The organism is Allobosea sp. OAE752 (assembly GCF_050433265.1).
GTDB classification, from domain to species: Bacteria; Pseudomonadota; Alphaproteobacteria; order Rhizobiales; family Beijerinckiaceae; genus Allobosea; species Allobosea spartocytisi.
The window spans coordinates 55,392-96,715 of record NZ_JBNPXO010000014.1; the positions used below are offsets into that span (position 1 = coordinate 55,392).

A 41,324-nucleotide genomic window follows, 5' to 3' on the forward strand; every position below is an offset into this window, starting at 1 on the left:
CCAGGCAGGCGATGAAGACGCCGAAGCCGCGCAGGCCGGCGCGCAGATCGCGCAGGGCCAGGCGCAGCGACAGGCCGAAGCCGAGGGAGGAGCGGGCGGGCGGGCCGCCGAGCGGCTTGACGGGCGCGTGCATCGTCAGATGTCCGCCATCGCGTCTTCTTGCTCGATCACGCCGGAGCGCAGGCGGACGGTGTGGTCGCAAAGCGCCGCGAGCGAGAGGTCATGGGTGACGAGCACGAGGGTGGCGCCGCGCTCGCGCTTCAAGGCGAAGATCAGGTCGACGATGGAGCGGCCGGTCGCCTCGTCCAGATTGCCGGTCGGTTCGTCGGCGACGAGGATTGCCGGATCGGGCGCGACGGCCCGCGCGATGGCGACGCGCTGCTGCTCGCCACCGGAAAGCTGCGCCGGATAATGGTCCATGCGGTGGCCGAGGCCGACATTGCGGAGTTCGGCCTCGGCGCGGGCGAAGGCGTCGGGGGTGCCGGCAAGCTCGAGCGGCAGCGCCACGTTCTCACGCGCCGTCATGGTCGGCACGAGATGGAAGGACTGGAAGACGATGCCGATACGCCGGCCGCGGAAGACCGCGAGCCCGTCCTCGTCGAGCTGGCCGAGATCCTGCCCGGCGACCTTGACGATGCCGGAATCGGGGCGCTCCAGCCCGGCCATGGTCATCAGCAGGGTCGACTTGCCGGAGCCGGAAGGGCCGACGAGGCCGGACGCCTCGCCATCGGGCAGCGACACCGAGACGCCTTTCAGGATATGGACGCGAGCGGCTCCACGCCCCAAACTTAAATGCACATCCTGCAACTCGATCGCCGGGGCGGCCTTTTCGCTCATCACGCCATGATCCTGACTTACGCTTCCATCGCCGTCCCGGCCGGGACCTCGTCGCGGCCCCTGCGGAGCCGTGAGGCGCCGAGGCGGGGCTTGCGCCGATATGGGCGCGGTTTCCTAGTTGTCCAATCGTTTGCGGCGATTTTCACGCTGATCGCCCTCACCTTGATGGTGGCTGCTCCGATGGCCTTCGCCCAGACCGCGACCCCGGTTCCTCCGGCCGGAAAGACGCTCAAGCTCGTTGCGTTCGGCGATTCGCTCTCGGCCGGCTACAACCTGCCGGGCAGCGCCGCCTTCCCTGCCGTTCTGGAGCAAGCGCTGCGCCAGAAGAGCATCGCTGTCGAAATCGTGAATGCCGGCGTTTCCGGCGACACGACGCAGGGCGGGTTGGAGCGGCTCGACTGGTCGGTGCCCGATGGGACCGATGGCGTCATCCTCGAACTTGGCGCCAACGATGCCCTGCGCGGTGTCGATCCGGCCCAGACGCGGCAAGCGCTGGAGGCGATGATCGCGCGTTTGAAAGAGCGTGGCATCCCCGTGATGCTCGCCGGCATGTATGCGCCGCGCAATCTCGGCACGGATTATGCCAAGCGCTTCGATGCGATCTATCCGGAGCTTGCGGAAAAGCACGCTCTGGTGCTTTACCCCTTCTTCCTGGAGGGCATCGCGGGCGACCGCGCGCTGAACCAGGCGGACGGGCTCCATCCCACGGTCGAGGGCGTCAAGGTCATCGTCCGCAACATCCTGCCGACGGTCGAGCGCTTCATCGCGACGCTGCCGGCCAGATCCTGATCCGTTCCCGGTTCCAGCGGGACGAATCCCCAAGCCTTTTCCACGCCGCCCGCCGGCACCGTTTCCGGAGTTGCTTTGCCATGGACTACCGCCGCCTCGGACGCACCGATCTCAAGGTCTCGGTGATCTGCCTGGGAACCATGACCTGGGGGGAGCAGAATACGGAGGCCGAAGGCCACGCCCAGATGGACTACGCTGTCGAGCAGGGCGTCAATTTCTTCGATACCGCCGAGCTCTATTCGATCCCGCCGAAACCGGAAACGCAGGGCTCGACCGAGCGGATCATCGGCAGCTGGTTCAAGGCGCGCGGGAACCGCGACAAGATCATCCTGGCCTCGAAGATCTGCGGGCGCGGCGGCAATAGCTGGTTCCGCGACGACCAGAGCCCGACACGCGTCACCCGCAAGCAGATCATGGAGGCGGTCGACAAGAGCCTCGCGCGGCTGCAGACCGATTATATCGACCTCTACCAGATCCATTTTCCCGAGCGGCCGATGCCCTGGGGCTCGAACCCGACGCGCTTCTCGCATGCGGCCTATGAGAAGCCGGCCGACGAGACCTCGATTCCCGAGCAGCTCGACGCCTTCGCCGAGGTGGTGAAGGCTGGGAAGATCCGCCATCTCGGCCTCTCCAACGAGAGCGCCTGGGGCACCATGCGCTTCGTCGCCGATTCGGAGGTTCGCGGCACGCCGCGCGTCCAGTCGATCCAGAACGCCTACAGCCTCCTGAACCGCACCTTCGAGACGGCGCTGGCCGAGGTCGCGATCCGCGAGGATGTCGGGCTGCTCGCCTATTCGCCGCTGGCGCAGGGCTACCTCACCGGCAAATATCTCGATGGCGCCCGCCCGGCCGGGGCGCGCACGACGCTGTTCAACCGCGGCCAGCGCTATGAGGGCGCGGGCGCCGAGGATGCGATCAAGCGCTACATCGCGCTGGCGCGCGAGGCCGGGCTCGACCCGGCGCAGATGGCGCTCGCCTTCGTCAATTCGCGCGATTTCGTGACGGCAAACATCATCGGCGCGACCTCGATGGAGCAGCTCAGGACCGACATCGCCTCGATCGACGTCAAGCTGACGCCCGAGATCGAAGAGAAGATCGACGCGATCCACCAGCTCGTCGGCAATCCCTGCCCCTGATTTTCAAAATATCGCGTCATTCCGGGCGAAGCGAAGCCTAGACCCGGAATCCATCGTAGGGCGTGACACCCTCCGATGGATTCCGGATCGGCGCCGCTGACGCGGCTTGTCCCGAATGACGGTGCGCGGGAACGGCTTGCGCGATGCAGGTGAAAACCGGTTCCCTTGAGCCGGCTTCCCGCCTACCGTCTCGCCAGAGTCACAATCGCTTGGCAGGAATCGACTCATGCCGAGGCTGTTCATCGCTCTGGAAATCCCCGCCGATGTCGCATCCGAGCTGACGCTGCATCGCGGCGGCCTGTCGGGCGCGCGCTGGATCGAGCCGCCCGACTACCATGTCACGCTGCGTTTCCTCGGCGATGTCGACCGGCGCATGGCGAATGATGTCGACCATATGCTGCCCGATCTCGGCGCCTATCCCTTCGAGGTGACGCTCGATGCGCTCGGCTCTTTCGGCGGCGACAAGCCGCGGGCGGTCTTCGCCCGGGTGGTGCCGACCAAGGCGTTGACCGAGCTCCAGGGCGATGTCGAGCGGCAGATGCGCCGGCTCGGCATGCCGGCCGAAGGGCGCAAATTCGTGCCGCATGTCACGCTGGCCCGGCTGCGCGATACCTCGCCGGTCGAGCTCGCGCATTATCTCAGCCTGCATCCGATCATCAGGCCGATCAACTTCACTGCGCGCCGCGTGGCGCTGATGTCGTCGCGCGATTCGACCGGTGGCGGGCCCTATGTGCTGGAGGCCGCCTATCCGCTCGGCCCGTCCTATCCCAATCGCCTGCCGAGGGAGGTCCAGCGGCGATGACGAGACCGAAACGACTGAGTCCCGAGGCTCAGGCGGAGGCGCTGGCGACCCTGACCGGCTGGAAGCTGGCGCAGGGACGCGAGGCGATCAGCAAGCGCTTCGTCTTTCGCGATTTCAGCGAGGCCTTCGGCTGGATGACGCGGGTGGCGCTGCTGGCCGAGGCGGCGAATCACCATCCCGAATGGTCGAATGTCTACCGGACGGTGGATGTGACGCTCGCGACCCATGATGCCGGCGGTCTGACCGAGCTCGACGTCAAGCTGGCGCGGGCCATCGACGCCCTGGGGAATTGAGCGGGCTCAGCCACTCCAACCGCAAGCCTTCAGCGCCGCCAGCATATGCGGCGGTGGCGGCGCCTCGACATGGATGGGCTCGCGCTTGCGGTAGAGCGGCACGGTGATCGCGCGGGCGTGGAGCTGAAGGCCGGGTCCGCCCTCGCGCGGCGCGCTGCCGTAGATTTCATCGCCGAGCATCGGCCAGCCGGAAGCCTGGCAGTGGACGCGCAACTGATGGGTGCGTCCGGTCAGCGGCTCCATGGCGAGCCAGGCCAGCGGACCGCCTTCGCCTTGCCCACGCCCGAGCACGCGATAGCGCGTCTGCGAGGGCAGGCCGGCGGGATCGACCTTCATCCACCAGCCGCGTTCAGGCGAGCGACGGGCGAGCGGCAGATCGATCAAGCCCTCGTCCTGCGCGGGCTCGCCCTGCACGATCGCCCAATAGGTCTTGTCGATCCGGCCGTCGCGAAACATCTGGTTGAGCTCGGCCATGGCGCGGGGATGGCGGCCGAGGACGAGGCAGCCGGAGGTGTCCTTGTCGAGCCGGTGCGCCGCTTCCGGTTTGCGCGGCAGGCCGAAGCGGAGCTGGTCGAGATAATCGGTCAGCACGGGTATGATGCGGCGCTTCGCTTGCGGGCCGCGATGCGAAGGCAGCCCGGCAGGCTTGTCGATGACGAGCATCATGGCGTCGCGATAGAGCAGCGGCACGGGTAGCTCGGCGTCGACCTGGCCCGAGGCTTGCGAATTTTCTGGTTGAAGCGGCTGCGCCATGGCATTGCGCTAGCTAAGCCGGCCCGGCGGCGCAACTGAAGATGCCCGCCGAACCGTAGACAGGATGGCGATGAGCGAGACTGAGCCCAAGAAACGCGGCTTCTTTTCGAGGCTGTTCGGACGCGAGGAAGAGCAGGCCGCGCCGGTGCCGGCCCCCGAGCCGGTGATCGAGCGGGTTGTTGAGCCGGTCGAGGAATCGAAGCCGGACGTCGAAGAGGCTGCTCCCACGACGGCTGTCGAGGCGGAAGCGCTTGTCGCCGATGCGCTGGCCCCCGCACCACCTGTTCCGGTTGAGGAGGTTACGCCTGTCGAGCCGGAGCCGGAACCCGTCGCTATCGCTGTTCCGCCGTCCGAGTCCGTTGCCGCTCCCGAACCTGCTCCCATCCCGGTGCCGCCACCAAAGCGGAGCTGGTGGCGGCGGCTGACGGAGGGGCTGTCGCGCACCTCCTCGGCGTTGACGACGGGGATCACCGACCTCTTCACCAAGCGCAAGCTCGATGCCGGCACGTTGGAGGATCTCGAGGACATCCTGATCCAGGCCGATCTCGGCCTCGCCACCTCGGGGCGGATCGCGAAGGCCGTCGGCGAAGGCCGTTACGACAAGCAGATCGATCCGGCTGAGGTGAAGGCGATCCTGGCGCGCGAGGTCGAGGCGATCCTGATGCCGGTCGCTCATCCGCTGGCGGTCGACGCCACGAAAAAGCCGTTCGTGATCTTGATGGTCGGCGTGAATGGCTCGGGCAAGACCACCACGATCGGCAAGCTCGCGGCGAAATTCCGCACTGAAGGCAAATCCGTGATGCTGGCGGCCGGCGATACCTTCCGCGCGGCGGCGATCGAGCAATTGCGCGTCTGGGGTGAACGCACCGGGGCCGAGGTCGTGTTCGGCCAGCAGGGGGCGGATGCGTCGGGCCTCGCCTTCGAGGCGCTGCAGAAGGCGAAAGCCAACGGCACCGATGTGCTCCTCGTCGACACCGCCGGGCGATTGCAGAACAAGCAGGGGCTGATGGACGAGCTCGCCAAGGTCGTGCGCGTCATCCGCAAGCAGGATGCGAACGCGCCGCATGCGGCACTGCTCGTGCTCGACGCCACGGTCGGCCAGAACGCGATTTCGCAGGTGGAAGCTTTCCGCGAGACGGCCGGCGTGACCGGCCTCGTCATGACCAAGCTCGACGGTACGGCGCGCGGCGGCATCCTGGTGGCGTTGGCGGCGCAGTTCGGCCTGCCGGTGCATTTCATCGGCGTCGGCGAAGGCGTCGAGGATCTGGAGCCGTTTTCGGCGCGCGATTTCGCCCGCGCCGTGGCGGGATTGGGAGAAGCGGCGTGAGCGATGGCGCAAGCGAAACCACCCGGCCGATTCCGGTGGAGGCCAAGGGCAGGCCGGTCAGCCCGCTTCTGAAGCTCGCGCTGGAGTTCGGGCCGCTCGCGATCTTCTTCTTCGCGAATTCCTATGGCGACCGGCTGTTCCATGTCGCCGAGGACCGGCGCATCTTCGTTGCGACCGGCATCTTCATCGTCGCGTCGCTGGTGGCGCTGGTGCTGTCGCGGGTGCTGATGGGCTATCTGCCGCGCATGGCGATCGTGAACGCGATCGTCGTCACCGTCTTCGGCGGGCTGACGCTGGCGCTGGACGACGCCTTCTTCATCAAGGTCAAGCCGACCATCGTGAACGCGCTGTTCGGCTGCGTGCTGCTCGGCGGCCTCTTTTTCGGCAAGTCGCTCCTGTCGCTGGTGCTGGAGACGGTGTTGCAGCTCGACGCGGAGGGCTGGCGCAAGCTGACCTTCCGCTGGGGCCTGTTCTTCTTCGTGCTGGCCGCGCTGAACGAGGCGGTCTGGCGCACGCAGACCCAGGATTTCTGGGTCGCCTTCAAGGTCTGGGGCGTGATGCCGCTGACCATGATCTTCGCGCTGGCGCAGACGCCCTTGATCCTGAAGCACGAGATCAAGCCGGCGAAGACCGAGGAATAGGCCGGATTTCGCTTGCTCTCACGCGAGTCATCCCGGGCGGAGCGAAGCGCAGACCCGGGATCGATTCCGGAACGGTTCAGGCATGGATCCCAGATCGGCGCCGCTTCGCGGCTTGTCCGGGATGACGGCGGCGTTTTTGAGAGGTACTTGCCATTTGGCAAAATTCTCTCCATTTTATGCCAAATGGAGAGAGATGCCATGAGCGCCCTGCTGCGCATCGAGACCGCCCAGCGCGATTTCGTTCCTGACCCGATCAGCGATGACGAGGCGGGCGCGATGTTCCGCGCCGCCGTCAACCTGTTCCGGCTCTGGCGGATCACCGACGACGAGGCGGCCGTTCTGATCGACCTGCCGGTGCGGACCTATGCCCGCTGGAAAGCCGGCGGCGTGGGCCGCATCTCGCGTGATGGCAAGGCGCGGCTCTCGAACCTGATGGGCATCCACAAGGCGCTCCGGCTGATCTTCGCCGAGCCGCAGCGCGGCTATGACTGGATCAAGCGCCCCAACCGCGATTTCGGCGGAAAATCGGCGCTCGACATCATGCTGGGCGGAGAACTGACCGACCTGATGCGGGTGCGCCGCCTGCTCGATGCCGAGCGGGGCGGCTGGTGATCGATCCGGCTGATCTGCCGGTCGCGCAGGTTGAATGGCGCGGTGCGGTCCGGATCATCCGCAGCATCTTCCCGCCGATCGACCTGTTCGAGGATATCGCCGATCCCGCCGACTGGCCGCTGCTGATCGCGGCCGAGCAGAAGACCAATCCGCGCCTGATGGAGACGATCGGCAATCTCGATCTCGTGCCGCCCGAACGGCGCATCTCCGGGCCGGGGGCGAGCTGGCTGATGGCGCCCTTCACCCATGTCAGCCCGGACCGGCCGAGCCGCTTCAGCGCTGGCGGCTTCGGCGTGCTCTATGCCGGCGACCGCTTCGAGGTCGCTTTGCTGGAAACGGTGCATCATCACGCCCGCTTCATGCTGGCGACAGCGCAGCCGCCGGGCTGGACCTCGCAGTTCCGCGAGATCGTGCTCGATATCGATGCCGGATTGCATGATCTGCGCGGGCTGGGCGAGGCGGCGGCGGCGCTGCTCGATCCGGCCGATTATGCGCAGAGCCAGTTGCTCGGCGAGCGCCTGAGGGATGCCGGCTCGGAAGGGGTGGTCTATTCGAGCGTGCGCTGTCCGGGCGGCGAATGCGCCGGTCTGTTCTATCCCGATGGCGCGAGCCATCCGGTGCAGGGCCGGCATCTCGACTATCACTGGAACGGCGAGCGGGTGGACCTCTACCGGGACCGCAGCGCCGGCGAGGTCTACCGCATCGTTTGAGGCCTATTTCGGCGCGAGCCGGATCGCGCCGTCGAGGCGGATCGCGGTGCCGTTCAGCATGTCGTTCTCGACGATGCTGCGGGCGAGCGCGGCGTATTCCTCCGGCTTGCCGAGGCGCGAGGGATGCGGCACCGAAACGGCGAGCGAGGCCTTGGCCTCCTCGGGGAGCCCCGCGAACATCGGCGTCTCGAACAGGCCGGGCATGATGGTGACGATGCGGATGCCGACCGAGGCGAGATCGCGCGCGATCGGCAGCGTCATGCCTGCGACGCCGGCCTTCGAGGCGGCGTAGGCGGCCTGGCCGATCTGGCCATCCTCCGCCGCGACGGAGGCCGTGCAGATGATGACGCCGCGTCCGCCATCGGCCGTGATCGGCTCGAGCGCGGCCAGCGCCGCGGCGGATTTGGCGATGACCCGGAAGGTGCCGACGAGGTTGATCGCGACCGCCTTCTCGAAGGTCGCGGTGTCGTGGGCGACGAGCTCGCCGGTGTCGCGCTTCTTCGAGACGACGCGGCGGCCGGGCGCGATGCCGGCGCAGTTGACGATGATGCGGGCGACGCCATGGGCGGCGCGGGCCTTGGCCAGCGCCTCGTCGACCGAAGCCTCGCTGGTGACGTCGCAGGGGCAGAAGACCCCGCCGATCTCCTTAGCGACCGCCTCGCCGCGCTCGGCGTTGAGGTCGAGCAGCGCGACCTTGACGCCCTGGCCCGCCAGCATGCGCGCGGTCGCCTCGCCGAGGCCGGAGGCGCCGCCGGTGACGATGGCGGCGAGGGAGGAATCGAGTTTCATGGCGCGTTTCCCGTCAATCCTGGTTCTGGAGCCGGTTTAGAGGGCGTTTCCTCCTGTTCCAAGCGGGTTTTCCGGCAGGCCTCTTGTGCAGGATTGCGACGGGGCCATCTTTCGACATGGCGCGCCGGTTGGGAGCGCGCGATCATCGGCGTCATCCGACGCCAAGGAGAAAGACAGGGATGAGCGAGGGGTTCAGCGCAAGCTTCAGCCGCGAGGAGATGGAGGCGATCCGCAAGAGCCTGCGTGACGAAGCGAGGTTCGGCGCCGATTTCATGGCCCGCCTCAAGCGCGTCGCGAAGCGTATTCCGTTCACCGAGGATCTGCTGGCGGCGTGGTTCTGCACGCGCGATCCGCAGACGCCGCGGCGCGTCAAGCTGACGCTGCTCGCAGCGCTCGGCTATTTCGTGCTGCCGCTGGATGCGATTCCCGACTTCATGCCGCTGATCGGCTTCACCGACGATGCGGCGGTGATCGCGGCGGCCATCGCGGCCGTGGCGGGCTCGATCAAGCCCGAGCATCGCGAGAGGGCGAAAACGGCGATGGCTGATCTCTGAGCGCTTCAGAACGTTAGCACGACCTTGCCCTTGGCCTGGCGGTTGCCGATCAGCGCATAGGCTTCCGTCCAGCGCTCGACGGGAATCGCGGCATGGACATGGGCGCGGATATGGCCGCCTGCCGCCCAGTCCAGCAGGCGCTCCATGTTGCGGCGATGCGCGGCCGGTTCGCGGGTGACGAATTCGCCCCAGAAGACGCCGCGCAGGTCGCAGCCCTTCAGCAGCAGCAGGTTGAGCGGGATCTTGGGAATCGTGCCGCCGGCGAAGCCGACGACGAGATAGCGACCCTCCCAGGCCATTGACCGCAACGCCGGCTCGGCCAGATCGCCGCCGACCGTGTCGTAGAGCACGTCGACGCCGCGTCCCGCCGTCACCCGTTTCAGGGCGGCGCGGATGTCGTTCGTGCCGTAGTCGATCTCTTCCTGCGCGCCGTGTTCGCGGGCGAGCGCGAGCTTGTCGGCCGATGAGGCGCAGGCGATGACATGGGCGCCGAGCAGCGCCCCGATCTCGACGGCGGCGAGGCCGGCGCCGCCGGAGGCGCCGAGGATCGCCAGTGTCTCGCCTGCCTTCAGCCCGGCGCGCTGGATCAGCCCGTGCATCGCCGTGCCATAGGTGACGAAGAGGCCGGCGGCCTGTGCGTCGGAGAGCTTCTCCGGTACGCGAATCAGCGCTTCGGCCGACACCGCGACCTTCTCACGTGCCGCGCCATGGCCCAGCCAGGCCGCGACGCGCTCGCCGATCTGCCAGCCGGTGACGCCCTCGCCGATGGCGGCGATGGTGCCGGCGCATTCCGCCGAGGGGGAGAAGGGCAGGGCCGGCTTGGTCTGGTAGCGGTTCTGGATGATCAGCGTGTCGAAGAAGTTCAGCGCCGCCGCCGTGACGGCGACGACGACCTCTCCGGGAGCGGGTATCGGCTCCGGCAGGTCGCGGATCGCCAGTTCCTCGGCCGGGCCGTGATGTTCGCAGAGCAGGGCTTTCATCGTCTGTCCGTCGCCGTCCTTCGGGAGGCGCGATGGTGCCATGGCGTGCTGCCCGGCGGAACAGATCGGCGCCTCCGGTCCATTCGCATTTTCGCCAGGATCGTGACACTCTATGCCGCCAGCGACCGCGAGGCCGCCTGATCAACAGGTGGTAAACGCGGTATTAAGAATTTTAGTGACTGATGGCGGTCCATGATCAGCTTGCTCCCTTCCTCCGGCGCTCGTGGCCGTCTTCGTCTCGCAATCATGCTTCCGCTCGTCGGAAGCATGACGCTGATGGCCGGGTCAGTGCTGGCCCAGCCGGCCAAGCCGAAGCCGGCCACTCCGAAGCCTGCCGCGGCGGCGGCCGCGGCCGCTCCGGCCAGTGCCGGCCAGGGCCAGGCCATGCTGCTCGAAACCGCCGGAAAATGGCAGGCCTTCTCCTCGCAGCAGGGCCGCACCAAGGTCTGCTACGCCCTCTCCAAGGCCGAGAGCCGCATGCCGGCCAATCTCAAGGATGTCGAGGGGCTCCTCTTCGTCTCCAGCCGCCCGGCCGAGGGCGTGCGCAACGAGATCAGCTTCGTCATGAATTTCGACGTCAAGGAAGGCGTCGAGCATCAGGCGATCATCGGCAATGAGCGTTTCGCCCTGGTGGCCAAGGGCAAGAACATGTGGCTGAAAAATCCGGCGGAGGAGCCGCGGATGCTCGATGCGCTGCGCCGTGGCGCGGGCCTCGAGATCAAGGCTACGTCCAAGCGTGGCAATCCCACCGCCGACAAGTACTCGCTCTCGGGCATGTCCCAGGCGGTGAAGCGGGCCGAGGACGCCTGCAAGTAAGGCGCGCGGCGGGAGATTTCCGCTTTTCGCGCATCTGTGCTAGGGAGCGGCGAAATTCCGCGCCTTCACTCATGGGCGACGACAGAGCTCCGATGACCGTGTCCGTTCTTGAAACTGCCGCCCCGGCGGCCGAACCTGTTTTGCGGCGCCCCTCGCTGGTGGGGCGCACACGCGCCGGCCTGGCCGAGGCGCTGTCCGAGATCGGCGTTCCCGAGAAGGAGCGGCGCATGCGCGTCGGCCAGCTCTGGAACTGGATCTACCATTACGGCGTGCGCGATTTCGACGCGATGACGACGATCGGCAAGGGGCTGCGGGCCGAACTCGCCCAGCACTTCTCGCTCGATCTGCCGGAGGTCACCGCCGAGCAGGTCTCGACCGACGGCACCCGCAAATGGCTGCTGCGCATGCCCTCCACCGGCCCGCGCGACCGCGGCGCCGAGATCGAATGCGTCTACATTCCCGAGGTCGACCGCGGCACGCTCTGCGTCTCCAGCCAGGTCGGCTGCACGCTGACCTGCACCTTCTGCCATACCGGCACGCAGCGCCTGGTGCGCAATCTGACGACCGAGGAGATCGTGGCGCAGCTCATGGTGGCGCGCGACCGGCTCGGCGATTTCCCGAATCGCAAGCCGCCGGAGGGCGCCTTCGTGCCGAACGATGGCGGGCGCTTCATCTCCAACATCGTCTTCATGGGCATGGGCGAGCCGCTCTATAATTTCGACGGGGTGCGCGACGCCATCGACGTGATCTCGGACGATCAGGGGCTTTCGCTCGGGCGCCGGCGCATCACCGTCTCGACCTCGGGCGTGGTGCCGCAGATCGGGCCGCTCGGCGACGAGATGGGCACGATGCTGGCGATCTCGCTGCATGCGGTGCGCGACGAATTGCGCAACGAGCTGGTGCCGCTCAACAAGAAATACCCGATCAAGGATCTGCTCGAGGCCTGCCGGAACTATCCCGGCCTGTCGAACGCGAAGCGGATCACCTTCGAATACGTCATGCTCAAGGGCGTGAACGATTCCGATGCCGAGGCGCGCGAACTGGTGCGGCTGCTCAAGGGCATCCCGGCCAAGATCAACCTGATCCCGTTCAATCCCTGGCCCGGCACCAAATACGAATGCTCGGACTGGGACCGGATCGAGCGCTTTTCGGAGATCGTCTTCCGCGCCGGCTACGCCTCGCCGGTGCGCACGCCGCGCGGGCGCGACATCCTCGCCGCCTGCGGCCAGCTCAAGAGCGAGACCGAGAAGCTCTCCGCGCGCGCCCGGCTGATGCTGGAGCAGGACGAGGCCAACGCCGCCGCGCCGGCCGTGGCTGCGGAATAGGCCGGCTTGATGCTGCGCTGGCTGCTGCTGATCCCCTTCGCCTGCCTCGTCGCCATGGGGGCGGGGCTGTTCTTCCTGACGGCGGCCAGCGTCGCATCGCCGGCCGTGGCGCTGCTGATCGGCGGCGGCATCGAACGCCTGCTCGACATCCTGTTCGGCCTGGCGGAAAGCGGCGTCGATCCGACGCCGGCGGCGCAGGCGGCGTTTGCCCTGATCGCGCGGCTGGGCCTTGCGATCATCGTCGCGCCGGTCGTGCTGGTGGCGGTCGGTTCGGAGCTGTTCGGATTGCGCAGCCTGCTGGTTCAGAGCGGGCTCACCGGCCTGCTCGCGGCGCTCTTGCCGTTGGCCATGCTGAGGCTTTCGCGCACGCCGAGCCCGGCCGAGCTGCAGATCATCTCCGGGCTCTTCCTGGTCGGTGCAGCGACGGGCTTCATCTACTGGCTGATCGCCGGGCGCGAGGCCGGCGGCGACAGGCGCCCCGCCGACCCCATATCTCGGTAATCGTCAGAGGCCGAGGGCCTTGCGCAGCTCGGCCTTGGCGGCGGCGAATTCGGTCTGGAAGTCCTGCTGTTCCATGATCCGCGCCGCGATGACCGAACCGGCGATGCGACCGGCCTCGATGTCCGAGCGGTAGTGGATGCCGCCGATGATGCGGTTCTCGCCATAGAACCAGGCGCGGTTCATGATCTCCACGCGCTTCTCCGGCACCATGTTCGACAGGACGATGCCCATCAGCGTGCCGACCGTGGTGTGACCGGACGGATAGGCGCCGGAGTTCGAGATCTTCACCACCGGCTTGACCAGCGGGCTGAGTTGATGCGGGCGCGGGCGCTTCCATGAGTCCTTGGCCGGATCGACGACGGCGCCTTCGGTCGCGACGACGCGATCGAAGAAGGCCGAGAAGACCGGCAGCGCTTCCGGCTTGAAGGCGGGGCCCATCACATCGGCGAAGCGCCAGACATTCTCCTCGGCGTCGGCCTTGGCCTTGGCCTCCATCTCCGGCGTGCGGGTGACCTGCAGCGTCAGCACCTCGCCGAGCTCGGCCTTGGTCTGCACGGAATCATCGGCCGGCGGCGGCTTGAGGAACAGCTGGAGATCGACGGATTTGGCGGATGTGAACGGCGCGGCGTCCTCGGCCTGGGCCGGCGAGAAGGCGAGCGTGGCGGCAGTCAGAAGGGCGAGTGCGAAATGGCGCATGGTGGCGGTCCCTGGTTGGCTGGGGAGGGACGCGCCGAGAATATGACAGCGTGATGAACCCGCTCAGTCTCCGATCGCCACGCCCTCGCGCCGGCCGTCGGCACCGCCGACGAACCCTTCCGGCGTCTTGACGATCACCTGCGTGCCGGAGGTCATCTCCATGAGCTGGACCTTGTGGCCTTTCGCTTCCAGAGCCGCCTTCCAGGCTTCCGCCTCGGTGCCCGCCTCCAGCTCGGTCGGGCCGTTGCGGCTGCCGAAATTGCCGAAATCGGCGGCAGCTTGAGGGTCCATGCGCCAGTCGAGCAAGGCGACCAACGTCTTGGCGACGAATTCGATGATCTGGCTGCCGCCGGGAGAACCCGCGACCGCGTAAAGCCGGCCGAAGGCGTCGAAGACCAGGGTGGGCGCCATGGAGGAGCGTGGGCGCTTGCCGGGCTCGACCCGGTTGGCGACCGGCTTGCCGTCCTCTTCCGGCGCGAAGTTGAAATCGGTCAGTTCGTTGTTGAGCAGGAAGCCGGCCTTCGTCATCAGATGCGAGCCGAAGCCGCCCTCGATGGTCGTCGTCATCGCGACGGCGTTGCCGTCCGCATCCACCACCGAGATATGGCTGGTGCCATGCTCGATGCCCTCGGAGGGGGCGAGCAAGCCGGCGCGCCGATGCGGCGGATCGCCAGCCTGCGCCCGGCCCATGGAACGCTCCGGGCTGATCAGGGCAGCGCGCGAGCGGATATAGTCGCGGTCGATCAGGCCGCGCACCGGCACGGCGAGAAAAGCGGGGTCGGCGAGATAGAGGTTGCGATCGGCGAAGGCGAGCCGGCCGGCCTCGCTCAGCCAATGGGCGGCCTCGGGGCCCGGCCCCATCCGCCTGAGATCGACGCGCTCGAGCATGCCGAGGATCTGCTGGACGGCGACGGCGCCCGAGCTCGGCGGCCCCATGCCGCAGAGCCGCCAGACGCGGTAGGCACCGCAGACCGGCTCGCGCTCCTCGACCTTGTAGGCCGTGAGATCCGCAAGCGTCATGTCGCCGGGATTGCCCGGATGCTCCGCTATGGTGGCGACGATGTCCTCGGCGATCGGGCCCTTGTAGAGCGCATCCGCGCCTTGTGCCGCGATAGCGCGCAATGTTTCGGCGAAGGCCGGGTTCTTCAGGATCGTGCCGACGGCTTTGGGCTGTCCGTCCGTCTCGTAGAAATACGCGGCGGCGCGCGGATTTTTGGGGAGATCCTTGTCGCCGGCGAGGAGGCCGTTGAGGCGCGGCGATATCGCAAAGCCCTCCTCCGCGAGCTTGAGTGCGGGAGCGACCAGATCGGCCCAGGGCAATTTGCCCCAGCGCCGATGCGCCTCCTCCAGCAGCCTGAGCGTGCCGGGCACGCCGACCGAGCGGCCGCCGATCACGGCCTCCCGAAACGGCATCGGCTTGCCGTCCTTCATGAAGCGGTCGGGCTTTGCGGCGGCGGGCGCCGTCTCGCGGCCGTCGAGCGTCGTCACCTTGCGGTCGAACTCGCCCCAATGAACGAAGAACGCGCCGCCGCCGATGCCTGAGCTCTGCGGCTCGACCAGATTGAGCACGAGCTGGATGGCGATGGCGGCGTCGGTGGCGCTGCCGCCGGCGCGCAGGATGTCGCGCCCGGCCGAAGCCGCGAGCGGATTGGCCGCGGCCGCCATGAACTGCCGCGCGGTCGTCTCGACCCTGGCGATCCGGCCGGTTCCCGCCTCCGGCGCGGGGGCGAGAGGCTGCGCGATCGCGATCTGCGCGGCGAAAAGCGCGGCTGGCAAGACGGTCAGTCGGGCGAAGCGCATGCAAGCCTCCGGCGGGGTTCGGCCCACCATAGGCCATTCGCCGCGCCCTGGCAGCTTTGACCGGAGCGGCGCGACAGGTAAGGTCCGAATCGACACCATTGCAACGCTGCCAAAAGGGGTTTTCGGCATGACGTTCTCCGCCCAGCTTCGCCGTCCGCTGGCCTGGTTCGCGCTCGGCCTTCTCGGCATCGCGCTCGCCGGCTGCGGCTACAACAACGTGCCGACGCTGGAAGAGAAGGCGAAGGCCGCCTGGTCGGAGGTGCAGAACCAGTATCAGCGCCGCGCCGACCTGATTCCCAATCTCGTCGAGACGGTGAAGGGTTACGCCGCGCAGGAGCGCGAGGTGCTGACGGCCGTGATCGAGGCCCGCGCCAAGGCGACGCAGGTCAAGGTCGATGCCTCGACCATCAGCGACCCGGCCAAGTTCAAGGAATACCAGGACGCGCAGAACCAGCTCACCGGCGCGCTGGGGCGGCTGCTCGTCACGGTGGAGCGCTACCCGGACCTGAAGTCGAACCAGAACTTCCTGGCGCTGCAGTCGCAGCTCGAGGGGACGGAGAATCGTGTCGCCGTGGCGCGGCGCGACTACATCCAGGCCGTGCAGGACTTCAACACCGAGATCCGCACCTTCCCGGGCGTGATCTGGGCCAAGGTGTTCTGGGGCGCCAAGCCGATGGAAACCTTCACCGCCACGGCCGGTGCCGAGCGGCCGCCGGCGGTGAAGTTCTGAGGTCAACGGTCCCGTGCGGCAGAGCGTGGCGTCATGCTCGGGCTCGACCCGAGCATCTCCCAAACGAGATTCTTGGATCTACGCTTCGCTTCGTCCGAGGATGACGGGGTTTCGCGCTGCCGTCGCGCTGATCCTTTGCCTCTGCGCTCTGCCGTCATTCGCCGCCGATCCGACCTATCCGGCACTCACGGGCCGCGTCGTCGATGGCGCCAACATCATCGCCCCGGAGGCGCGCCAGCGCATCGAGGACAAGCTCAAGGCGCATGAGGACAAGACGTCGGACCAGGTCGTGGTCGCGACCGTGCCTTCGCTGCAGGGGCTGGAGATCGAGGATTTCGCCAACGGGCTCTACCGGCACTGGCAGCTCGGCCAGAAGGCGAAGAACAACGGCGTGCTGCTGATCGTGGCGCCGAACGAGCGCAAGGTCCGCATCGAGGTCGGCTATGGGCTCGAAGGCGCGCTGACCGACGCGCTCTCCAAGGTGATCATCACCACGGCGATCGCGCCTAAATTCAAGACGGGCGATTTCGCCGGGGGCATCGAGGCCGGGACCGACGCCATCCTGACCATCCTGGCGGGCGACGCCGAGGAATGGCAGCGCCGCGCCGAGGTTCGCTCTGACGAGAGCACGATTCAGGAGGACATCGCCGTCGTCGTCGCGATGGTCCTGATCTTCCTGTTCATCGTCGCCTTCCTGCGGGGCCTGAGCCAGCAGAGTGGCGGCGCGCGCCGATACCGGACACGCGACGGCCGCTGGATCGTGCTGCCGCCGGGCAATTCGGGCTGGGGATCCGGCTCGGGCTGGAGCGGCGGCGGGGGCTGGAGTTCGGGCGGTGGCTTTTCCGGCGGAGGCGGCTTCTCGGGCGGCGGGGGCTCGTCAGGTGGCGGCGGCGCTTCGGGGAGCTGGTGATGGATACCTCCGACAGGGATGCGATCGCCGAGGCGGTGCGCCGCGCCGAGCTGAACACGGCCGGCGAGATCGTCGTCGTCATCGACCGGGCCGCGTCGAGCTATCGCAACGTTCCGGTGGTGATGGCGCTGGCGCTCGCGCTGCTGGTGCCCTGGCCGCTGATCTCGCTGACGGCGATGAGCGCGCAGCGCATCTTCATGATCCAGCTCTTCTGTGCCCTCACCCTGCTCGGCGCGCTGCTCTGGTACGGTCGCGGCGGGCGCTTCGTGCCGGGCTTCATCAAGCGGCGCCGGGCCCATGACGCGGCGCTGCGCGAGTTCACGGCGCGGGGGCTGACGCGGACGAAGGGGCGCACCGGCGTGCTGCTCTATGTGGCGCTGCAGGAGCGCTACGCCGAAATTCTGGTCGATACCGGCATCGACGGGCGGGTCGATGAAAAGACCTGGGACGGCATCATCGAGCCCCTGCTCGCAGCGGCGCGCGATGACCGGCTGACAGAAGGCCTCATCGCGGCAGTGGATGCGGTCGGCGCGGTGCTGGCGCAGCACGTCCCACCGGTTCCCGGCGACGTCGACGAATTGCCGAACAAGGTGATCCTGCTCTGAGGCTGCGCTCCTGCCGAGCCGGGATGCTGGCTCAGGGCGCCGTCTTGCCGCGCGCGGCGCCGAGGATCGGCCCCGGCATCATGCCGTATTTTCCCGGCTGGTCGGTCTGGACGATGACGACGTAGCCGTCCGCCTCCGGCGCCTGGGTGGCGCTCAGCGGGGCCGTGATGGTGGTTTCCTTGCCGTCCCAGTCGCCGACGCGGACCATGCCGCGTACCACATTCGCATAGGACAGGGTCTTGCCCTGGTTCTCGCCGCGCGTCACCGGCACCGAGGCCAGGCGCGTCGTCGGCAGGACCCAGACGCCGGCTGCTCGCTCGCTCGCCAGGCCCGAGGGCGTGAGCTTGATCTCGAGATTGCCGCTCTTCTCCTCGAGCCCGATCCGGACCGGGAAGCCGGAGGGGGCGAGCTGGCGGATCGTCTTCTGGATCTCGTCCTTGTCGGAGCCGACCAGATGGCCGGAGCCGTTGACGACGACCTGCGGAGTATAGACCTGCCCGTCGCCACGGGCCTTGGCATAGAATTTCTGGCGCTTGGCGAAGGAGTCCTTCCCCAGCGTGTCCTTCCAGCCGAGATAATCCCAATAGGTCACCGGCAGCGTCAGGGCGATGAGGTCGGGGTCCTTCGCGAGCTCGATCACCAGCGCATCGGCCGGCGGGCAGGAGGAGCAGCCCTGGCTGGTGAACAGCTCAAGCAGCGCCTTCGGCTGCTTGCCGGGCGCCTGCGCGTCAACGGTCGCGATGCCCATGGCGAGGGCCGCAATCGTCACAGCAATGAGGCGCTTGCCGGGGGACATCATCGAACTCTGCGGACAACTTCTTTTGACGAGGTTACCAAAGCCCTCATTCGCCTTCATTTGGAAATCACGTTGCCTTGAAAACAGGCGTCGTCGCGCGGGTGTGATCGAATTCCGCCAGCGCCGCGGCCGAAATCATGTTGGGCCGCCAGCGGCGGTGCATCCAGAGCCACTGCTCGGGATTTTCGCGCACCCAGCCTTCGACCACCGCCGTCATCATCGCCATGGCGCCCTGGACGTCGATCTCGCCCTGCGCATCGCGCGGCAGGTCGAGAGGCGGCGTCAGCTCCAGGCGGAAGCGCTGCTTCGGCAGGCGGATGACGCGCACGCCATGCACCGGACATTCGAAGCGCTTGGCGAATTTGCCCATGATCGGGTTGGTCAGGGCCGGGCGGCCGAAGAACGGCACCACGACGCCGCGGGTGAAATGCTGGTCGATCAGCATGCCCAGATGGCCGCCCTTCTCCAGCACGCCCTGCATGGCGAAGGCCGCGCCCTGCTTCGCCGCCGCGAGCCCACCCATGGCGCCGGAACGGATCTCGTGGACCACGGCTGCGATCGCGGGATCGTTGGGCGCGCGGAAGACGGCGGTGGTTTCGAGATCATAGGCCGCCGCGCAGATCGCCGGCAGTTCCCAGTTGGCGAGATGGGCCGAGAAGATCAGGCCTGGCTTCTCGTCGTCCTTGAGCGCGATGAAATGTTCGATGCCGACGACCTCGACGCGCGAGTTGGGGTCGGGGTTATGGTAGTCGTAATCGAACAGCGTCTTGAGATGCGCGTATTCGGCGGCGGTGCGGCCGAGATTCTCCCAGGCGGCGCGGGCGATGCGCCTGATTTCGGCCTCGTCCTTTTCCGGGAAGGCGGCGCGGATATTGGCGAGCGCGACCCGGTTGACCGGGATGAGCGGGCTCGCGGTCCTGAGCAGCCAGCCGCCGAGGTCGCTGGAGCGCTCCGGCCCCAGCAGGCGCAAGCCCGCAAACAGCGTGCGGATCACGCCGATCATCACCGCCGCGCCGATTCGCGCGGCGAAAGCCTTGATCCGTCTCAATGTCCTGCCAGCCCTATCCCGCCCGTGCCGAGAGCAAGACCGGGCCTTGAAGGCGCGATCTGGGGCAGGAATGCGCCGGCGTCAAGTCTCCGGCGGGGCCGGGAGCCCTGCTCAGAAGGCGATGACGACCTTGCCGAAGACCTTGCGCCCTTCGATCCGGTCGAGGCCTTTCTCGAATTCGGCGAGCGGGAAGACCGAGTCGATCACCGGTTTCATGCCGCCCGCCATCTTCTCCAGCGATTGCGCGATGTTCTCGATGCGGCAGCCGAAGGAGCCGGTGATGCGGTATTGCTGCTGGAAGAGCTGCATCAGGTTGATCGTCGCCGAGGGGCCGGAGGTCGCGCCGCAGGTGACGAGCCGGCCGCCGCGCTTCAGGCAGAGCAGCGAGCCGTTCCAGGTGTCGGCTCCAACGTGCTCGAAGACGACATCGACGCCCTTGCGGCCGGTGAGCTTGCGGACGACGCCCTCGAAGCGATCCTCGCGGTAGTTGATGACGTGATCGGCACCGAGCGCCTTGGCCTTGGCGCCCTTCTCGTCGTCGCCGACCGTGGTGTAGACCGTGCAGCCGATCGCCTTCGCCATCAGGATCGCGGCGGTGCCGATGCCGGAGCCGCCGGCATGGACGAGGACCGACTCGCCGGGCTCGAGCTTCGCATTGTCGAACAGCATATGCTGGACCGTGCCGAAGCCGATCGGCGCGCAGGCGGCGTCCTCGAAGGAGACGCCCTTCGGCGCCTTGATGGTGAGGCGGGCCGGGCGGTTCAGCACTTCGCGGGCGAAGCCGTCGATATGGAAGCCCATGATGCCGGCGACGTTCTCGCAGAGATTGTCGCGGCCCTCGCGGCAGGCCTTGCACTGGCCGCAGGTGTCGGCGCCATAGGCGGTGACGACATCGCCGGGCGCGAAGCCGGTCACGCCCTCGCCGACGCAGACGATCTCACCGGCGGCCTCGACGCCCGCCGCCTGCGGCATCTTGCGCTTGGCGAAGGCCATGCCGCGGAAGCCCCAGAGGTCGAGATAGTTCAAGCCCACCGCCTTGATGCGGATCTGCACCTCGCCGGGAGCGGGCGGCGGCGGCGGCTCGATCTCCTCGAGACGGAGATCGCGGTCGCCATGGAGCTGGAGGGAGCGCATGAGGATTCGACGTCTTTCAGATCTGGTCCGGCCATTGCCGGGAGGTGTGGAGGACCGCGAGGATTTCGACGCGGCCGTCGCTGACGCGGTAGGGGAGGATATAGGGCGTGCCAGTCACGATGAGTTCGCGGGTTCCATCGCTCCGTCCCGGCCGCCCGATCTCTGGATGGCTGGTCAGCATTGCGGAGCGCTGCTCAACGAGATCAACCAGTGCTGCAGCGGCGGAGCGGCTGTCCTTCGCGATGAAGGCAAAGATCTGGTCGAGCTCGCGCAGTGAGCGTTTCGTCCAGACGAGCCTCACTCCGCCACGGCCTTGTACTTGCGGAACACGGCCTCGACCTCTTCGTCCGTCGCGAACTCGCCGCGATCGGCTTCGGCGATCCCCTCCTTGATCCTCGCGATCTGCCAGGCGTTCAGCGCGACATAGTCCTCGATCGCCTTCGCCGCGATCCAGTTGCGTGAGCGGTCGGTGTCGGCGGCCAGCGCGTCGAGCTTGGCCAGCATCTCGTCGTCGAGGCGGATGGTGAAGGCTGCCGTCATGTCGGTTCACTCCGGTTCAGGATGAACCTTAACATGAACAGCCCTGTCGGTCGATATCAGCGGTGAACGCCGAGCTGGGCGGTCAACCCGCCGTCGATCGGCAGCACGGTGCCGCTGATATAGGCGGCGGGCTCGCTCATCAGGAAGGCGGCGAGGCCGGCGACCTCCTCGGGCTTGGCGAAGCGTCCGGCCGGGATCTGCCCCTGCATCTTTTCGCGATAGGCGGCGTAGGGCGCCATCATGTCGGTGTCGACGAAGCCCGGCGCGATCACGTTGACCGTGACGCCGCGCTTGCCGGTCTCGACGGCGAGCGTCTTGGCATAGGAGATCAAGGCGCCCTTGGAGGCGGCATAGGCGGCGTTCCCGGGATTACCGCGCAGCGCCGCGACCGAGCCGATGGCGACGATGCGGCCGGCCTTGGCGCGGATCATGTTGCGCATCAGGCTCTTGGCGAGGCGGGTGAAGGCCCAGAAATTGACCTGCATCGCGGCTTCCGCCTTGTCCTGCACGATCATCGCGGCCAGCGAATCATAGGGCTGGCCGGCATTGTGGACGAGGCCGAAATAGCTCTCGCCCTCGCGCTCCTCGCAGAAGGCGTCGAGCTCGGCCTTGTCGGAGAGGTCGAGCGACAGGGCGCTGACCGCCCGGCCGGGATGGGCGGTGGCGATCTCCCCGGCCAACGCCTTCGCCTGATCGGCGGAGGAGCGGAAGGTGAAATCGACATCGTGACCGGCCGCGACGAGGGCGCGCACGATCGCGGCGCCGACACCCTTGGCGCCGCCCGTTACCAGAATCTTGGTCATGCGGCCTCCGGAGGCGCCGTCAGCACGAGGCAGGTGTTCTGGCCGCCGAAGCCGAAGGAATTGGAGATGATGGTGCGCACCTTCGCGTCGCGAGCGGTGTTCGGCACGACATCGAGCGTGATCGCCGGGTCCGGATTGGCATAGTTGATCGTCGGCGGAATCTTGCCGTTGGCGATGGTCAGGAACGAGATCACCGCCTCGACGGCGCCGGCCGCCGTCAGCGTATGGCCGATCATCGACTTGTTCGAGGAGATCGGCAGGCTCGCCATGCGCTCGCCGAAGACGGCGGCGCAGCTCATCGCCTCCATCTTGTCGTTCTCCGGCGTCGAGGTGCCGTGGGCGTTGATGTAGTCGACGTCGTCGGGCGTCAGCCCGGCATCGGCCAGCGCGTCCTGCATGGCGAGGATCGCCGGCTTGCCGTCCGGGCTCGAGCGGGTGCGGTGGAAGCCGTCGCCGCGCTCGCCGCAGCCGGCGACGATGCCGAGGATGGTCGCGCCGCGCGCCAGCGCGTGGTCGTAATCCTCCAGCACCAGCGCACCGGCGCCCTCGCCCATGACGAAGCCGTCCCGGTTCTTCGAGAAGGGCTTGGCCGCGCCTTCCGGCGGATCGTTCTGGGTCGAGAGGGCGGAGAGCAGCGAGAAGCGGATCAGCGCCTCGGCATGGATCGAGCCGTCGGTGCCGATGCAGAGCGCGGCCTCAGTGTCGCCGCGGCGGATCGCCTCGACGCCCATCTGGATCGCGGTCGCGCCCGACGAGCAGGCGGTCGAGAGGGAGATCGGCGAGCCCTTGGTCCCGAAGCGGTCGGCAATATGATCGGCGACGCCGCCGAAGACGAAAAGCTCGTGCATCGCGCGGAACTTGCCGGTCTCGGCCGCGCGCAGCAGCCCGTCGTAATCGACGTCGCCTTCGATGGCCTGAGCCATCTCCTGCTTCTGCGGCCATTCCATCTCGACCGGCGGGACGGCCATGAAGAGCTCGCCCGGAAAATCGCCGGAGGTGCCGAGCCCGCTCTGGGTGACGGCTTCTTCCGCCGCCAGCGTCGCCAGCTTCTCGGAGAGCTGGGGGGCGGTGAAGGGCTCGTCGAACAGGAAATCGACGGTGCCACCGATCGTGGTGCGCAAGCCCTCGGTCGGGAAGCGCTCGATGCGGTGGATGCCGGATTGGCCGGCCGTCAGCGCCTTCCAGTTCGTTTCCTTGCCCTGGCCGAGCGAGGTGACGACGCCGAGCCCGGTGACGGCGACGATCGGGCGGCCCTTGGCATCACGATGCGTGGTCATGGCTTCAACCTCTCACGCTTGAACCAGATGCGCGGCGCCTTCGCCGCGCCAATGGCCGGCGCCGGTGACGACCGCCTCCTTCGCCTGCCCAGCCGACAAGGCGATGGCTGCGAGGGCGACGGAGACCGGAAACGCGGCCTCGACGCCATGGCCGACGAGATCGCCCGCCGCGATCCGCTTCGCCGATGGCGCGGCCTTCGCGAGCGCGTTGGCTTCTTCGGCCGTGATGCCGGCGCAGCCTGTCGCTGCCGAAATGGCGAGCGCATCGGCGCCGAGCGGGCCGAAGCCACCGACGAGTCCGGCCAGGGCCGATTCGACCGTGCCGGGCGCACGGCGGCTGCGCGTCGCGCCGGCATGGCTGAGCTTGGCGTAGACCCTGGCGCCGCGTGCGGCGGCCCGCTCGGCCGATTCGAGGACGAGGAAGGCGCCGGCGCTGCCGGTGATCAGGCCCGGAGCCTCCTCGCGCGCGAAGACGGGGGCGAAGCTGCCCTGGCGCAGATAGCCGCCGAGCTCGAAGAGCAGCAGCATGTCGCGGCGCTCGGCATTATAGGCGCCGCCGACCAGCATCAGGTCGGACTGGCCCGAGGCGATGCGGGCGTGGGCGGTGCGGATGGTGTCGACGCCGGCCTGCTCCTCGCCCATGAAGGTGCGCGAGGGACCGGTGACGCCATGGACGATGGCGATGTTGCCGGCGAGCAGGTTGGAGAGCTGGGCGAGGAAGAGCGTGGGGCGCAGATCACCCATCAGGTGCTCGTTGAGATAGGTGCCGGGCTCGTTGGCGCCGCGCAATCCCGTGAGGATGGCGGAATCCACCGCATGGTCGCGCTCGCCGCCGCCGGCGGCGACGATGACCTGCAGCGCGCTCTTGGCCTCGGCATCCTCCTTGATCCCGGCGGAATCGAGGGCGAGGCCGGCGGCGTACACGCCGAGGCGCTGCCAGGGCTCCATCTGGCGCTGGTCGGATTTCTTCGGGATCTGCCGGTCGAGCTCCAGCGCGAGGAGCGGATGGACCGGATAGGGCTTGAAGCTCTCGGTGTCGACGGTCGGCGGGCCGCCTGCGGCGAGTGCCGCGGCATGGACCTCGACGCCTTCGCCGAGGCTGGAGGCGATGCCGATGCCGGTGATGACCACGTCCCGGCGGTTCATCGTCATATCGCTCATGGAGCAGGCTCCGGCTTCAGGCCGATGGCTTCGATGCGGCTCTGCATGAGGGCGCGCATATCGGCGGGGAAGGGCATCAGGCGGAAGCGCAGCTCCGCATCGCAGATCGGCTTGCCGTTGCTCGTCAGCTTCGCCTTCGTCGCGGCATAGCCGGAACCCTCGATCACGAGCTCGGCGCTGGCTTCCAGCTCGGCGTTGGGCTCGACGAAGCTGCGGAAGCGCGCCTTGTCCACGGTCATCAGGAAGGGCATCTGGCTGAGACCGTTGAGGCCGAGCAGCAGATAGCCCGAGGCCTGGGCCATGGTCTCGGTCAGCAGCACGCCAGGAACGAGCGGGTGGCCGGGGAAATGGCCCTCGAAGACCGGGCTTGCGGCCGGGACGGTGGAGCGCGTGACGATGCGCTGCAGCGACGGATCGAAGGAAACGACCCTGTCGATCATGTCGAAATATTCGAGGCGCATGCGATCCTTGACCAGCTGGGCACGCCAGAACGGCGCGCGGCCGCCGTGCGGATCGGTCTGATCCGTTCAGCGGCCTATGCTCTATCGGGAGCGGGGCGCCGGCTCAAGTCCGGCAGCCCCCGCGCAGGCGTTACGCCTTCTTGGCGGCGACGAGGTCGTCGATGCGCTTGCAGAGGTTCTCGAGCACGAAATACTGCTCTGCCGGGGCCTTGCCCTCATTGACCTCCTGCGTCCACTGCTCGAGCGGCAGCTTGATGCCGAAGGCCTTGTCGATCGCGAAGGCGATGTCGAGGAAGGCGAGCGAGTCGATGCCGAGATCGTCGATGGCATGGCTCTGCGGCGTGATCTTCTCACGCGGAATATCGCAGGTTTCCGAAATGATGCCGGCGACCGTCTCGAACGTGGCGGACATGCGGGTGCTCCCGTCTTGAAAGGATGTCGGCGGACGACGTCCGAGCGCGGGATGATCCCTGCGCCTGCCCCAAGTCTCCGCCGAGGATGACTGACCGGCCCCCTTACACCGCGCCGGGCGCGAGGACAACTGGGATGGGTCCCGATACGAGCGCGGCCGGCTTGCGCCGGCCGCGTTGTGACGTTTTGGTCACCGAAGGCCGTGCCGGAAACACGACCTTCGCTGCCAGGATGCTTACGCGGCGAGCCCGCGCAGCACGTATTGCAGGATGCCGGCGTTCTTGAAGTAGTCGATCTCGTCCAGCGTATCGATGCGGCAGAGGATCGGCACCTTCTTCACCGTGCCGTCGGCATAGGTGATCTCGGCTTCCATCATCTGGCGCGGCTTGACGTTGGCCAGCCCGTGGATGGTGACCATCTCGTCGCCCTTCAGGTCGAGCGAGGCCCAGCTCGTGCCCTCCTGCAGGGTGAAGGGCACGACACCCATGCCGACGAGGTTCGAGCGGTGGATGCGCTCGAAGCTCTGGGCGATCACCGCCTTGACGCCGAGGAGGTTGGTGCCCTTCGCCGCCCAGTCGCGCGAGGAGCCGTTGCCGTACTCGACGCCGGCGAAGATCACCAGCGGCACCTTCTCCTGCTTGTACTTCATCGCGGCGTCGTAGATCGGCAGCTCTTCCTTCGACGGGTAGTGGATGGTGTAGCCGCCCTCGCGCCCGTTCGGGCCGAGCATGTGGTTGCGGATGCGGATATTGGCGAAGGTGCCCCGCATCATCACCTCATGGTTGCCGCGGCGCGTGCCGTACTGGTTGAAGTCGGCGACCGCGACGCCATGCTCGGTCAGATAGGCGCCGGCCGGGGAGGCCGCCTTGATCGAACCGGCCGGAGAGATGTGGTCGGTGGTGATCTTGTCGCCGAAGAGGCCGAGGATGCGGGCGCCCTTGATGTCGCCGATCGCGTCCGGCTTCTGGTGCATGCCCTGGAAATAGGGCGGGTTCTGCACATAGGTCGAATCGTCGTCCCAGGCATAGGTCTCGCTCTGCGGGGCGTCGACCGCCTGCCAGTGCGCGTCGCCCTTGAAGACGTCGGCGTACTTCGCCTCGAAGATCGCGCGGGTGACGTTCTGCTGGATGAAGCTCTGGATCTCCTTGTTGGAGGGCCAGATGTCCTTGAGATAGACGTCCTTGCCGTCAGAGCCCTGGCCGAGCGGCTGCGTGGTCAGGTCCATCTGGACCGAGCCGGCCAGCGCATAGGCGACGACCAGCGGCGGCGACGCCAGGTAGTTCGCCTGCACGTCCGGCGAGACGCGGCCTTCGAAGTTGCGGTTGCCGGAGATGACGGCGCCGGCGATCAGGCCCTTGTCGTTGATCGTCTTCGAGATCGGCGCCGGCAGCGGGCCGGAATTGCCGATGCAGGTGGTGCAGCCGAAGCCGACCAGGTTGAAGCCGAGCTTGTCGAGGTCGGTCTGCAGGCCGGACTTGGCCAGATATTCGGCGACGACCTGCGAGCCGGGCGCCAGCGAGGTCTTCACCCAGGGCTTGACCTTGAGGCCCTTGGCGACCGCATTGCGGGCGAGCAGGCCGGCCGCCATCAGCACCGAGGGGTTCGAGGTGTTGGTGCAGGAGGTGATGGCGGCGATGACGACGTCGCCATGGCCGAGATCGAAATCCTCGCCCTCGACCTCAACGCGGCGCGAAAGCTCGCCGCCCTTCTTGTAGTCGCTCTCCATGGCGGCGGCGAAGCCGGCCTTGACGGCGGAGAGGTCGACGCGGCCCTCGGGGCGCTTCGGGCCGGCCATCGAGGGCTGGACCGTCGAGAGATCGAGCTCCAGCGTGTCGGTGAAGACCGGATCGGCCGTCTCGCGGGTGGCGAAGAGCCCTTGAGCCTTGCTGTAGGCATCGACCAGCGCGATGCGCTCCGCCTTGCGGCCGGTGGTGGTGAGATAGTCCAGCGTCTCGGCATCGACCGGGAAGAAGCCGCAGGTCGCGCCGTATTCCGGGCCCATGTTCGCGATGGTCGCGCGGTCGGCCAGGGTCAGATTGTAGAGGCCGGGGCCGAAGAACTCGACGAATTTGCCGACGACGCCCTTCTTGCGCAGCATCTGGGTGACGGTGAGCACGAGATCGGTCGCGGTGATGCCTTCCTTGAGCGCGCCGGTCAGCTTGAAGCCAATGACCTCCGGCAGCAGCATCGACTGCGGCTGGCCGAGCATGGCGGCCTCCGCCTCGATGCCGCCGACACCCCAGCCGAGCACGGCGAGGCCGTTGACCATGGTGGTGTGCGAATCGGTGCCGACGACGGTGTCGGGATAGGCGACCTCGACCTCGGTGCCGTCGATGGTCTCGCTACGGGTCCAGACGGTCTGGGCGAGGTATTCGAGATTGACCTGGTGGCAGATGCCGGTGCCGGGCGGGACGACGCGGAAATTGTCGAAGGCGCCCTGGCCCCATTTGAGGAACTTGTAGCGCTCCGCATTGCGCTCGTATTCGAGCTCGACGTTCTGGGCGAGCGCCTTGGGCGTGCCGAACTCGTCGACGATCACCGAGTGGTCGATGACGAGATCGACGGGAACGAGCGGGTTGATCTTCTGGGCGTCGCCGCCGAGCGCCTTGACGCCGTCGCGCATCGCGGCGAGGTCGACCACCGCCGGCACGCCGGTGAAGTCCTGCATCAGCACGCGGGCCGGGCGGAAGCCGATCTCCTTGCCGGCCTTGCCCTTGTCGTCGAGCCAGCCGACGAAGTTCTCGATATCGGCCTTCGTCACCGAGCGGCCGTCCTCGTTGCGCAGCAGGTTCTCGAGCAGCACCTTCATCGAGAAGGGCAGCTTCGAGATGCCGGGCAGGCCGTTCTTCTCGGCGTCGGGCAGGGAATAATAGGTGTAGCTCTTGCCGCCGACATCGAGTGTCTTGCGGGCCTTGAATGAATCGAGCGAAGCCATGCGGGCAATATCCTGATCAAGGGGTTGCGGTCGCGACCGGCAAGTCTCCAAGGGTTTCTGCCCTTGCGGACGCTGCCGTTCGAAGGCCTAATGCGCGTGGCGCGCGCGCCGCCCCGGGAGTGCCCGGGCCCCGCGCCGGATCGGCGTGCGGCGTAGCCGCGGGTTCTATAGAGCAATTCCAAGAAGCGCGCTACATGAACGAAATGTGGTCGAATGCATCGGCGGCATTGCTGCCTTGACGCAAACTCCGTTCCAGGATTCGCGCCTCCGCGTCGAGAATCTCGCCTGTCGCCGCGGCGGCAGGCTGATTTTCGATGGCGTGAGCCTGTCGCTCGGCAATGGCGAGGCGCTGGCGCTGACCGGCCGCAACGGCGCCGGCAAGTCGAGCCTCATCACCATGCTGTGCGGACGGTTGCGGCCCGATGGCGGCAGCATCCGCATCGAGGGGGCGGATGAGGCGGAACTTCCCGAGCTCAGCCACCTCGTCGGCCACCGCGACGGGCTGAAGACGGCGCTGACGGCGCGGGAGAATCTCGCCTTCGCGCAGGATCTGCTGGGCAGCCCGGCCCTGTCGCCCGAGGCGGCGCTGGAGGCTGTCGGGCTCGCCCATGTCGCCACGCTGCCGGTCGGCTACCTCTCCGCCGGCCAGCGGCGCCGGGTGGCGCTGGCGCGGCTTCTGGTGTCGCGGCGCCCCTATTGGCTGCTCGACGAGCCGATGGCGGCGCTCGATACCGCCTCGCAGGCGATGCTCACCGGGCTGATGCGTGCGCATCTGCTGATGGGCGGCGCGATTCTCGCCGCGACGCATGGGCCGCTCGGGCTGGACGCGGCGCGCGAACTCAGGATCGGGCCGTGAGACGCGCCTTCATCGCCATCCTGAAACGCGATCTGGCGCTGGCGGCGCGTGCCGGCGGCGGCGGCGAGCTCGCGCTCGTCTTCTTCCTGACGCTTGTGGTGCTGGTTCCCTTCGCGCTCGGGCCGGACCTCAACCTGCTGTCGCGGATCGGCCCGGCGATCCTGTGGCTCGGGGCGCTGCTTTCCGTGCTGATCGGGCTCGACCGGCTGTTCCAGAGCGACGAGGAGGACGGCTCGCTCGAGCTGATGCGGGCCTCTGCGCTGCCGTTGGAAGGGGCGGTTCTGGCCAAGGGGCTGGCGCATTGGCTGACCACGGGCCTGCCGCTGGCGCTCGTCTCACCGCTGCTCGGGCTCCTCGTTGCGCTGCCGGGCGAGGCGGTACTGCCGCTCTTCGCCACGCTGCTGGTCGGCACGCCGGCGCTCAGCTTCATCGGCGCGGCCGGCGCGGCACTGGCGGCGAGCCTCAGGCGCGGGGGGCTGATCGTGCCGGTGCTGGTGGCGCCGCTGACGATTCCCGTGCTGATCTTCGGGGTCTCGGCCGCGAATGCGGCGCTCGGCGGAACGGTGCCGTTCCGCACGCCGTTCGTGATCCTGGTCGCGCTGTCGCTGGCGGCGATCGTGGTCGGGACGCTGGCGGCGGCAGCCGCGCTGCGTCAGCCGGAGTGAGCGGCGCCGCGGCCGTGGTGGTCGAGCTCCACGGCGCAGCCGCATTGCGCCGCAAGCCGCGCGACCGTGTCGGCGATGGCATCGAGGCCGATGCCGCCGACATCGTGTTCGCGCTGGATTTCCTCGGCCGTCGCGTAGACGTCTACGACGAGCGACTGGCTCGCTTTCGAGCGAATCGCAAGCTCGACCTCGCGCTGGACCGCGTCGGACAAACGCATTTCCATGGTGGTCCCCCCATCGGTTCCCGACGGTAGAATGCGAGCGCTCGCCCCGCAAGCGGAGAGTTCTGAATCTGTAATATATTCAATGTGATACCGTGGCGCACGCGGTTGACGCAACGGCGCCTTTCGAGCCAAAATCGGAAAAGATCAAGCCTTCGAAGGGCTTGCCTCGGGACTGCCTGATTCGTGCGCCAGCAGCTTCGTGATGTCGCAGCGAGGCTGCGGCGCATTGCCGTGACGGGGCCGGGATTGCTATTGCTGCGGCGCCCGTGCCCGATGGCACCGTTTGCAGATGACATGGCCAGCCTGATCGACCTCGCCAACCCGACGCGCTTCATGCGCTTGTCTTCCGCGCTGCTGCCGTGGCTCGCGGGCGTGTCGGCGCTGCTGCTGGTCGTCGGCTTCTATCTCGCCTGGTTCGTGGCGCCGCCCGATTACCAGCAGGGCGAGACCATCCGCATCATGTTCGTGCACGTGCCGGCGGCCTGGCTCGCCATGATGTTCTACGCGATGATGGCTGTCTCGGCGCTGGGCACGCTGGTCTGGCGCCACCCGCTCGCCGATGTCGCGCAGAAGGCGGCGGCGCCGATCGGCGCCTGCTTCGCGCTGATCTGCCTGGTCACCGGGGCGCTCTGGGGCAAGCCGATGTGGGGCACCTACTGGGTCTGGGATGCCAGGCTGACCTCGGTCCTGATCCTGTTCCTGGTCTATCTCGGGATCATCGCGCTCTGGCGCGTGCTCGACGACCCCTCGCGGGCGGGGCGGGCGGTCGCGATCCTGACGCTGATCGGCTTCGTCAACGTGCCGATCATCAAGTTCTCGGTCGACTGGTGGAATACGCTGCACCAGCCGGCCTCGGTCTTCCGCATGGGCGGCTCGACCATCGATGGCTCCATGCTCTGGCCGCTGCTGATCCTGGCCTTGGGTTTCACGCTCTTCGCGCTGACGCTGCACATGCTGGCGATGCGCGCCGAGATCATGCGCCGGCGCGTGCGCACCCTGACGATCCTCGAGGCCGAGCGGCTCGACCGGCTGTCGGCGCAGGGAGCGCCGGCATGACCGCGCTGGCCACGAGCCTCGGGCCGCATGCCGGCTTCATCCTCGCCGCCTATGCGGCGGTCGCCGTCGTCCTCACCGGGCTGACGCTCTCGATCATCCGCGATCACCGTGCGCAGAAGCGGGCTCTCGCCGCGCTGGAGCAGCGCGGCGCCGGGCGCCGCCGCCAGGGTGGAGAGGCGGCATGAGTTCGGCGGGCACCGAACAGCAGGCGAAGACGACGATGGAAGGCGAGGCCGCGCCGCGGCGCCGTTCGCCGCTCCTGTTCCTGGTGCCGCTGATCCTGTTCGGCGGCCTCGCCATCATCTTCGGGATCGGGCTGTTCTCCGGCGATGCGAGCCGCGTGCCCTCGGCGCTGATCGGCAAGACCGCGCCGGCGATCGCGCTGACGCCGGTCGAGGGTCTGGCGCGGGGCGGCCAGCCGGTCCCGGCTTTCGGCAATGCCGATCTGGGTCAGGGCCGGGCGACGCTGGTCAACGTCTTCGCGAGCTGGTGCGCGCCCTGCAAGGTCGAGCATCCCGTGCTCGTCGGCCTGTCGCAGACGGATGCGGTGAAGCAGGGCAAGGTCGCGCTGGTCGGGATGAACTACAAGGACGAGGCCGAGAATGCCCGCCGCTTCCTTGGCGCGCTCGGCAACCCCTTCTCGGCGGTGGGCGCCGACAAGGGCGGCCGCGCCGCGATCGAATGGGGCGTCTACGGCGTGCCGGAGACTTTCCTGATCGGCCCGGACGGGCGCATCCTCGACAAGCATGTCGGCCCGCTGGATCAGGCGGCGGCGGCGAGGCTGCTCCAGCGCGCGCTGAAGGGAAGCTGACGAACAGCCGTCATGCTCGGGCTTGGCCCGAGCATCTCTTCAACCGGCGCCTTCTTGTCGTGAGATTCTCGGGTCTGCGCTTCGCTTCGCCCGAGAATGACGGCTTGTGGCGCTGGTTTCAGGCGGCCTTGGCCGCGACGAGGCTCTCGAACAGGCCGCGCCCGTCGGTGCCCCCGACCAGCGAATCGATCAGGTTTTCCGGGTGCGGCATCAGGCCGAGCACGTTGAAGCCCTGCGAATAGATGCCGGCGATGTTGTTGAGCGAGCCGTTCGGGTTCGCCTCAGCCGTGACCTGGCCCTGCGCATCGGCATAGCGGAAGGCAATGAGGCCCTCGCCTTCGAGGCGGGCCAGCGTCTCGGGGTCGGCGATGTAGTTGCCCTCGCCATGGGCGATGCAGACGTCGATGGCCTGGCCCTTGGCGTAGGCGCGGGTATAGGGCGTGTCGTTGCGCTCGACCGTGAGGTGCTGGCGCTTGCAGACGAATTTCAGATGGGCGTTGCGCACGAGGATGCCGGGCAGCAGCCCCGCCTCGCAGGCGATCTGGAAGCCGTTGCAGATGCCCAGCACATAGCCGCCGCGCGCAGCATGGGCGCGGGTGGCGTCCATGATATGGGCGCGGCCGGCGATGGCGCCGGTGCGCAGATAGTCGCCATAGGAGAAGCCGCCCGGCAGCACGACGAGATCGGTCCCACCAGGCAGTTCGGTATCGGCATGCCAGACATGGCTGACGGTGGCACCGGCCTGCTTCAGCGCCTTGGCGACGTCGCCGTCACGGTTGGAGCCCGGAAAGGTGATGACGGCCGCTTTCATCGGTCAGGCTCCGATCTCGACGCGGTAGTTCTCGATCACGGTGTTGGCGAGGAGCTTTTCGCAGGCGGCCTTCAGCGCCGCCTCGGCGGCGGCCTTGTCTGCGGTCGCAAGCTCGATGTCGAAGACCTTGCCCTGACGCACCGAACCGACGCCGTCGATGCCGAGCGACTTCAGCGCGCCCTCGATCGCCTTGCCCTGCGGATCGAGCACGCCGGTCTTCAGGGTGACGGTGACGCGGGCTTTCATGGCATTCTCCGAGCGCGGGCTGTTTGCGGGTGCCTTAGAGCATGTTCCGCAAAAGTGGAAACCACTTTTGCGATCAGGGCATGCTCAGCTTGCTGGTTCTGTGCGAATCGGGGAGGGCTCAGCCGTTTCCGGCGGTTTCACGTGAATCAGCGGCTGTGCCAGGCGGCTTGCGCCTCGCGCTTGGCCGCCTCGGCCTCGTCGCTGACTGCGAGCGCGACGACGAGGCGGTCGTTCTCGCGGGCGTAGAGGATTGCCGTGACGCCTTGCCGGGAGGGCACATCCTTGGCGCGGATCGTGACGAGGACGCCCTTGGCATCGGCGGTATCGAAGCGCGCATAGTCGGTCACGCTGCGTTCCGGTGCCGGCTTTTGAGGCTTCTTGCCGGATTTGCGCTGTTCGGCTGCCTTGGCAGCCGCCTTCTCCGCCTTGAGCCGCGCGAAGGAGCGGGCGAGTTCGGCCGGATTTTCCGAGAGCGCCTGCTCCATGCGGCGGGCCTCGGCGCCCTCGAAGGAAACGACGGCGGCAAAGCCCTGGCGGGGGCAGGCGTCGCGCGGGCAGAACACCATCGCGCGGGCTTCGAGCCCGTCATTCAGCACCCAGGAGCCGATCGGCAGACGGTGCCAGCCGGCCGATGCCGGCAATTCGGCGATGCCGGCGCCGTACTGGTCGGCGCAGCCGCCGAGCAGGAGGCTCGCCACGAGGAACAGGGGCGCGACATGAAAACGGGAGCGCATGCGCTCCCGCTTCGATTGCGATTGTGGCCGGGTGACGGCGCTCACTGCACGAGGCGCGGGCCGCTCTGGCCGGGGTTTTCGTTCTCGCCGAGAATGCCGAGGCGCCGGGCGACTTCCGAATAGGCCTCGATCAGGCCGCCCATGTCGCGGCGGAAGCGATCCTTGTCCATCTTGTCCTTCGACTTGATGTCCCAGAGCCGGCAGGAATCGGGGCTGATCTCGTCGGCGACGACGATGCGCATCATCTCGCCTTCCCAGAGGCGGCCCGTCTCCATCTTGAAGTCGACGAGGCGGATGCCGGCGCCGAGGAAGAGGCCGGAGAGGAAGTCGTTGACGCGGATGGCGAGCGCCATGATGTCGTCGATCTCCTGCGGCGTCGCCCAGCCGAAGGCGGTGATGTGCTCTTCCGAGACCATCGGATCGTTCAGCGCGTCGTTCTTGTAATAGAACTCGATGATCGAGCGCGGGAGCTGCGTGCCTTCCTCGAGGCCGAGGCGGGTCGAGAGCGAGCCGGCGGCGACATTGCGCACGCAGATCTCGAGCGGGATGATCTCGACCTCGCGGATGAGCTGCTCGCGCATGTTCAGCCGGCGGATGAAATGCGTGGGAACGCCGATGTCGTTGAGGTTCGAGAAGATGTGCTCGGAGATGCGGTTGTTGAGCACGCCCTTGCCGTCGATCACCTCGTGTTTCTTCGCATTGAAGGCGGTGGCGTCGTCCTTGAAATGTTGGATCAGCGTACCGGGCTCCGGCCCCTCATAGAGGACCTTCGCCTTGCCTTCGTAGATGCGACGGCGGCGATTCATGGGGATGTACCGTGGCTTGAGGAAATCCAAAGGTCGGCCCTTCACTGGACGCGATGACTGTCGCGGCGGGATCTTGGCCCCTGATCGTGTCGGCCGGTTCGCCCCGGTCCAGGCGATCCGTCGGGGATCGCGGACCGGCGTCGAGCCGGTTTCTCGCTTCGCGCCGAAGGGCGCCATGCGCCTGCTATATGGAGTGTCTCGCCCGCAAACGCAACAAATCGCCTCCGGCCCCGCTGCCGGATGGCTGAAAGCCCTTAAAAGCGTCCTCGCCCGCGGCCGAGACTGGCTCTTGCCGGGGCGCCGCCCTATATGAGGGACGACGACGCCATCTCAAGCCCCGCACAGGAGCCCGACGCCGCATGACGACCTTCGACCAGCGCAAGGACGCCTTCGAGAACAAGTTCGCCCATGACGAGGAGCTGCGCTTCAAGGCTACCGCACGGCGCAACAAGCTGCTCGGACTCTGGGCGGCGGAGAAGCTGGGCAAGAGCGGCGCCGAGGCGGACGCCTATGCCAAGGCGGTCGTCGTGGCCGATTTCGAGGAGGCCGGCGAGGAGGACGTGCTGCGCAAGGTGAAGAACGATTTCACGCTGGGCGATGTCGCGGTGCCGGAGACGGAGATCCGCCGGGTGATGGCCGAGCTGCTGATCCAGGCGGCGGAAGAGATTCAGGCCGGGCGTTAGTGCCCTTTAAAAGCTTGCAACCGCTTTTTGGGCTGATGCCCGGGCCGCCTCCCGGTTTACGCAAGGCGAGATTGAAACGGGCGCATGGGCGCCCGTTTGCTTTTTGGGGCGCCGCCGGTCCACCTTGCAGACGCCCGCCATTCGTCGAGAGCGGGCTTCCAAGCGGATCACCCCATCATGGCCAAGCCCACCGTCCTGTCCTCCCTCGCCGATCGCTTCGCGAAAGGCGGGACCGTCGTCTCGGCCTGGTGCGGCCTGCCCGACCCGTCGGTCTCCGCCATTCTCGCGCAGGAGGATTTCGATGCGGTCACGCTCGACATGCAGCATGGGCCGATCACGCTCGGCGAGGTCATCCGCGCGATCCCGCTGATCAATGCGGCCGGCAAGCCGGCGATCGCCCGCATCCCGGTCGGCGAGTTCCAGAACGTCTCGAAGCTGTTCGATTCCGGCGTCTCCGGGGTGATCGCGCCGATGATCAACACCATGGAGGATGCGCGCCGCTTCGCCGCCTACTCCAAATATCCGCCGCTCGGCGAGCGCAGCTGGGGCAGCTATGGCGGGCTTGGCGCCTCCGGCCTCGACCAGAACAGCTATCTCAGGCAGGCCAACGGCTTCTCCATGACCTTCGCCATGATCGAGACGCGCGAGGCGATGGCGATCGTCGACGACATCCTGGCGTTGGAGGGGATCGATGCGCTCTTCGTGGGCCCCTCGGACCTTTCGATCGCCCTGTTCGGCGGTGCGAAGGTCGATGCGGCCGCGCGCGAGGTGGACGAGGCGCTGAAGCATGTCGTGGCCCGGGCCTCGGCGGTGAACAAGCCGGTGGCGCTCTATGCCGGGACCGCGGAGCGCGCCAAGGCCGGCCTCGCCATGGGCGCGCGCATGGTCACGGTGATGAGCGACAGCGGGATGCTGCGCGCCGGTGCGCAGACGGCGTTGAAAATCGCCCGCGGCTGATTTTCGGGACTTGGAACTACGCGGTCATCCCGGATCTCCGCTTCGCTGCGTCCGGGATGATCCGTGTTCTCGTGGAAAAGCAGCATACCTAAGCGTTGATGCCTTCGCGCCGCTTCAGCACGGCGTAATAGGCCCAGAGCAGGCGCGCGGCGACGCCGCGCCAGGGCCGCCAGGCCTCCGCCATCGCCGCGAGCTCGGCAGGTTTCGGCCTGGCCGTGAGGGCGAAGGCATGGCGGGCCGCCTCCTGGATCGCGAGGTCGCCGGCGGCGAAGCCGTCGCGATGGCCGAGGCAGAACAGCAGATAGACATCCGCCGTCCAGGGGCCGATGCCGGAGATCGCGGTCATCTCGGCATGGACCTCCTCGGGGCTCATGCCTTCGAGCGCCTCGAAGGTGAGACGCTTTTCGGCGAGCGCCGCCGCCAGCGCCAGCAGCGTGCGCTGCTTCGGCCGGGACAGCCCCGAGAGGCGCATGTCGTCATCGGTCGCGGCCAGCAGGCGCTCGGGCGTCAGCGGCACGAAGACGCTCTCGAAGCGGTTCCAGACCGCCCGCGCGCTCGCCACGGACAATTGCTGGGAGACGATGATGCCAGCAAGCCCAATGAGGCCGCCCTCGCGCAGCCGGAGCGGCGGCAGGCCGGTGCGGTCGATGATGGCGCGCCAATGCGGATGCCGCGCGGCGAGCGCGGCCATGCCTTCTTCGAGATCGGCGTTGCAGGTGATTCGTTCGGTCATGGGCGTCAGGATGGCTGGCAGGCAGGACGCTTCCCGTCAGCAGCGACTTGGCCCCGGCGGATGGCGCTTCTGGAGCATTCCCGCGTTTCTCCGAATCGCGGGAATGCTCCATCTCTTTGTTTTATCGCATTTTCTTCACGCGAACCGGTGTCCACTTCGCTCGAAAATGCTCTAGAACCACATATCTCAAGATCGAACCGATGGCCGCATATCCACCCGATTGCCGCAAGCCTCCCTGCCAGCCGGTCTTCCGCTTCGCGCCGAGCCCGAACGGGCGCTTGCATCTCGGCCATGCCCTGTCGGCCCTGACCAACGAAGCGCTGGCGCGGCGCTTCGACGGGCGGCTCCTGCTGCGGATCGAGGATATCGATCTCGGCCGCTGCCGGCCGGACTATGTCGATGGCATCCTCGAGGATCTCGATTGGCTCGGCATCCGCTTCGAGCCATCGGTCCGCCGACAATCGGAGCATTTCGGCGATTACGGACGGGCGCTCGCGTCGTTGCAGGCACGTGGACTGGTCTACCCCTGTTTCTGCTCGCGGCAGGAGATCAAGGCGGCGGTCGCTGCGTGCGAGGCCGAAAACGGGAAATCCTGGCCGGTCGATCCGGACGGCGCGCCGCTCTATCCCGGTTTTTGCAAGGGGCTCGACAAGGCGGAAGCGGAGCATCGGATCGCTGCCGGCGAGCCGCATGTGCTACGCCTCGACATGGCGCGAGCCTTGTCACAAGCCGGGGATGGCCTGGGCTACGAGCTGTTCGATGAGGCAGGCCGCCGCTGCTTCGTGCCGGCGCAGCCCGCTCGCTGGGGCGATGTCGTGCTCGCGCGCAAGGACGTGCCGACGAGCTATCATCTCGCGGTCGTCACCGATGACGCCTTGCAGGGCGTCAGCCATGTCGTGCGCGGCCGGGATCTCGAGGCTGCGACAGACGTTCATGTCGTGCTGCAGCGCCTGCTCGGCCTGCCGACGCCGCTCTATCATTTCCACGCATTGCTGATCGACGCGGACGGCCGCAAGCTCGCCAAGAGTCGCGCCTCCGAAAGCCTGGCGGAGTTGCGGGCGCAAGGCGTCACCGCCGCCGCGATCAGGCAGCGGCTGGGTTTTGCCTGAAGGTCGGAATGCGGGCGGGCTCGCCGCGTGGGGCTACCCGACGCCGAGAAACGTCAGCCAGGCGGCCGTGCTGAAGAGCGACAGCAAGGTGGACAGGGTGATCGCGCTCGAGGCGTCGGCCACGCCCTGCCGATAGCGCTCGGCGAAGAGATAGGCGTTGATCCCGCAGGGGCAGGCGGCAAAGAGCACGGCGACGCCGGACCAGTGCGCCGGCATCTCGAAGATCCGGGTCGCGAGCCAGTAGACCAGCAGCGGGTGGAGGCCGAGCTTGAGGCCGCTGAGCACGGTCGGCAAAGCGAGGCCCGATTCCAGCCCATAGCGGCGCATGGCGATGCCGAGGCTGATCAGCGCGCAGGGCACGGCCGCACCGGCCAGCAGATCGACCAGCGTCCAGAAGGGCTCCGGTATCTGCGCCACGAAGGGCCGCACGATCGAGCCGAGGATGATGCCGATGATGATCGGATGGGTGAAGAGGCGCTTGATCAGGAGCGGAATCGAGGCCGTGCGTCCTTCGGCCAGCAGGGTCGCGACCGTCATCGTCACCGGCAGATGGACGGCCAGAAGCAGGCCGAGCGGCACGGCGCCGGCATCGCCATAGGCCTTCAGGATCATCGGGACGCCGACGAAGACCGTGTTCGACTGCGCGGCGGCGAAGCCGGACACGACCAGCTCAGGCCCTTTCCGGGCGAAGAAGCGGCTGGCGATCAGCATCGCCAGCGCCCAGACCACGGCGAGCCCGGCGAAATAGGCGATCCAGTAGCCCCAGGGCTGGGTCGCCGGGATATCCGCCTTGGCCAAGGTGCGGAAGAGCAGGCAGGGCACGGCGAGGACGAAGACGAAGTCGGAGAGGCCCTCGCCGGTCGTCTCGCGCAGGAGCTTCGTCCACCGGGCGAAATAGCCCAGTCCGATCAGCCCGAAGACGGGCAGGACGACAAGCAGGGAAGCGAGCATGGGTCAGGGTCACGCCGCGAGGACAGGAAGCCGTTTCGCGGTGTCGCCTTTATCGGCTCATGTCAACTGGCGAAAGCAGAGCGCGCCGCGTTTTGCCGGCGCGCCATGCGTTCAGCGCAACTGTGCGACGGTGCCCCCCGCCTTCTCGATCAATCCGCGGACCTCGTCGCGCTGGCGCTTGAACTCGGCCAGCGTCGGGCCCTGCAGCTCGCGCCCGCGCGGCACGCGGATCTTGAGCGGGTTCACGAAATTGCCGTTGACCAGCACCTCGTAATGCAGATGCGGGCCGGTGGAGAGGCCGGTGGTGCCGATGTAGCCGATGACCTGGCCCTGGCGGACCTTGGCCCCCGGCACGATGCCGGGGGCGAAGTTCGACTGGTGCGAATAGGTCGTGACATAGCCGTTGGCGTGCTGGATCTCGGTGTGCTTGCCATAGCCCGAGGACCAGCCGGCCTTGAGCACCGTGCCGTTGCCGGCGGCGAGGATCGGCGTGCCGATGCGGTTGGCCCAGTCGATGCCGGTATGCATCTTCGAATAGCGCATGATCGGGTGGTAGCGCATGCCGAAGCCGGAGCGCAGCTCGCCTTCCGCGACCGGCTTGCGCAGCAGGAACTTCTTCAGCGATTTGCCGTCATCGTCGAAATAATCGATCAGCCCGTCTTCCGGCGACTGGTAGCGATAGACGCGGCGGGTCTCGCCGTTGACGGTGAGGCTGGCGGAGAGGATCTCGGACCGCTCGCCTTCCTCTTCCTCGGTGTAGATCACCTCCAGATTGTCGCCGCCATGGATGCGCTGCTGGAAATCGAGATCATAGGAGAAGATGCGCACGAGATCGTCGACGAGCGGCCGGGGCAGGTCGTGGCGGGCCGCCGTCTCGTAGAGGCTCTCATAGAGCCGGGCGCCGCCGGAATCCTCGTCTTCCTCCTCGCTCTCGACATTGCGCCGCTCGCCGCGCTGGGGCGTGGCCGCCTCCGGGATGTTGACGGCAACGAAGGCGCCCTTGTCGTTCATCGCGATGATGCCGTCCGGCTGGCCGTTGGTGAGCAGCGAGACGCGCATGATCTGGCGCGCGTCGCCTGCGCCCGGTCCCGGCGCATAGAGCACCTGCAGGACCTGCCCGTCGGGCAGGGGCGCGGTCTTCACCTTGCCGCCGAAGGCGGTGATCATGGTCCGGATCTGCTCCGGCTGGGCGCCGACGCCGCGCATCACCTGCTCGAAATTCTCGCCGCGCTTGGCCATCACCAGCTTGTCCTCGACCTCCGGCTCGCGCGAGGCCGGGATCGGGGTCTTGGGCGCATTGGTGACGTTCTCGGGAACGACGCGGACCTCGATGCCCGAAAAGCGCGTATCGGTCGCGGGCGCATAGCCGAGGATGTCGCCATTGACGGGGGCCGCCCCGGTCAAGGTGCGGCTCAGCATGAGCTGCGGCGGGATCGGCAGGGCGCGCTGGCGGCCGGAGGCGACGTTGGCGCGCTCCTCCTCGATCTGCGACACGACCTCGCTGTCGCCGAGCTGCGGCTTGCCCGGCGGAATGACGATGTCGGCGAGGTCACGCTTGACGATGGTGACGTCGGCGTCGGCGGTGTCCTGGGCCGGCTCGGCATAGCGCTCGTCCGGCTGGCCGCCCTCGGCGAAGAGCCGCAACGGGTTGAAGGGCGGGATGTTGGTGGCATAGACGCCGGTGGTCAGCGACAGGTTGGTGGCGAGCCGCACGAAGGGCCTGACGCGGATGACCTCGCGGTCTCCGACACGTTGCGACATCGGCGCGCGCATCGTGTGGCGCGCCGCGAGAACCGGCTGGTCGGCGACGAGCTTGTCGGCCTTGCGGGCGCCGCCGCCATCCCCCGCCGCCGAGGAGGCACGGACCGCGACCATCTCGGGCTGCTCGGGATAGCTGGTGTCGCCGCGCATCGCGACCAGGATCGCCGCGCCGAGTAGCGCCGCGCCGCAGGAGCCGACGAGCGCGCAGGCGAAAAGCCAGCGCAGCGAGACGCCACGCCGGTCGAGCGGCTGCTGGCGCGAATCGACCGGGAGAATGGGCGGCTCGATCCCGAGATCGACCAGCAAAGCCGCTGCCTCGGGGGCAAGCGGCTCGACCGGTTGGGCGAACTCGGGATGGGCGTTCATCGTGTGCTGTCTTGACCTTGATCGCGAACCCCGCCGGAGCGAGGCGGTCTTGAGCGCGCTCTGAACGAAGGTGTCCCGAGAACATGCCCGTGTCGGCAGCCGGAATCAATCCGCCGTGCCGTCCGCCCCTGTGCCGGCGGAATGCGGCTGTTTTGCGAAACCAGAGGTCTACGCGCGCGCATCGCGCTCACGCACCACGCGCGCGTACCAAATTAAAAGATGCGCAGGGCTGGGAGGGGGCGTTCCCAGGAAATCGAACAGGTCCGTCAAAAAAAGTTCATCGAGCGTGTTGACATGTCTCGGGGGTCCCGCCTATAAACCGCCCATCGAGACGGCGCCGCCGCTGAGCGGCGCCTCTTCTGCGCTTCCTAAGGACGCTGGGG

Annotated in this window: 49 protein-coding genes (1 of these 49 only partly in view); 23 read left to right on the plus strand and 26 right to left on the minus strand. The window is 67.6% G+C overall.

Annotated elements, in window-relative coordinates; translation table 11 throughout:
* Together GGC47_RS25605 and GGC47_RS25610 are read right to left on the minus strand one after the other, a co-directional pair.
* A protein-coding gene (locus GGC47_RS25605; RefSeq protein ID WP_142023458.1) for an ABC transporter permease crosses the window boundary here: on the minus strand, positions 1-133 show its 5' portion. It extends 2,456 nt beyond the left edge of the window; only the first 133 of its 2,589 coding nucleotides appear in the window; it begins with the start codon at positions 131-133; the stop codon falls past the left edge of the window.
* Between the two features lie 2 nt (positions 134-135).
* Positions 136-837 carry an ABC transporter ATP-binding protein gene (locus GGC47_RS25610; RefSeq protein ID WP_038358155.1) on the minus strand — a complete coding sequence of 234 codons (702 nt, stop codon included), beginning with the start codon at positions 835-837 and terminating at the stop codon, positions 136-138.
* A 180-nt stretch (positions 838-1,017) separates the two neighbouring features.
* Between GGC47_RS25610 and GGC47_RS25615 the strand changes: the two genes are divergently transcribed.
* From GGC47_RS25615 to GGC47_RS25630, 4 genes are all read left to right on the plus strand, one after another.
* Positions 1,018-1,626, plus strand: coding sequence for an arylesterase (locus GGC47_RS25615; RefSeq protein ID WP_370955743.1), 609 nt, complete (start codon positions 1,018-1,020; stop codon positions 1,624-1,626).
* 80 nt (positions 1,627-1,706) lie between these two features.
* Positions 1,707-2,762, plus strand: a complete 1,056-nt coding sequence (locus GGC47_RS25620) for an aldo/keto reductase (protein ID WP_142023457.1) — start codon at positions 1,707-1,709, stop codon at positions 2,760-2,762.
* Between the two features lie 226 nt (positions 2,763-2,988).
* Positions 2,989-3,564, plus strand: coding sequence for an RNA 2',3'-cyclic phosphodiesterase (gene thpR, locus GGC47_RS25625; RefSeq protein WP_142023456.1), 576 nt, complete (start codon positions 2,989-2,991; stop codon positions 3,562-3,564).
* Positions 3,561-3,857 carry a 4a-hydroxytetrahydrobiopterin dehydratase gene (locus GGC47_RS25630; protein ID WP_038358149.1) on the plus strand — a complete coding sequence of 99 codons (297 nt, stop codon included), beginning with the start codon at positions 3,561-3,563 and terminating at the stop codon, positions 3,855-3,857. Before thpR ends, GGC47_RS25630 begins: the two co-directional genes overlap by 4 nt.
* A 6-nt stretch (positions 3,858-3,863) precedes the next feature.
* On the opposite strand, the gene GGC47_RS25635 is transcribed toward GGC47_RS25630, so the two are convergent.
* Positions 3,864-4,523, minus strand: a complete 660-nt coding sequence (locus GGC47_RS25635; RefSeq protein WP_370955772.1) for an RluA family pseudouridine synthase — start codon at positions 4,521-4,523, stop codon at positions 3,864-3,866.
* 157 nt (positions 4,524-4,680) lie between these two features.
* On the opposite strand from GGC47_RS25635, the gene ftsY reads away from it, so the two are divergent.
* The 4 genes from ftsY (at position 4,681) to GGC47_RS25655 (ending at position 7,900) form a co-directional block, all read left to right on the plus strand.
* Positions 4,681-5,937 carry a signal recognition particle-docking protein FtsY gene (gene ftsY / locus GGC47_RS25640; RefSeq protein WP_142023454.1) on the plus strand — a complete coding sequence of 419 codons (1,257 nt, stop codon included), beginning with the start codon at positions 4,681-4,683 and terminating at the stop codon, positions 5,935-5,937.
* The gene (locus tag GGC47_RS25645; RefSeq protein WP_142023453.1) at positions 5,934-6,578 is read left to right on the plus strand and encodes a septation protein A; all 645 of its coding nucleotides are present in this window, start codon (positions 5,934-5,936) and stop codon (positions 6,576-6,578) included. The genes ftsY and GGC47_RS25645 overlap by 4 nt, the downstream gene beginning before the upstream one ends.
* A 198-nt stretch (positions 6,579-6,776) precedes the next feature.
* A complete protein-coding gene (locus tag GGC47_RS25650) occupies positions 6,777-7,190 on the plus strand; it encodes an MbcA/ParS/Xre antitoxin family protein (RefSeq protein WP_038358148.1) in 414 nt (137 codons plus the stop codon).
* Complete coding sequence (locus GGC47_RS25655) at positions 7,190-7,900, plus strand: RES family NAD+ phosphorylase (RefSeq protein ID WP_210245717.1); 711 nt, start codon at positions 7,190-7,192, stop codon at positions 7,898-7,900. Before GGC47_RS25650 ends, GGC47_RS25655 begins: the two co-directional genes overlap by 1 nt.
* A gap of 3 nt (positions 7,901-7,903) precedes the next feature.
* Here the strand turns inward: GGC47_RS25655 and GGC47_RS25660 are convergent, their stop codons facing one another.
* Complete coding sequence (locus tag GGC47_RS25660; protein WP_038358145.1) at positions 7,904-8,689, minus strand: SDR family NAD(P)-dependent oxidoreductase; 786 nt, start codon at positions 8,687-8,689, stop codon at positions 7,904-7,906.
* Positions 8,690-8,868: 179 nt separating this feature from the next.
* On the opposite strand from GGC47_RS25660, the gene GGC47_RS25665 reads away from it, so the two are divergent.
* Positions 8,869-9,243 carry a YkvA family protein gene (locus GGC47_RS25665; protein WP_038358143.1) on the plus strand — a complete coding sequence of 125 codons (375 nt, stop codon included), beginning with the start codon at positions 8,869-8,871 and terminating at the stop codon, positions 9,241-9,243.
* A 5-nt stretch (positions 9,244-9,248) separates the two neighbouring features.
* On the opposite strand, the gene GGC47_RS25670 is transcribed toward GGC47_RS25665, so the two are convergent.
* The gene (locus tag GGC47_RS25670; protein WP_142023463.1) at positions 9,249-10,223 is read right to left on the minus strand and encodes an NADPH:quinone oxidoreductase family protein; all 975 of its coding nucleotides are present in this window, start codon (positions 10,221-10,223) and stop codon (positions 9,249-9,251) included.
* Positions 10,224-10,499: 276 nt separating this feature from the next.
* Here GGC47_RS25670 and GGC47_RS25675 point away from each other — a divergent pair, with 276 nt between their 5' ends.
* The 3 genes from GGC47_RS25675 (at position 10,500) to GGC47_RS25685 (ending at position 12,865) form a co-directional block, all read left to right on the plus strand.
* Positions 10,500-11,039, plus strand: coding sequence for a hypothetical protein (locus tag GGC47_RS25675; protein WP_051987418.1), 540 nt, complete (start codon positions 10,500-10,502; stop codon positions 11,037-11,039).
* A 92-nt stretch (positions 11,040-11,131) separates the two neighbouring features.
* Positions 11,132-12,364, plus strand: a complete 1,233-nt coding sequence (gene rlmN, locus GGC47_RS25680) for a dual-specificity RNA methyltransferase RlmN (RefSeq protein WP_142023451.1) — start codon at positions 11,132-11,134, stop codon at positions 12,362-12,364.
* Between the two features lie 9 nt (positions 12,365-12,373).
* Positions 12,374-12,865, plus strand: a complete 492-nt coding sequence (locus GGC47_RS25685; RefSeq protein WP_142023450.1) for a hypothetical protein — start codon at positions 12,374-12,376, stop codon at positions 12,863-12,865.
* A gap of 3 nt (positions 12,866-12,868) precedes the next feature.
* Here the strand turns inward: GGC47_RS25685 and GGC47_RS25690 are convergent, their stop codons facing one another.
* Positions 12,869-13,561, minus strand: coding sequence for an acid phosphatase (locus GGC47_RS25690; RefSeq protein ID WP_038358141.1), 693 nt, complete (start codon positions 13,559-13,561; stop codon positions 12,869-12,871).
* 63 nt (positions 13,562-13,624) lie between these two features.
* Entirely contained in the window at positions 13,625-15,361 is a 1,737-nt protein-coding gene (gene ggt, locus GGC47_RS25695; RefSeq protein WP_142023449.1) for a gamma-glutamyltransferase, read from the minus strand.
* Positions 15,362-15,488: 127 nt separating this feature from the next.
* Here ggt and GGC47_RS25700 point away from each other — a divergent pair, with 127 nt between their 5' ends.
* The 3 genes from GGC47_RS25700 (at position 15,489) to GGC47_RS25710 (ending at position 17,606) form a co-directional block, all read left to right on the plus strand.
* On the plus strand, positions 15,489-16,091 hold the full coding sequence (locus GGC47_RS25700) for a LemA family protein (protein WP_142023448.1): 603 nt from the start codon (positions 15,489-15,491) through the stop codon (positions 16,089-16,091).
* A 100-nt stretch (positions 16,092-16,191) separates the two neighbouring features.
* Positions 16,192-17,001: a TPM domain-containing protein gene (locus GGC47_RS25705; protein WP_113254777.1), complete on the plus strand. Its 810-nt coding sequence runs from the start codon at positions 16,192-16,194 to the stop codon at positions 16,999-17,001.
* Complete coding sequence (locus tag GGC47_RS25710) at positions 17,001-17,606, plus strand: TPM domain-containing protein (protein WP_142023447.1); 606 nt, start codon at positions 17,001-17,003, stop codon at positions 17,604-17,606. Before GGC47_RS25705 ends, GGC47_RS25710 begins: the two co-directional genes overlap by 1 nt.
* Before the next feature lie 31 nt (positions 17,607-17,637).
* Here GGC47_RS25710 and GGC47_RS25715 read toward each other — a convergent pair whose 3' ends face one another.
* From GGC47_RS25715 to acnA, 11 genes are all read right to left on the minus strand, one after another.
* The gene (locus GGC47_RS25715) at positions 17,638-18,405 is read right to left on the minus strand and encodes a DUF1223 domain-containing protein (protein WP_166652912.1); all 768 of its coding nucleotides are present in this window, start codon (positions 18,403-18,405) and stop codon (positions 17,638-17,640) included.
* A 64-nt stretch (positions 18,406-18,469) separates the two neighbouring features.
* Entirely contained in the window at positions 18,470-19,450 is a 981-nt protein-coding gene (locus tag GGC47_RS25720; protein WP_081925056.1) for a lipid A biosynthesis lauroyl acyltransferase, read from the minus strand.
* A 111-nt stretch (positions 19,451-19,561) separates the two neighbouring features.
* Positions 19,562-20,584 (minus strand): zinc-binding dehydrogenase, encoded by a 1,023-nt coding sequence (locus GGC47_RS25725; protein ID WP_142023445.1) that lies wholly within the window; start codon positions 20,582-20,584, stop codon positions 19,562-19,564.
* Between the two features lie 16 nt (positions 20,585-20,600).
* Entirely contained in the window at positions 20,601-20,885 is a 285-nt protein-coding gene (locus tag GGC47_RS25730) for a type II toxin-antitoxin system RelE/ParE family toxin (protein WP_038358131.1), read from the minus strand.
* Positions 20,882-21,124, minus strand: coding sequence for a CopG family ribbon-helix-helix protein (locus GGC47_RS25735; protein WP_038358129.1), 243 nt, complete (start codon positions 21,122-21,124; stop codon positions 20,882-20,884). Before GGC47_RS25735 ends, GGC47_RS25730 begins: the two co-directional genes overlap by 4 nt.
* Before the next feature lie 56 nt (positions 21,125-21,180).
* On the minus strand, positions 21,181-21,927 hold the full coding sequence (locus tag GGC47_RS25740; RefSeq protein ID WP_142023444.1) for an SDR family NAD(P)-dependent oxidoreductase: 747 nt from the start codon (positions 21,925-21,927) through the stop codon (positions 21,181-21,183).
* Positions 21,924-23,204 carry a beta-ketoacyl-ACP synthase gene (locus GGC47_RS25745; protein ID WP_113254770.1) on the minus strand — a complete coding sequence of 427 codons (1,281 nt, stop codon included), beginning with the start codon at positions 23,202-23,204 and terminating at the stop codon, positions 21,924-21,926. Before GGC47_RS25745 ends, GGC47_RS25740 begins: the two co-directional genes overlap by 4 nt.
* A gap of 12 nt (positions 23,205-23,216) precedes the next feature.
* A complete protein-coding gene (locus tag GGC47_RS25750; protein WP_429069577.1) occupies positions 23,217-24,365 on the minus strand; it encodes a beta-ketoacyl-ACP synthase in 1,149 nt (382 codons plus the stop codon).
* A complete protein-coding gene (locus GGC47_RS25755) occupies positions 24,362-24,826 on the minus strand; it encodes a 3-hydroxyacyl-ACP dehydratase FabZ family protein (RefSeq protein ID WP_038358124.1) in 465 nt (154 codons plus the stop codon). The genes GGC47_RS25750 and GGC47_RS25755 overlap by 4 nt, the downstream gene beginning before the upstream one ends.
* Positions 24,827-24,956: 130 nt before the next feature.
* Entirely contained in the window at positions 24,957-25,238 is a 282-nt protein-coding gene (locus GGC47_RS25760; RefSeq protein ID WP_038358122.1) for an acyl carrier protein, read from the minus strand.
* Between the two features lie 234 nt (positions 25,239-25,472).
* Positions 25,473-28,172, minus strand: a complete 2,700-nt coding sequence (acnA, locus tag GGC47_RS25765) for an aconitate hydratase AcnA (RefSeq protein WP_038358120.1) — start codon at positions 28,170-28,172, stop codon at positions 25,473-25,475.
* Positions 28,173-28,407: 235 nt separating this feature from the next.
* Here acnA and ccmA point away from each other — a divergent pair, with 235 nt between their 5' ends.
* Both ccmA and ccmB read left to right on the plus strand, forming a co-directional pair.
* Entirely contained in the window at positions 28,408-29,028 is a 621-nt protein-coding gene (gene ccmA / locus GGC47_RS25770) for a heme ABC exporter ATP-binding protein CcmA (protein WP_370955740.1), read from the plus strand.
* Complete coding sequence (gene ccmB, locus GGC47_RS25775) at positions 29,025-29,693, plus strand: heme exporter protein CcmB (RefSeq protein ID WP_370955739.1); 669 nt, start codon at positions 29,025-29,027, stop codon at positions 29,691-29,693. The genes ccmA and ccmB overlap by 4 nt, the downstream gene beginning before the upstream one ends.
* Here ccmB and GGC47_RS25780 read toward each other — a convergent pair.
* Positions 29,681-29,917: a hypothetical protein gene (locus GGC47_RS25780; protein ID WP_113254767.1), complete on the minus strand. Its 237-nt coding sequence runs from the start codon at positions 29,915-29,917 to the stop codon at positions 29,681-29,683. The two genes, ccmB and GGC47_RS25780, sit on opposite strands and share 13 nt — an antisense overlap.
* 294 nt (positions 29,918-30,211) lie before the next feature.
* On the opposite strand from GGC47_RS25780, the gene GGC47_RS25785 reads away from it, so the two are divergent.
* Genes GGC47_RS25785 through GGC47_RS25795 form a run of 3 tightly spaced genes read left to right on the plus strand, consistent with a single transcriptional unit; the run spans position 30,212 to position 31,784 of the window.
* Positions 30,212-30,973: a heme ABC transporter permease gene (locus tag GGC47_RS25785; RefSeq protein WP_370955738.1), complete on the plus strand. Its 762-nt coding sequence runs from the start codon at positions 30,212-30,214 to the stop codon at positions 30,971-30,973.
* Positions 30,970-31,158 carry a heme exporter protein CcmD gene (gene ccmD, locus GGC47_RS25790; protein ID WP_038358112.1) on the plus strand — a complete coding sequence of 63 codons (189 nt, stop codon included), beginning with the start codon at positions 30,970-30,972 and terminating at the stop codon, positions 31,156-31,158. The genes GGC47_RS25785 and ccmD overlap by 4 nt, the downstream gene beginning before the upstream one ends.
* On the plus strand, positions 31,155-31,784 hold the full coding sequence (locus GGC47_RS25795; protein ID WP_248312799.1) for a DsbE family thiol:disulfide interchange protein: 630 nt from the start codon (positions 31,155-31,157) through the stop codon (positions 31,782-31,784). The genes ccmD and GGC47_RS25795 overlap by 4 nt, the downstream gene beginning before the upstream one ends.
* A gap of 118 nt (positions 31,785-31,902) precedes the next feature.
* Here GGC47_RS25795 and purQ read toward each other — a convergent pair whose 3' ends face one another.
* The 4 genes from purQ to purC form a co-directional block, all read right to left on the minus strand.
* Positions 31,903-32,595 carry a phosphoribosylformylglycinamidine synthase subunit PurQ gene (purQ, locus tag GGC47_RS25800; RefSeq protein ID WP_370955737.1) on the minus strand — a complete coding sequence of 231 codons (693 nt, stop codon included), beginning with the start codon at positions 32,593-32,595 and terminating at the stop codon, positions 31,903-31,905.
* A 3-nt stretch (positions 32,596-32,598) separates the two neighbouring features.
* Complete coding sequence (gene purS, locus GGC47_RS25805) at positions 32,599-32,841, minus strand: phosphoribosylformylglycinamidine synthase subunit PurS (RefSeq protein WP_038358108.1); 243 nt, start codon at positions 32,839-32,841, stop codon at positions 32,599-32,601.
* A 146-nt stretch (positions 32,842-32,987) separates the two neighbouring features.
* On the minus strand, positions 32,988-33,575 hold the full coding sequence (locus GGC47_RS25810) for a hypothetical protein (RefSeq protein WP_142023440.1): 588 nt from the start codon (positions 33,573-33,575) through the stop codon (positions 32,988-32,990).
* Positions 33,576-33,616: 41 nt separating this feature from the next.
* The gene (gene purC / locus GGC47_RS25815) at positions 33,617-34,411 is read right to left on the minus strand and encodes a phosphoribosylaminoimidazolesuccinocarboxamide synthase (protein ID WP_038358105.1); all 795 of its coding nucleotides are present in this window, start codon (positions 34,409-34,411) and stop codon (positions 33,617-33,619) included.
* 329 nt (positions 34,412-34,740) lie between these two features.
* Between purC and GGC47_RS25820 the strand changes: the two genes are divergently transcribed.
* Positions 34,741-35,064 (plus strand): DUF1476 domain-containing protein, encoded by a 324-nt coding sequence (locus GGC47_RS25820; protein WP_038358103.1) that lies wholly within the window; start codon positions 34,741-34,743, stop codon positions 35,062-35,064.
* Positions 35,065-35,241: 177 nt separating this feature from the next.
* The gene (locus tag GGC47_RS25825; RefSeq protein ID WP_142023439.1) at positions 35,242-36,021 is read left to right on the plus strand and encodes an HpcH/HpaI aldolase family protein; all 780 of its coding nucleotides are present in this window, start codon (positions 35,242-35,244) and stop codon (positions 36,019-36,021) included.
* An 88-nt stretch (positions 36,022-36,109) separates the two neighbouring features.
* Here GGC47_RS25825 and GGC47_RS25830 read toward each other — a convergent pair whose 3' ends face one another.
* A complete protein-coding gene (locus GGC47_RS25830) occupies positions 36,110-36,754 on the minus strand; it encodes a DNA-3-methyladenine glycosylase family protein (RefSeq protein ID WP_142023438.1) in 645 nt (214 codons plus the stop codon).
* A 200-nt stretch (positions 36,755-36,954) separates the two neighbouring features.
* Between GGC47_RS25830 and gluQRS the strand changes: the two genes are divergently transcribed.
* The gene (gluQRS, locus tag GGC47_RS25835) at positions 36,955-37,863 is read left to right on the plus strand and encodes a tRNA glutamyl-Q(34) synthetase GluQRS (RefSeq protein ID WP_142023436.1); all 909 of its coding nucleotides are present in this window, start codon (positions 36,955-36,957) and stop codon (positions 37,861-37,863) included.
* 33 nt (positions 37,864-37,896) lie between these two features.
* On the opposite strand, the gene GGC47_RS25840 is transcribed toward gluQRS, so the two are convergent.
* Positions 37,897-38,814 carry an AEC family transporter gene (locus GGC47_RS25840; protein WP_038358097.1) on the minus strand — a complete coding sequence of 306 codons (918 nt, stop codon included), beginning with the start codon at positions 38,812-38,814 and terminating at the stop codon, positions 37,897-37,899.
* A 111-nt stretch (positions 38,815-38,925) separates the two neighbouring features.
* Complete coding sequence (locus GGC47_RS25845; RefSeq protein WP_142023435.1) at positions 38,926-40,941, minus strand: M23 family metallopeptidase; 2,016 nt, start codon at positions 40,939-40,941, stop codon at positions 38,926-38,928.
* Positions 40,942-41,324: the final 383 nt, after the last annotated feature.

Bases quoted from the DNA above. Each gene is read 5' to 3' on its own strand.
- GGC47_RS25710 (WP_142023447.1), top strand. From the start codon at position 17,001: ATGGATACCTCCGACAGGGATGCGATCGCCGAGGCGGTGCGCCGCGCC.
- ccmD (WP_038358112.1), top strand. From the start codon at position 30,970: ATGACCGCGCTGGCCACGAGCCTCGGGCCGCATGCCGGCTTCATCCTC.
- ftsY (WP_142023454.1), top strand. From the start codon at position 4,681: ATGAGCGAGACTGAGCCCAAGAAACGCGGCTTCTTTTCGAGGCTGTTC.
- GGC47_RS25705 (WP_113254777.1), top strand. From the start codon at position 16,192: ATGACGGGGTTTCGCGCTGCCGTCGCGCTGATCCTTTGCCTCTGCGCT.
- GGC47_RS25725 (WP_142023445.1), bottom strand. From the start codon at position 20,584: ATGCGCTCCCTCCAGCTCCATGGCGACCGCGATCTCCGTCTCGAGGAG.
- GGC47_RS25840 (WP_038358097.1), bottom strand. From the start codon at position 38,814: ATGCTCGCTTCCCTGCTTGTCGTCCTGCCCGTCTTCGGGCTGATCGGA.
- GGC47_RS25750 (WP_429069577.1), bottom strand. From the start codon at position 24,365: ATGAGCGATATGACGATGAACCGCCGGGACGTGGTCATCACCGGCATC.
- GGC47_RS25610 (WP_038358155.1), bottom strand. From the start codon at position 837: ATGAGCGAAAAGGCCGCCCCGGCGATCGAGTTGCAGGATGTGCATTTA.
- GGC47_RS25830 (WP_142023438.1), bottom strand. From the start codon at position 36,754: ATGACCGAACGAATCACCTGCAACGCCGATCTCGAAGAAGGCATGGCC.
- GGC47_RS25685 (WP_142023450.1), top strand. From the start codon at position 12,374: ATGCTGCGCTGGCTGCTGCTGATCCCCTTCGCCTGCCTCGTCGCCATG.
- GGC47_RS25620 (WP_142023457.1), top strand. From the start codon at position 1,707: ATGGACTACCGCCGCCTCGGACGCACCGATCTCAAGGTCTCGGTGATC.
- GGC47_RS25825 (WP_142023439.1), top strand. From the start codon at position 35,242: ATGGCCAAGCCCACCGTCCTGTCCTCCCTCGCCGATCGCTTCGCGAAA.
- GGC47_RS25760 (WP_038358122.1), bottom strand. From the start codon at position 25,238: ATGTCCGCCACGTTCGAGACGGTCGCCGGCATCATTTCGGAAACCTGC.
- purQ (WP_370955737.1), bottom strand. From the start codon at position 32,595: ATGAAAGCGGCCGTCATCACCTTTCCGGGCTCCAACCGTGACGGCGAC.
- GGC47_RS25615 (WP_370955743.1), top strand. From the start codon at position 1,018: ATGGCCTTCGCCCAGACCGCGACCCCGGTTCCTCCGGCCGGAAAGACG.
- GGC47_RS25670 (WP_142023463.1), bottom strand. From the start codon at position 10,223: ATGAAAGCCCTGCTCTGCGAACATCACGGCCCGGCCGAGGAACTGGCG.
- GGC47_RS25795 (WP_248312799.1), top strand. From the start codon at position 31,155: ATGAGTTCGGCGGGCACCGAACAGCAGGCGAAGACGACGATGGAAGGC.
- GGC47_RS25735 (WP_038358129.1), bottom strand. From the start codon at position 21,124: ATGACGGCAGCCTTCACCATCCGCCTCGACGACGAGATGCTGGCCAAG.
- GGC47_RS25675 (WP_051987418.1), top strand. From the start codon at position 10,500: ATGGCCGGGTCAGTGCTGGCCCAGCCGGCCAAGCCGAAGCCGGCCACT.
- ggt (WP_142023449.1), bottom strand. From the start codon at position 15,361: ATGCGCTTCGCCCGACTGACCGTCTTGCCAGCCGCGCTTTTCGCCGCG.
- GGC47_RS25715 (WP_166652912.1), bottom strand. From the start codon at position 18,405: ATGATGTCCCCCGGCAAGCGCCTCATTGCTGTGACGATTGCGGCCCTC.
- thpR (WP_142023456.1), top strand. From the start codon at position 2,989: ATGCCGAGGCTGTTCATCGCTCTGGAAATCCCCGCCGATGTCGCATCC.
- GGC47_RS25780 (WP_113254767.1), bottom strand. From the start codon at position 29,917: ATGGAAATGCGTTTGTCCGACGCGGTCCAGCGCGAGGTCGAGCTTGCG.
- acnA (WP_038358120.1), bottom strand. From the start codon at position 28,172: ATGGCTTCGCTCGATTCATTCAAGGCCCGCAAGACACTCGATGTCGGC.
- GGC47_RS25665 (WP_038358143.1), top strand. From the start codon at position 8,869: ATGAGCGAGGGGTTCAGCGCAAGCTTCAGCCGCGAGGAGATGGAGGCG.
- GGC47_RS25755 (WP_038358124.1), bottom strand. From the start codon at position 24,826: ATGCGCCTCGAATATTTCGACATGATCGACAGGGTCGTTTCCTTCGAT.
- GGC47_RS25745 (WP_113254770.1), bottom strand. From the start codon at position 23,204: ATGACCACGCATCGTGATGCCAAGGGCCGCCCGATCGTCGCCGTCACC.
- GGC47_RS25635 (WP_370955772.1), bottom strand. From the start codon at position 4,523: ATGATGCTCGTCATCGACAAGCCTGCCGGGCTGCCTTCGCATCGCGGC.
- GGC47_RS25740 (WP_142023444.1), bottom strand. From the start codon at position 21,927: ATGACCAAGATTCTGGTAACGGGCGGCGCCAAGGGTGTCGGCGCCGCG.
- GGC47_RS25785 (WP_370955738.1), top strand. From the start codon at position 30,212: ATGGCCAGCCTGATCGACCTCGCCAACCCGACGCGCTTCATGCGCTTG.
- purS (WP_038358108.1), bottom strand. From the start codon at position 32,841: ATGAAAGCCCGCGTCACCGTCACCCTGAAGACCGGCGTGCTCGATCCG.
- GGC47_RS25845 (WP_142023435.1), bottom strand. From the start codon at position 40,941: ATGAACGCCCATCCCGAGTTCGCCCAACCGGTCGAGCCGCTTGCCCCC.
- GGC47_RS25630 (WP_038358149.1), top strand. From the start codon at position 3,561: ATGACGAGACCGAAACGACTGAGTCCCGAGGCTCAGGCGGAGGCGCTG.
- gluQRS (WP_142023436.1), top strand. From the start codon at position 36,955: ATGGCCGCATATCCACCCGATTGCCGCAAGCCTCCCTGCCAGCCGGTC.
- GGC47_RS25820 (WP_038358103.1), top strand. From the start codon at position 34,741: ATGACGACCTTCGACCAGCGCAAGGACGCCTTCGAGAACAAGTTCGCC.
- GGC47_RS25650 (WP_038358148.1), top strand. From the start codon at position 6,777: ATGAGCGCCCTGCTGCGCATCGAGACCGCCCAGCGCGATTTCGTTCCT.
- GGC47_RS25700 (WP_142023448.1), top strand. From the start codon at position 15,489: ATGACGTTCTCCGCCCAGCTTCGCCGTCCGCTGGCCTGGTTCGCGCTC.
- rlmN (WP_142023451.1), top strand. From the start codon at position 11,132: ATGACCGTGTCCGTTCTTGAAACTGCCGCCCCGGCGGCCGAACCTGTT.
- GGC47_RS25660 (WP_038358145.1), bottom strand. From the start codon at position 8,689: ATGAAACTCGATTCCTCCCTCGCCGCCATCGTCACCGGCGGCGCCTCC.
- GGC47_RS25690 (WP_038358141.1), bottom strand. From the start codon at position 13,561: ATGCGCCATTTCGCACTCGCCCTTCTGACTGCCGCCACGCTCGCCTTC.
- GGC47_RS25810 (WP_142023440.1), bottom strand. From the start codon at position 33,575: ATGCGCTCCCGTTTTCATGTCGCGCCCCTGTTCCTCGTGGCGAGCCTC.